At 53.8% G+C, this 44,533-nt stretch carries 47 protein-coding genes and 1 tRNA gene (1 of these 48 only partly in view); 30 read left to right on the plus strand and 18 right to left on the minus strand.

What is annotated here, in order from left to right; translation table 11 throughout:
• The 3 genes from AC52W5_RS05905 to AC52W5_RS05915 all read right to left on the minus strand — a co-directional run.
• On the minus strand, positions 1–498 hold the 5' portion of the coding sequence (locus tag AC52W5_RS05905; RefSeq protein WP_495670328.1) for a DUF445 domain-containing protein. 744 nt of this gene lie to the left of the window's left edge; only the first 498 of its 1,242 coding nucleotides appear in the window; it begins with the start codon at positions 496–498; its stop codon lies beyond the left edge, outside the window.
• Between the two features lie 219 nt (positions 499–717).
• Positions 718–2,187: an SEL1-like repeat protein gene (locus tag AC52W5_RS05910; protein ID WP_495670329.1), complete on the minus strand. Its 1,470-nt coding sequence runs from the start codon at positions 2,185–2,187 to the stop codon at positions 718–720.
• A gap of 201 nt (positions 2,188–2,388) precedes the next feature.
• The gene (locus AC52W5_RS05915) at positions 2,389–2,871 is read right to left on the minus strand and encodes a hypothetical protein (protein WP_143104357.1); all 483 of its coding nucleotides are present in this window, start codon (positions 2,869–2,871) and stop codon (positions 2,389–2,391) included.
• A 180-nt stretch (positions 2,872–3,051) separates the two neighbouring features.
• Between AC52W5_RS05915 and AC52W5_RS05920 the strand changes: the two genes are divergently transcribed.
• Entirely contained in the window at positions 3,052–3,840 is a 789-nt protein-coding gene (locus AC52W5_RS05920; RefSeq protein WP_074975296.1) for a polyamine aminopropyltransferase, read from the plus strand.
• Positions 3,841–4,003: 163 nt separating this feature from the next.
• Here the strand turns inward: AC52W5_RS05920 and AC52W5_RS05925 are convergent, their stop codons facing one another.
• Positions 4,004–4,975, minus strand: coding sequence for a PEP-CTERM sorting domain-containing protein (locus AC52W5_RS05925; RefSeq protein ID WP_495670330.1), 972 nt, complete (start codon positions 4,973–4,975; stop codon positions 4,004–4,006).
• A 434-nt stretch (positions 4,976–5,409) separates the two neighbouring features.
• On the opposite strand from AC52W5_RS05925, the gene AC52W5_RS05930 reads away from it, so the two are divergent.
• Positions 5,410–5,661 (plus strand): hypothetical protein, encoded by a 252-nt coding sequence (locus AC52W5_RS05930; protein ID WP_495670331.1) that lies wholly within the window; start codon positions 5,410–5,412, stop codon positions 5,659–5,661.
• Between the two features lie 210 nt (positions 5,662–5,871).
• Positions 5,872–6,060, plus strand: a complete 189-nt coding sequence (locus AC52W5_RS05935) for a DUF3460 family protein (RefSeq protein ID WP_495670332.1) — start codon at positions 5,872–5,874, stop codon at positions 6,058–6,060.
• Positions 6,061–6,155: 95 nt separating this feature from the next.
• Here AC52W5_RS05935 and AC52W5_RS05940 read toward each other — a convergent pair whose 3' ends face one another.
• From AC52W5_RS05940 to miaA, 7 genes are all read right to left on the minus strand, one after another.
• On the minus strand, positions 6,156–7,358 hold the full coding sequence (locus AC52W5_RS05940) for an acetyl-CoA C-acyltransferase (RefSeq protein WP_495670333.1): 1,203 nt from the start codon (positions 7,356–7,358) through the stop codon (positions 6,156–6,158).
• 162 nt (positions 7,359–7,520) lie between these two features.
• Positions 7,521–10,073: a 3-hydroxyacyl-CoA dehydrogenase/enoyl-CoA hydratase family protein gene (locus AC52W5_RS05945; RefSeq protein ID WP_495670334.1), complete on the minus strand. Its 2,553-nt coding sequence runs from the start codon at positions 10,071–10,073 to the stop codon at positions 7,521–7,523.
• Positions 10,074–10,100: 27 nt separating this feature from the next.
• Positions 10,101–10,520, minus strand: a complete 420-nt coding sequence (locus AC52W5_RS05950) for an acyl-CoA thioesterase (protein WP_074975300.1) — start codon at positions 10,518–10,520, stop codon at positions 10,101–10,103.
• 99 nt (positions 10,521–10,619) lie between these two features.
• Positions 10,620–12,623 carry an AMP-dependent synthetase/ligase gene (locus AC52W5_RS05955; protein WP_495670335.1) on the minus strand — a complete coding sequence of 668 codons (2,004 nt, stop codon included), beginning with the start codon at positions 12,621–12,623 and terminating at the stop codon, positions 10,620–10,622.
• A gap of 7 nt (positions 12,624–12,630) precedes the next feature.
• On the minus strand, positions 12,631–14,967 hold the full coding sequence (locus AC52W5_RS05960; RefSeq protein WP_495670336.1) for an acyl-CoA dehydrogenase: 2,337 nt from the start codon (positions 14,965–14,967) through the stop codon (positions 12,631–12,633).
• Between the two features lie 65 nt (positions 14,968–15,032).
• Positions 15,033–15,395, minus strand: coding sequence for a BON domain-containing protein (locus AC52W5_RS05965; protein WP_074975302.1), 363 nt, complete (start codon positions 15,393–15,395; stop codon positions 15,033–15,035).
• A 59-nt stretch (positions 15,396–15,454) separates the two neighbouring features.
• Positions 15,455–16,378: a tRNA (adenosine(37)-N6)-dimethylallyltransferase MiaA gene (gene miaA, locus AC52W5_RS05970; RefSeq protein ID WP_495670358.1), complete on the minus strand. Its 924-nt coding sequence runs from the start codon at positions 16,376–16,378 to the stop codon at positions 15,455–15,457.
• A 330-nt stretch (positions 16,379–16,708) separates the two neighbouring features.
• Between miaA and AC52W5_RS05975 the strand changes: the two genes are divergently transcribed.
• The 12 genes from AC52W5_RS05975 (at position 16,709) to AC52W5_RS06030 (ending at position 27,531) form a co-directional block, all read left to right on the plus strand.
• Positions 16,709–17,863 (plus strand): 3-deoxy-7-phosphoheptulonate synthase, encoded by a 1,155-nt coding sequence (locus AC52W5_RS05975; RefSeq protein ID WP_495670337.1) that lies wholly within the window; start codon positions 16,709–16,711, stop codon positions 17,861–17,863.
• 123 nt (positions 17,864–17,986) lie between these two features.
• Complete coding sequence (locus AC52W5_RS05980) at positions 17,987–19,009, plus strand: cobalamin-binding protein (RefSeq protein WP_256210508.1); 1,023 nt, start codon at positions 17,987–17,989, stop codon at positions 19,007–19,009.
• Between the two features lie 268 nt (positions 19,010–19,277).
• Positions 19,278–20,222 carry a 4-hydroxy-3-methylbut-2-enyl diphosphate reductase gene (ispH, locus tag AC52W5_RS05985; RefSeq protein WP_074975364.1) on the plus strand — a complete coding sequence of 315 codons (945 nt, stop codon included), beginning with the start codon at positions 19,278–19,280 and terminating at the stop codon, positions 20,220–20,222.
• Positions 20,223–20,446: 224 nt separating this feature from the next.
• Complete coding sequence (locus AC52W5_RS05990) at positions 20,447–20,971, plus strand: KdsC family phosphatase (RefSeq protein ID WP_074975304.1); 525 nt, start codon at positions 20,447–20,449, stop codon at positions 20,969–20,971.
• Positions 20,968–21,540: an LPS export ABC transporter periplasmic protein LptC gene (gene lptC, locus AC52W5_RS05995; protein WP_495670338.1), complete on the plus strand. Its 573-nt coding sequence runs from the start codon at positions 20,968–20,970 to the stop codon at positions 21,538–21,540. Before AC52W5_RS05990 ends, lptC begins: the two co-directional genes overlap by 4 nt.
• A gap of 19 nt (positions 21,541–21,559) precedes the next feature.
• On the plus strand, positions 21,560–22,096 hold the full coding sequence (gene lptA, locus AC52W5_RS06000) for a lipopolysaccharide transport periplasmic protein LptA (protein WP_074975306.1): 537 nt from the start codon (positions 21,560–21,562) through the stop codon (positions 22,094–22,096).
• A 12-nt stretch (positions 22,097–22,108) separates the two neighbouring features.
• Positions 22,109–22,915 (plus strand): LPS export ABC transporter ATP-binding protein, encoded by an 807-nt coding sequence (gene lptB, locus AC52W5_RS06005; protein WP_495670339.1) that lies wholly within the window; start codon positions 22,109–22,111, stop codon positions 22,913–22,915.
• 50 nt (positions 22,916–22,965) lie between these two features.
• On the plus strand, positions 22,966–24,432 hold the full coding sequence (locus AC52W5_RS06010; RefSeq protein ID WP_074975307.1) for an RNA polymerase factor sigma-54: 1,467 nt from the start codon (positions 22,966–22,968) through the stop codon (positions 24,430–24,432).
• 28 nt (positions 24,433–24,460) lie between these two features.
• Positions 24,461–24,796 (plus strand): ribosome hibernation-promoting factor, HPF/YfiA family, encoded by a 336-nt coding sequence (gene hpf / locus AC52W5_RS06015; RefSeq protein ID WP_495670340.1) that lies wholly within the window; start codon positions 24,461–24,463, stop codon positions 24,794–24,796.
• Positions 24,797–24,943: 147 nt separating this feature from the next.
• Positions 24,944–25,888, plus strand: a complete 945-nt coding sequence (hprK, locus tag AC52W5_RS06020) for an HPr(Ser) kinase/phosphatase (RefSeq protein WP_074975366.1) — start codon at positions 24,944–24,946, stop codon at positions 25,886–25,888.
• A gap of 86 nt (positions 25,889–25,974) precedes the next feature.
• Entirely contained in the window at positions 25,975–26,814 is an 840-nt protein-coding gene (rapZ, locus tag AC52W5_RS06025; protein WP_074975309.1) for an RNase adapter RapZ, read from the plus strand.
• A 102-nt stretch (positions 26,815–26,916) separates the two neighbouring features.
• Positions 26,917–27,531 carry a flavin prenyltransferase UbiX gene (locus tag AC52W5_RS06030; RefSeq protein ID WP_256210510.1) on the plus strand — a complete coding sequence of 205 codons (615 nt, stop codon included), beginning with the start codon at positions 26,917–26,919 and terminating at the stop codon, positions 27,529–27,531.
• Positions 27,532–27,569: 38 nt separating this feature from the next.
• Here AC52W5_RS06030 and AC52W5_RS06035 read toward each other — a convergent pair whose 3' ends face one another.
• From AC52W5_RS06035 to AC52W5_RS06050, 4 genes are all read right to left on the minus strand, one after another.
• Positions 27,570–28,223 (minus strand): 5-formyltetrahydrofolate cyclo-ligase, encoded by a 654-nt coding sequence (locus tag AC52W5_RS06035; protein WP_074975311.1) that lies wholly within the window; start codon positions 28,221–28,223, stop codon positions 27,570–27,572.
• Positions 28,224–28,248: 25 nt separating this feature from the next.
• The gene (mutY, locus tag AC52W5_RS06040) at positions 28,249–29,400 is read right to left on the minus strand and encodes an A/G-specific adenine glycosylase (RefSeq protein ID WP_495670341.1); all 1,152 of its coding nucleotides are present in this window, start codon (positions 29,398–29,400) and stop codon (positions 28,249–28,251) included.
• A complete protein-coding gene (locus AC52W5_RS06045; RefSeq protein ID WP_495670342.1) occupies positions 29,400–30,923 on the minus strand; it encodes an AsmA family protein in 1,524 nt (507 codons plus the stop codon). The genes mutY and AC52W5_RS06045 overlap by 1 nt, the downstream gene beginning before the upstream one ends.
• A gap of 13 nt (positions 30,924–30,936) precedes the next feature.
• Positions 30,937–31,010: transfer RNA gene (locus AC52W5_RS06050), tRNA-Gly, on the minus strand.
• Positions 31,011–31,359: 349 nt separating this feature from the next.
• On the opposite strand from AC52W5_RS06050, the gene thiS reads away from it, so the two are divergent.
• The 3 genes from thiS to trmB are packed head-to-tail and all read left to right on the plus strand — an operon-like array spanning position 31,360 to position 33,141.
• Complete coding sequence (thiS, locus tag AC52W5_RS06055; protein WP_074975314.1) at positions 31,360–31,602, plus strand: sulfur carrier protein ThiS; 243 nt, start codon at positions 31,360–31,362, stop codon at positions 31,600–31,602.
• A 4-nt stretch (positions 31,603–31,606) separates the two neighbouring features.
• Positions 31,607–32,401, plus strand: a complete 795-nt coding sequence (locus AC52W5_RS06060; RefSeq protein WP_495670343.1) for a thiazole synthase — start codon at positions 31,607–31,609, stop codon at positions 32,399–32,401.
• A 50-nt stretch (positions 32,402–32,451) separates the two neighbouring features.
• Positions 32,452–33,141 carry a tRNA (guanosine(46)-N7)-methyltransferase TrmB gene (trmB, locus tag AC52W5_RS06065; RefSeq protein ID WP_074975316.1) on the plus strand — a complete coding sequence of 230 codons (690 nt, stop codon included), beginning with the start codon at positions 32,452–32,454 and terminating at the stop codon, positions 33,139–33,141.
• Positions 33,142–33,147: 6 nt separating this feature from the next.
• Here trmB and hemW read toward each other — a convergent pair whose 3' ends face one another.
• From hemW to rph, 3 genes are all read right to left on the minus strand, one after another.
• Complete coding sequence (gene hemW / locus AC52W5_RS06070; protein WP_495670344.1) at positions 33,148–34,374, minus strand: radical SAM family heme chaperone HemW; 1,227 nt, start codon at positions 34,372–34,374, stop codon at positions 33,148–33,150.
• 106 nt (positions 34,375–34,480) lie between these two features.
• On the minus strand, positions 34,481–35,074 hold the full coding sequence (gene rdgB / locus AC52W5_RS06075) for an RdgB/HAM1 family non-canonical purine NTP pyrophosphatase (protein WP_074975318.1): 594 nt from the start codon (positions 35,072–35,074) through the stop codon (positions 34,481–34,483).
• Positions 35,075–35,080: 6 nt separating this feature from the next.
• Positions 35,081–35,797 carry a ribonuclease PH gene (gene rph / locus AC52W5_RS06080; RefSeq protein WP_495670345.1) on the minus strand — a complete coding sequence of 239 codons (717 nt, stop codon included), beginning with the start codon at positions 35,795–35,797 and terminating at the stop codon, positions 35,081–35,083.
• Between the two features lie 211 nt (positions 35,798–36,008).
• Between rph and AC52W5_RS06085 the strand changes: the two genes are divergently transcribed.
• The 12 genes from AC52W5_RS06085 to AC52W5_RS06140 all read left to right on the plus strand — a co-directional run.
• Complete coding sequence (locus AC52W5_RS06085) at positions 36,009–36,863, plus strand: YicC/YloC family endoribonuclease (protein ID WP_495670346.1); 855 nt, start codon at positions 36,009–36,011, stop codon at positions 36,861–36,863.
• Positions 36,864–37,115: 252 nt separating this feature from the next.
• Positions 37,116–38,378: a tyrosine-type recombinase/integrase gene (locus tag AC52W5_RS06090; RefSeq protein ID WP_495670347.1), complete on the plus strand. Its 1,263-nt coding sequence runs from the start codon at positions 37,116–37,118 to the stop codon at positions 38,376–38,378.
• Positions 38,379–38,435: 57 nt separating this feature from the next.
• On the plus strand, positions 38,436–39,089 hold the full coding sequence (locus AC52W5_RS06095; protein WP_495670348.1) for a hypothetical protein: 654 nt from the start codon (positions 38,436–38,438) through the stop codon (positions 39,087–39,089).
• A gap of 105 nt (positions 39,090–39,194) precedes the next feature.
• The gene (locus AC52W5_RS06100; protein WP_495670349.1) at positions 39,195–39,449 is read left to right on the plus strand and encodes a helix-turn-helix transcriptional regulator; all 255 of its coding nucleotides are present in this window, start codon (positions 39,195–39,197) and stop codon (positions 39,447–39,449) included.
• 320 nt (positions 39,450–39,769) lie between these two features.
• Positions 39,770–40,093, plus strand: coding sequence for a hypothetical protein (locus tag AC52W5_RS06105; RefSeq protein WP_495670350.1), 324 nt, complete (start codon positions 39,770–39,772; stop codon positions 40,091–40,093).
• Complete coding sequence (locus AC52W5_RS06110) at positions 40,090–40,554, plus strand: hypothetical protein (RefSeq protein WP_495670351.1); 465 nt, start codon at positions 40,090–40,092, stop codon at positions 40,552–40,554. The genes AC52W5_RS06105 and AC52W5_RS06110 overlap by 4 nt, the downstream gene beginning before the upstream one ends.
• On the plus strand, positions 40,551–41,600 hold the full coding sequence (locus AC52W5_RS06115) for an AAA family ATPase (RefSeq protein ID WP_495670352.1): 1,050 nt from the start codon (positions 40,551–40,553) through the stop codon (positions 41,598–41,600). The genes AC52W5_RS06110 and AC52W5_RS06115 overlap by 4 nt, the downstream gene beginning before the upstream one ends.
• Complete coding sequence (locus AC52W5_RS06120; RefSeq protein ID WP_495670353.1) at positions 41,597–42,079, plus strand: hypothetical protein; 483 nt, start codon at positions 41,597–41,599, stop codon at positions 42,077–42,079. Before AC52W5_RS06115 ends, AC52W5_RS06120 begins: the two co-directional genes overlap by 4 nt.
• 88 nt (positions 42,080–42,167) lie before the next feature.
• Positions 42,168–42,443 (plus strand): hypothetical protein, encoded by a 276-nt coding sequence (locus tag AC52W5_RS06125; protein ID WP_074709264.1) that lies wholly within the window; start codon positions 42,168–42,170, stop codon positions 42,441–42,443.
• Between the two features lie 211 nt (positions 42,444–42,654).
• Entirely contained in the window at positions 42,655–42,969 is a 315-nt protein-coding gene (locus AC52W5_RS06130) for a hypothetical protein (protein WP_495670354.1), read from the plus strand.
• 98 nt (positions 42,970–43,067) lie between these two features.
• Positions 43,068–44,198 (plus strand): phage major capsid protein, encoded by a 1,131-nt coding sequence (locus tag AC52W5_RS06135; RefSeq protein ID WP_495670355.1) that lies wholly within the window; start codon positions 43,068–43,070, stop codon positions 44,196–44,198.
• Positions 44,199–44,300: 102 nt separating this feature from the next.
• Positions 44,301–44,533: hypothetical protein (locus AC52W5_RS06140; protein ID WP_495670356.1), on the plus strand; the 233-nt coding region annotated here is incomplete at its 3' end.

Here is a 44,533-nt window from a genome sequence, read left to right on the forward strand (position 1 = left end):
GACACGGGCCGCTTTTTCCAGCATGCCGGCCGAAACGAAACGCTGCACGTAACGCTCGTCCACTGAATCCAGCAATTCCGGAATCAGGCGCGTCACATAATCCGCAAACAGGTCGGTCCGCCCCTGCTGGGACAGCCACGTAGCCAGTTTTCCGGACAAATCCACACGCGCGAGTTTGGCAGCAACCACTTCGGGAGAAGCAAAGTTGCTCTCCACGAAGCGTCCCAGCGATTCACCGATTCGATTCTTGTTACGTGGAATAATTGCGGTGTGGGGAATCGGCAGGCCGAGGGGCTGACGGAATAATGCTGTTATGGCAAACCAGTCCGCCAGCGCGCCCACTACTGCAGCTTCGGCAAAAGCGCGAACGTACCCAACCGATGGATGAGCTGAAAGAAATACGTTGGCGAGAATGAGAACCGCAAGCATCACGATCAGCAGCGCGGTCGCCAGGCGCCGCGTCCGGTTGCTGGCCACGGCTGGCTCTATAGGCCGCATTTCCTGATTCTCGGCTCGCGATTCCAAGGGATTCACCCGATCGATGGCTGGAGATTATAAAAGTCGTATTTTCAAAGCGCTTTCCGAATCAACCTGAATCCAAAGTACACTTTACCGATTGCAATGGGCAAGGCGTTGTTCAATACGAACAGAGAACAGTTCGTTCCACGGGGATCTGCCTGATGGCAGCGGAAAGGGGAGGTGGCAACGGTAACAGAATTACTTTTGGTTTGCTCTTGCCCATTCATCCGCCTCGCGTCGCGCATCCCCGATTTGCATGGGTGTCATCAGCCTTTCCATCAGTTCGCGATTCTCTTTGGCATCCTCGTAGCCGCTGGCGCTGGCGATACTGAACCACTTGTCGGCTTCCACATAGTCCTGTTTCACGCCATTGCCGTTGTAATACAGCACGCCGAGGTTGGTCTGGGCGCCCGCATGCCCTTGCTCCGCCGCCTTCAGGTACCAGGCTAGCGCCTGCGCGTAATCGTGCGGTACTCCCTGCCCGCTGTCATACTTCACGCCCAGGCTGTATTGCGCCCGCGCATATCCTTGATCGGCCGCCTTGCGATACCAGGCTACTGCCTGTTGTGTATCCTTTTCGATGCCCCGCCCCGTGTCATACCTTACCCCCAGGTTATATTGCGCATCCGGGTCTCCTTGCTCGGCCGCCTTGCGATACCATGACACCGCCTGGCGATCATCCCGGATGACGCCTTTACCCGTCGCATACATCACGCCGAGATTGAATTGTGCAGGTGCATAGCCCTGCTCTGCCGCCTTGCGATACCATGCCGCTGCCTCGTAAGCGTCCTCGGGAACGCCCCACCCTTTGGCATTTGCCACCCCCAGCTTGAACTGGGCACGCGCATATCCTTGATTGGCCGCTTGGCGATACAAGGATGCCGCCTGCCGATAATCCTGAGCGACTCCTTCTCCCGCAGCCAACATCATGCCGAGATTGAACTGTGCATCCGCATTCCCCTGCTCTGCAGCCTTGCGGTACCAGGAGGCGGCTTCCTGATTGCTCTGCGCTACTCCGCGGCCCTTGGCGTAGAGCACGCCAAGGGCATATTGTGCTTCTGCGTACCCTTGCTCGGCTGCCTTGCGATACCAGGATACGGCCTGATGGTCATCCTGCTCCACCCCCTGCCCCTTGAGATACATGAATCCCATGATTGCCTGTGCGGGTGGGTGTCCCTGCTCCGCGGCTTTCAGGTACCAGGAGAGGGCGTGCCGATAATCCTTTTCCACGCCCTGGCCTTTCGCATACATCACTCCGAGATTGTATTGCGCCACGGCATATCCGCTGTCCGCTGCCCGGAAATACCAGAACATTGCTTGTTGATAATCCTGCGGGACACCTTGGCCTTTCAGATACATGTACCCCAGCATGGATTGTGCCGGTGCGTCCCCCTGCTCCGCTGCCTTGCGGTACCACTTGGCGGCTTGTTCATGATCCTGCGGCACGCCGTGACCCCGTGAATACAACACGCCCAGATTGAACTGCGCGTCGGGGTTGCCTTCATTGGCCGCTTTCCGGAAAGATTGCACTGCTCTGGCGTAATCCTTGCTGAGAACGAACTTCATTCCATCCTCGAAGTCCCCCGCGATAGCCAGAGAGGCGAACAACATCAACACCGAGCCGACTGTTGCGAGCCTGGGTGTTGCCACTGATTTGGATAGGCGCATTATTTTCACCTTCAATTCCCAATTCCATATTGCCCGCGCATTCTACCCGGCGCGCCCCTGAAGTTACAGGTGTTGCGGCATCCGCAATTTTTTATTCGCGAGGTTGTTTTTTCTTATGCGCGTTTCGAGGAAAAAATCAAGAAAGCCGGCTTTATGTTTTTTACGTTTTATACAGCCATTCCCCAGCTTTTTCAGCAGGAGTTATTCGGGAGCCGAGCAGTCTTCCAGCGTGTCCCACGCAATCCGGCTTTCATATTTCCTTCCACTGACGGTGGCAAATGCCGTAGCATTATCCGTTCGTTTCAAGGTAAGAACGAAAGAATAATCGCGATCCACTTCCTTGTCAGCATCGCTGCCGGGATGGATGATGGGGGTAGGCAGGCCGTATCTGATCACTGCATCGGGATTGGAAGGCGAGTTGCGCATATAGGTGCCTGCGAGTGCACCTTCAGGATAGGCATAGATTTCCGTTGCCGCAATATCCGGGTAGCTGAAAACCTGATATTGCAGGCTGCGGATCATCCATCGACTATCGGATTGAAGCTTGTCGACAGTGCAGCGGGCAAGTGCAGGGAGATTTCCGCTGACCTTTCCTCCGTGAGTAAACGAGGAATCCTCCCAGCCGATGCCTGCGCATGCTGCGAGCAGGCCCCCGCACAAAGGGAAGACCAGAACCGTGATCAATTTGCTGCCTGCCTGCAAAACTCTGCCTCCCCTTCGACACGAACGCGGACCGAATTACATCGTGCCGGTATCCGCTCAATCTAAACCTAGGCCAAAAAGAACGGCTTGTAAAGCTTGTCCGCGGCAATGGCAACGACAGGAACAGGGGCAACAGCAACGGGATAAGGAAAGACTCTTTTCATGAAACGATTTCTGAAACGCCGCGAACGGCAGGCAAACGTCAGCCGAAATCCGCCTCTCGCAGGCTCCGATCTCGTTCACCTGAGCGAAGAGTACGGTATCCGCTCGCTTCACCTGGGAAGCAGCATGGTACAGAGCGCAATGCGCATCGCTGCCCCGAATGAGTTGCAGCTCGCCTATACCCAGTGCATGATGTGTTTCCTGCTGTTTCGCCCACGACCTAAAAATGTCCTCATGATCGGTCTGGGAGGAGGCTCGCTGACTAAATTTGTTTACTGGCAACTGCCAACGGTCAATACGACCGTGATCGAAATCAACCCCCAGGTGGTTGCGGTTGCGCGCAGCCAATTCTATGTACCGGCTGACGACGAGCGCCTGGCGGTGCTGATCGCGGAAGGCAGTGAGTATATTGCTGCCCATCCAGGCAGCACAGATATTCTGATGGTCGATGGTTTCGACGATGGCAGGCAAGTGGCTTCTCTATGCACCCAGGCTTTTTATGATCAGGCAAGTGAAGCATTGACGAGAAATGGCGTGCTGGTTGTCAATCTGCTCAGCCGGGACGGAAGGGTTCACGAATATCTCGCGCGTCTTGAAAACAGCTTCGCGGGACGTATTGCCACCATACTGGCGGAGCCTTATGGCAATCTGATTGTGTTTGCCTTCAAGCATGCGCCGGCAAAAGCTGTCTGGGAAGAACTGCAAGCAACGGCAAAGGTGCTGGAGAAAGAATTTGCCCTGCCATTCTCAAAGTTCGCCCAAAAACTGCCCCATCGCAGACCTTTTTAAACCTGGGTGGCATTTCACTCCTCATCTCATATACGGAAAAAATACGTCTATGGTTTCGGCTTATCCAACTCTGAGAATATGACCACCGAAGTAAAAAGCCGCGATAGACCGCGGCTTTTATATCAGGTTTTATGAACTGATCTTTAAAAGCAGTAGCAACCTTTTATGCTGCACGGCGGCGGGATCTGCCCAAAAATATCATGCAGGAGAGCCCCAGACCGATCAGTGCCAAAGAACCAGGCTCCGGTATCCTCGTGAAGGACTGATTGCCATCAGCCTGGAAAATAAAGTTCGTCCCACCGCCCGCGCTGCTTCCATTCACCGATCCAAGAGTACCTGTCGAGATGATGCCCCCCCCTGCTCCGCAATTGCCATCGAGCGTATTAAAGCACTTGGAGGGATCAACCTGCCTGAACGGTGATACTTGCGAGCTGTTGAAAAAGGAGATAGCGATCTGCCCACCAGTAGTCAACGATGGAAAATATCCCGTGTTAAACGAATCGACCACCAGCATGATGTCTGACAAGCCGCCACCCGTGACAGAATTCTGATTACCCCATTGATTCCCGTTCGGGGACTGATCAAGTCTCACTGCTGCCGGATTGGTTACCTGGAAATTGCTTGTCTCCACGGCGACGATATGCGCCTGCAGGATGGGGTCTCCCGAAATAAATCCAGCACCGGTCAAATTGTTTCCAATACTGCTTGTGGCATACATGTTGAAGAAATTGACCGGATTGGAGGGGTCAAATGCAAAGCTTGCCATGCCGGGGAATGGACTTGCGGCAATCACGGTTTCACCAAAGCCGGCGACGAAGGTAAAGAAATTGCCCCCGGTTCCATTTGCAAACGCATTGGAAGTATCTTCAAATTGCATGGCTGAGAGATTCGCCTGATAGTGCAGCGTAAAGCCAGTGCTTCCTGAGCCGGCGAGGAAGTTGTTGATCGCCGTTATACCGCCTTGCGCAAGTGCGTTGCCTGGTGATTGATCGATGAGCGAGATATGGGAGATGCCTGCGGCTCCGCCAGCGCCTGTTGGATCGAAGGTGAAAAGAAACGCTTGCGTAGGTGTGGTAAGCCCTATTAAAAGCATTCCAAGTGTTCCCATTGCCACTTGCTTGAATTTTGTGTTCATTTTTTCTCTATCTGCAAAAATATTAGAAAGGTTGTTGGACGAGCATCAATGTTAAAGCAGAATCCATGCCAGATTTTAAAATAATAGTAGAAACATGATGTTACTCTTGTGTATGGCGAAATAACTTCGGTCCTTGTCTACTATTTGTAAAGTTTTACGGCAGCACAGTTGAAAACAGGGGTATTTTTTCAATCTTCGATTGCCTGGAAGATTGAAAAAATCACTTAACCGACCATAGGTGATGAGAGTGCAAACTGGACCGAGCAACAGTACGAGGCCGCCTTGCGCGAGATCGAGCTTTTTTTGACAAGGAATTGGAACCGGACACGCCAGAAGCCTATTACTTCGAAATTCTTGCGATGCTGATCGAGGATTACGAGTGAAAACGCTGGCCGATAGATGCGCCTGATCTAATCGAGGCAATCAAGTACTGTATGGAACAGACCAACCTGAGGCTGAGGGACTTGACGCCGATGATCGGGAATCTGAACCAGGTATATGAAATCCTTTCCCACAAGCGCGCGCTGACGCTGCCGATGATCCGCCGCTTGCATCAGGAGTTGCGTATTCCGGCGCAGAGTCTAATAGGCGAAACGGTACGCCAATGGAAAGAAGCGATACGCAGTGAACAAGACTGCTTATGCGGCCTTTTTTATTGCGGCTTTGCGCCATTTCTTATTTACTGAATTACGGCTCCCCGTATTACCGGGCAGAGCAAGATAATGTCGAAAGGCAGGCGTAGCCGCAATATCACCCCTACCATTTAGCATCGTGTCTTACCCGTCTCACAAAGCTCTCCCTGATACCTCTGTGCCCCTGATGCGAAGCAGCAGGATTTGTGGTAAAGTTTCAGGCGGTTGTAACTGGAGAATGGAAGGAAAAAGTAAGGAAGGATCATGGCGAAATTTTACGAATCCGATCACACCCGGTTCATGCGTGAACTGTTCGAGAAAAATCCGAAATTGCCAGAGGACCAGAGGGAAGGGCGCGCAATCTGGTGGGACAAAAAGCTGGACCCGGAAGAGCGCCGGCGTTTCAAGGAATCCGCGGTGCAGCAAAAGGCTTACGTCTATTTCGGAAAATAGGCATACCGCCTGGGAGCTTGGAAGCTTTTCCGGGCACTACACCAAGTCCGGGAATTCTCCAGTGCGGCGGAGTGACGGAAAGCGGCTGAAACACCTTACATGGCTTCAAACACCCCTGCTGCACCCATCCCGGTGCCCACGCACATGGTCACCATGCCATACTTCTGATGGTGTCGGCGCAAGCCATGCAGCAGCGTCGCAACGCGAATAGCGCCGGTGGCCCCTAACGGATGGCCGAGCGCAATGGCTCCGCCGAGAGGGTTAACCTTCTTCCGGTCCAATCCGAGATCATTGATGACTGCAAGGCTTTGCGCGGCAAAAGCCTCGTTCAGCTCGATCCAGTCGAGGTCGTCCTGTTTCAGGCCCACCTGCTTTAGCACCCTTGGTATTGCCTTCACCGGACCGATGCCCATGATTTCCGGCGGCACGCCCGCTACCGAATAGCCGAGAAAGCGTCCCATCGGCGTCAGGTTGAACCGCTTCAAAGCGTCTTCGCTTGCCAGCACCACCGCACCTGCGCCATCAGACATCTGCGAACTGTTGCCCGCTGTCACCGTACCATGGGCTGCAAACACCGGCTTGAGCCTGGAAAGAACTTCCGGGTTCGTGCCCGGACGCGGGCCTTCATCGGTATCCCGAACTACTGCCACATCGCGTATTTCATGGGAAGCAAGATCGGGCCGCTTTTCCACTACAGTATAGGGCGCAATTTCCTGCTCGAATTCCCCCGTCTCGATTGCTTTCAGCGCCCTTGTGTGGCTCGTCGTCGCAAACTCGTCCTGAGCCTCACGGCTGACCTGCCACCGCTGAGCGACTTTTTCCCCGGTAATACCCATGCCATAGGCGATCGCCACGTTTTCATCGTGCAGGAATATGGCCGGGTCCAAGGCCGGCTTGTTGCCTGACATCGGTACCATGCTCATGCTCTCGGTGCCGGCCGCTATGATCACATCGGCATCCCCCAGCCGGATACGGTCGGCGGCAAGCGCTACGGTCTGCAATCCCGATGCGCAGAAACGGTTCACTGTCATGCCAGGCACGCTGTTCGGCAACCCGGCCAGCAGAAGCGAGATGCGTGCGACGTTCAATCCCTGCTCCGCCTCCGGCATGGCGCAACCTGCTATCACATCATCGATGGCAGCAGGATCGAGACCTTCACACTGATTGACGGCAGCCTTCAATACGTGGGCGAGCATGTCGTCGGGGCGCACAGTCTTGAACATTCCGCGCGGCGCCTTCCCTACCGGTGTGCGGACGGCAGCTACGATGTAAGCTTCCCCGGTTTGCTTCGTTGTCATGATGAATTTCCTTTACGCTGATTCACAATAAAAACGATGATGGCTTTGGTCGTCCTCGGCTTCCCTGTCGTACTACTGAAAACTGCTCTCGTTGCCTTTTTCGTTCTTATCTGCGTTTGTTCTTCCTGATCAGCGGCAAGTCGTTAAATTGCCCAGCTTTTCTCAATTCCTGAGAGGTTTTCCCGTTTTCAAGGTATGCTCGATGCGTGCCTGGGTCTTTTCGGTTGCCAGCAGTTCGATAAACGCATCCCGTTCGAGTTCCAGGAACCATTCCTCATCGACCAGGCTTCCAGGCGTGAGTTCTCCGCCACACATCACAGAAGCAATCTTGGTGCCAATCAAAAAGTCATGATCCGAGATAAAGTTGCCTTCGTGCATGTTGACCAGCATGCCTTTGATGTTCGCGATGCCGGTGGCGCCGGCAACGGGGATACGGCGCGCTCTCAGCGGAGGGCGATAGCCCGCGTCCGCCATTGCCACCGCTAGCGCCTTGGCAATATAAAGCAGTTCAAACCGGTTCATCACGATTTCGTCGGCACGTCGCAGATACCCGAGCTCTTTGGCTTCCTCCGCACTTTTCGACACTTGCGCCGTTGCCACGCTTTGAAAGTAATTTTTCAGTACGGGAAAAGGATCACCGTCTGTCGCCTCCTGCGCTGCGCGCAGCGCCAGCTCCTTGCAGCCTCCTCCCGCTGGCAGCAATCCCACGCCCGCTTCCACCAGTCCGATATAACTCTCCAAGGTAGCGACCGCACGATCACAATGCATGACGAATTCGCAACCGCCTCCCAGCGCAAGTCCATCCACTGCCGCTACCGTGGGAATCGTCGAATAGCGCAATGCCTGTGAAGTCTGCTGGAATTGCGCAATCATGGCTTCCACTTCCGCCAGCTTTCCCGCCATCAGGGCATCCGCAAGATTGAGCTTGCGGGCGGCTTTGAGTACGGCGGATTGTGCCGTTTTCTTGAATTTCTTCGCCAGTACGTTGAGGGCTGAAGGAGGTTCTTCGTTCTTAAAGCGCTCGGTTGCCTTCTTCAGGTTGGCGCCGACAGAAAAGGGAGGCTCGGTCTGCCAGATTATCAGGGCGCGCCAGTTACGCTCAGCTTCGTCTATCGCCTGCTGAATTCCATCCAGCACATCACTGCCGATAGTGTGCATCTTGCTCTTGAAGCTGAGTATGGCAATGCCGTCATCGCCCTTTTCCGTGCGGCCACCTGCTTCAGGCTTTTCCGGCATGCCCCACATCCGCACCGCCTGGGTTTCAAATACGGTCTGGCCATACTGCGGCTCTTCGCTCAGCAGCCGGTCGGGGAACAGTTGCCGCCGGTATACCGGTAGCGAGGAGCGTGGCCGAAAGCTCTTGCTGGAAGGCGCATAAGAGCCTGGCTTCCTGTGTACTCCCTGTATGTCCGCGTTGACTGCCGGCGCCGGACTTTGCCCCAATTTGTGCACCCACTCCGGCAATGAAGCATTGCTCATACTTTTTCCAGCCGCGATATCTTCGCTGATCCATCCGCTGATCTCGCCCCATCCGGCGGCCTGCCAGGTTTCAAACGGCCCCTGCGTCCAGCCGAAGCCCCAGCGCATGGCAAAATCGAGGTCACGGGCATTGTCCGCTATTTCCTCGAGATGCACCGCGCAGTAATGAAACAGATCGCGGAACACCGCCCACAGGAACTGGGCTTGTGGATGAGGGCTCGCGCGCAGTGCACCCAGTTTGCCGGCAGGATTTTTGTCTTTGAGCAGTTCCGCTATGTCATCGTCCGCCTTGCCCGCCGAGAGCACATATTCGTTTCGCGCAATATCCAGTACGTGAATGTCCTTGCCTGTTTTCTGATATACACCGCGCTTCGTCTTCTGACCGAGCGCGCCTTTATCTATCAGGGCTTGCAACCAGGGTGGCACTGCATAGTATTCGTGCCAGGGGTCGTCTGGCAGCATTTCGCGCATGGCATTGATCACATGGGCAAGAATATCCAGTCCCACCAGGTCGGCAGTACGGAAAGTCGCGCTTTTCGGGCGGCCAATGAGGGAACCGGTCAAAGCATCCACCACGTCGAATCCAAGTCCGAACTCGCTTGCGTGATGCATGGTGGCGAGCATGGAAAATACACCAATCCGGTTGGCAATAAAATTGGGCGTATCTTTCGCGCGGACGACACCCTTGCCCAGGTAAGTAACCAGGAAGGCTTCCAGGTCGTCGAGCATGGCGCTATCACTGGTTGTACAGGGTATCAATTCCACCAGGTGCATGTAGCGCGGCGGATTGAAAAAATGGATACCGCAGAAACGGTGGCGCAGGGTTTCCGGGAACACCTGCGCCAGTTGATTGATGGATAGTCCCGATGTGTTGCTGGCAAAAATTGTGCGTTCCCCCAGATACGGCGCTATTTTTGCGTACAGCCCCGTTTTCAGATCCATGCGCTCCGCAATTGCTTCGATTACGAGATCGCACTCCCCGAGCAGTTCAAGGTTCTGGTCGTAGTTTGCAGGCTGTATGAATGTTGCCTTGGCTGAGCTCGACAGTGGATGGGGATCCTGCTTTTTAAGATTTTCGATGGCCTTGGCGACATTCGCATTGGGATCCTCTCCGGCGGAAAGCTCGAACAAGAGGGTTTCGACATTCGCATTGATCAGATGCGCTGCAATCTGCGCTCCCATGACTCCTGCGCCGAGAACCGCTGCCTTGCGCACGGTGAATTCAGAATTATTCACTTTTGCCTCCAATACGATATGTTCACATCACCCGGGAGGAACCACGCGCGGCTTGCGATGCTCATCGACCGCAACATAGGTTAGCACCGCTTCCGTCACCCGATAGCATATTTCCTTGTCGCCCTGCCGTAATCCGCGCTGCGCATACACGACCACATCCACCGTAATGGAAGTCCGCCCAATCCGGACGATATTGGCATAAAAGCTTACGACATCTCCGACGAATACCGGTTGCTTGAATACGAAGGAATTCACGGCCACGGTCACAACGCGACCGCGAGCCCGGCGGATGGCGGGAAGGCTGCCGGCAATATCCACTTGCGCCATGATCCAGCCCCCGAATACGTCTCCCGCATAATTCGTATCCGTAGGCATCGGCACCAACCGCAGCACCGGGTCGGAATCCTCTGGCAGCGATACCCGAGATTCAGCGTCACTGTCTGTCATTTTTCATGATTTCACAGGATAAGGTATACGCTGGAGGGAAGCAGATTCAACTACTCACTCTACCGCGAATTTTCGACATGACAGGCAATGATCTGCTCATTACTTCGTGTAGAGCCTGTCCACCTCGCTTTTGTAGTGGTTCAGCACATAAGTGCGCCGCAGTTTCAACGTCGGTGTCAGCATCTGGTTCTCGACTGTCCACGGCTCGGTCACCACGGCAATGCGATATATTTTGGCATAACCCGGAAATCCTTTGATCTGATACGCGATCCGTTCCAGCAGGATTTCTTCGAACTTCGGATCGCCCGCCAGACGGCGCCAGTTCCGATCGAGATGGTATTCGTCTGCCATGTTTTCCCAATTACCGGAATTAAGGACTGCCAGCACCGCTAAATGAGGACGTCCCTCGCCAACCACCATGACCTGTTCAAATAACGGATCCCGCAGAATCGCTGCTTCCATGTTGGCAGGCGGGATTTTTTCTCCGGTGGACATGACAATGATTTCCTTCACCCGACCGGTAATGGTGATATGCCCGGACTCGTCGATTTCCACGATATCGCCCGAATTGAGCCAGCCGTCCGGGGTCATTACCGCTCGCGTGGCCTCCTCATCGTTCCAGTAACCGAGCATGACATTGGGTCCGCGAATAAGCAGGGCATTCTGCTCGCCGAGCTTCACCTCCACCCCTGGAATAGGCCGTCCGACACTTGCCGGAACATTATCCTCGATCGTATTGCAGCAAACGACCGGGCTGCTTTCCGTCATGCCGTAGCCCTGGAGGATGGGCAGGCCCAGGCCGATAAATACGCGGGAAACATCGCTTGACAACGCAGCACCGCCACTCATCGCTGCACGCAGCCGCCCTCCCAGTTTGCTCATCACCTTCTTTGCCACCAGTATTTCCAGCAACGGCCACAACGCATGGGAAAAATGCTTCTCGGCGCGCCCCTGCTGATACTCGAACCGGTTGTACCCGATCTCGACTGCCAGGTCGAACAGCTTGCGGCTCAGCAGGGAACCCTCCGCCAGTCTGGCGCGAATGCCAGCATATACGCGCTCATAGATTCGAGGCACCGAAACGAGGATGGTCGGCCGGATGATCAGCAGGTCCTCCTGCAACTGGGGAATCGAGCGGGCATACGCTACTGTCGAACCCCGCATCATCGGCACATAATAACCAGCAGTTCGCTCAAACGTGTGGGACAACGGCAAAAAGGAGAGTAGCACATCGCTTTCTTGGATCGGCACGACCTGCAGGCAGCTATACGCATTGGTCAGTATATTATGATGACTGAGCATCACACCCTTAGGGGGCCCGGATGTGCCCGATGTATAAATGATGGTAGCCAACTGATGCGGGTCACGAGCGAGGATACGGCTTAGCGGGACTTCTTCCGAAGCTTGATGGTCCGGCTCCGCAGGAAGCTGATAGACGGGTTCCACGCTTGGGAATGGTTGCGGCGACTCGGTCGGCCTCTCGCCGGGGAACCATTCTGGCAGCCAGTCATGCAGCGCAAGCACGAGCTCGTTCCCTGCTCTATGACCCTGCCTGACACTGCCCTGGATAATGATGACGCGCACAAGCCCTGCGATCTGATCCCGCCCTTCGGAGAAAGCGAGCCACTGCCCCAGTTCTTCCAGCAGAAGTATCTTGACGCCTGCATCCTGAAGGATATAGGCCGCATTATCCGGGCGATCAGTGGGATAGAGCGGCACTACCACCAGCCCGAGCCTCAGCGCAGCCTGTTCGAACATTACCCATTCCGGGCAGTTTCTTAACATTATCCCAACGCGGTCACCCGGTCTGAGCTTTTCCTTCGATAGCGCAATCACCCAGTGGGCAATGCGCTCATCCATTCGCGACCAGGTAAGGTCACGCCATTTGCCGCTCGAGCGATCATAATCCCGATAGGCTATCGCTTCGGGCGTGCGGCGTACCCGTTCGCGGAACAATCCATCGAGAGTTCCCGCGATTTCCACCGAAATGATGCCCGCCATGTCCTGCCTTCCAGATGTTGTGGGGATTTCCGCTTCGCTTGGCGTTGCTGCCGGAGATAACGCCGCTCGAACCTGCTGCCGGCTGGCGGAGGCATTGTTCATATATTGCTCATGCGTTGATTGGCGAAGCAGCCTCAGTTGTCTTCGAGCTGGAGCCAAAGTCAGAAGGAAAATCATCCACCATGATCACGCGGCGGCGCAAGTCGCCCATTTTTTTCAATATCTCCAGTTCCGTAGACGTAATGATTCTTTGCTTGAGGGCAACCTCGATACTCTCTTCTTCCTGCGCGGGAATCTGCCCGCTCTTTATCGCCGTACGCAACTTGGCTTCTGTTGCTTCACAGGACACTGCGCGCTCCAGTGCCTGTTCCAGAATATTCAGCGGCTCGTCTTTGGCTAGGGGTATGTAAATACCGGCAGTGAGGCGATCACGTGCGTCGCCAGGCGCCAGCATCAATTTTGCAATTTTGTGCTCCAATTCGTCCGGGGGCGGAGAGAACGGTTTGCCCAGCGGAAACACCATGAATCGCAGTAGGCGCCGTGTAAATCCGGTAGCGGGAAAATTATCCAGTACCCCATCGAATGCCTGTTGCACGCGATACAACGCATCCTGCATGCACCAATGCAGCAGCGGCAGGTCAGAGGGGGGTTGGTGATCGTCCTTGAAGCGTTTCAGGACAGCGGAGCATAAATAGAGAAGGCTTAGAATATCGCCCAGGCGCGCAGACAAACGCTCCCTGCGTTTGAGCGCCCCGCCCAGAACCAGAAGGGAGATATCGGCGAGAAAGGCGAAGGAGGCCGAGCAACGCGTCAGCTGACTGTAGTAGCCGTGTACTTCCGAATCTGTATTGAGCGGCGCCTTCGCCAGCCTGCCGCTGGTAAGCCCGTGCATGAGCGACCGTAAGCCATTGCCGACCGTAAAGACAAAATGCCTGGCCAGAGCCTTGTCGAATTCCACCAGCCCCCGCTTCGTGTCGGAATCCCCCGCGGCACGGATTTCCTTCAACAGATACGGATGGCAACGTATCGCGCCCTGACCGAAAATGATCAGGTTTCGCGTGAGGATGTTGGCGCCTTCCACAGTGATGCTGACGGGAATCTGCTGATAGCTGCGTCCCAGGTGATTGCCGGGTCCCAGACAGATGCCTTTGCCTCCATGCACATCCATTGCATCGTTGATCACCTCGCGTCCCCGCTCAGTGAGATGGTATTTGACAATGGCAGAGATCACGGAAGGCTTTTCCCCGAGATCCACTGCCCCCGCAGTCATCATTCGCGCCGCATCCATCATGTAGGTATGGCCCCCGATGCGTGCAAGCGCTTCTTCAACACCCTCAAAAAATCCGATAGGCTGCTTGAACTGCACGCGCACTCTGCTGTAAGCGCCCGTCGCGCGTGCGGCCAGCTTGGCTCCTCCGGTGCTCGTGGCAGGCAGAGAGATGGAGCGGCCCACGGCAAGGCAGTTCATCAGCATGCGCCAGCCCCGGCCTACTCCTTCGATTCCTCCTATCACATACTCCATGGGTATGAAAACGTCTTTTCCCGAATTGGGCCCGTTCTGAAAGGCAGCATCGAGTGGAAAATGGCGGCGACCGATTTCAACACCCGGCGTGTCAGTGGGAATCAGCGCCAGAGTGATGCCAAGATCCTTCTGGCCACCCAGAAGTCCATCCGGATCATAGAGCTTGAATGCAAGTCCGAGGAGGGTCGCGACCGGACCGAGCGTGATGTAGCGCTTCTCCCAGGTCACGCGCATGCCCAGCACCTTCTCATTACCCTTGAATGTGCCATAACATATGATGGCCGAGTCGGGAATGGCGCTTGCATCCGAACCTGCTTCAGGCCCGGTGAGCGCGAAACATGGCACCTCCAATCCTTTCGCGAGCCGTGGAAGATAGTAATTCTTCTGCTCTTCCGTGCCATATTGCAGCAGCAGTTCAGCGGGGCCCAGCGAATTTGGCACCATTACGGTCACTGCCGCAGTGCCGCTGCGTGAACTGATTTTCATGACCACCTCGGAGTGCGCCAACGCGGAAAAGCCGAGCCCCCCGTACTCCCTGGGAATAATCATGCCAAAAAAACCCTGGTCCTTGATGAACTGCCATACATGGGGCGGCAGATCATGCAGTTCCCATGTGATCTGCCATTCGTCCAGCATCGCGCACAGTTCTTCCACAGGGCCATCCAGAAAGGCTTTTTCTTCCGCCTCCAGCTTGGGCTTGGGGAATGCCAGCAGCTTGTTCCAGTCCGGCCTGCCGCCGAACAGCTCTGCCTCCCACCATACCGTGCCAGCATCCAGCGCTTCCTGCTCGGTTTGCGAGATAGGGGGCAGAATCTTACGGAAGATTTTCAGCAGGCGGCTGGAAATGAGGATGCGGCGCACCTGCGGTACGAAAATGATAACGCTGGCAACTAAAATCAGCGTCAGAAGCAGAGATGAGATCAAGGTAATTTTCCTTGGTAGGTTTGTGACACCTGTAAAAAGCCGACTCTATATACTGGTGCGGCTTCTCAGCCGTCAGCCGGAGGGGGAGTGCCGCGGACATTCATCTTGTTATCCACTTTCTTCACTCCTTCAACCATCCACGCGAGCATGTTGACACGATCCAGTTGAGCCTGATTATCCACAAAACCGCTCAGCATTATCGTTCCGTTGTGCGCTTCCACCCGGACGTCGAGATGCCGGACCTCCGGATCCGCCTTCAAGGCGCCCTGTATCGAACTGTTGAGCGTGCTATCATCCACAACCGCCTGGGGGTCCGGGATCTTCCATGATTCATGCACCTTCTCTTCTTTTCCGCAACTCGTCAGGGAGAGGGCGCCTGCGAGGGCAACGGCCAAAACTACGACTACGGGTTTATATCTATCGATCATTTTATTTTTCCTGGTCAGAATAAAAAATGCCAATCTCGCGCTGATCAAATAATTACCGATTATGAAACCTCTGTAAACTTCAATCCAGTGTTGAGGAGGTATGTTTTCACCTGTTCAGGCAGATTTTCTTCCAGGCAGTCGAATTCTCTGCTTTCTTTCATGGAACGAAGCCAGGTGAGTTGGCGTTTCGCCAATTGCCGGGTTGCGGCTAACGCCATTTCCCGCATTCGCGCTGCGTCGATTGCCTTTTCCAGATGCATCCATACCTGTCGGTAACCCACGCACCGCATCGAAGGGTTTTCGTCGCTCAGATAGAATTTATCACGGATCGCGCGCACCTCATCAATTAATCCATGCTTCAGCATCTGCTCGAAGCGGCGTGCGATGCGCTGGTGCAGCACCTGACGGTTGCCGGGAACGAGCGCTATCTTGACCACCTCGTAGGGTAGTGAAACATTTTTCGGCTTGCCCAGTGTTTCCGACATGGGTTTGCCGGTCAGATAAAACACTTCCAGGGCACGCTGTATGCGCTGACTGTCGGTTGGTTTGATGCGTTCCGCGCTGACGGGGTCAAGTCGGAACAATTCCTGGTGCATCGCAGGCCAGCTGCTTTTCCGGGCTTTAGCTTCAATCGCAGTACGCATGCCGCTGTCCGCGGAAGGAAGTTCCGAAAGCCCCTCAAGGAGCGTCTTGAAATAGAGCATCGTGCCGCCTGCCAGAAGCGGAATATTGCCCCGGTCCGCGATCTGCCGCATCGTGCGCAGTGCATCAGTGCAGAACCGGGCAGCAGAATAATGCTCATGCGGATCAATCAGATCGATGAGATGATGAGGCGTGGCCGCCAGCGCTTCTGCGCCTGGTTTCGCGGTGCCGATATTCATGTGGCGATAGACCTGGGCCGAATCCACGCTGACAATCTCTACCGGAAGATAACGTGCGATATGTAGCGCGAGTCCGCTTTTCCCGCTTGCCGTCGGTCCCATCAGAAAAATCGCAGGCGGATAGGGGGAATAGGTTGCTTTCTTTTCATTCCGGATTCTTCTGCCCTGTTCTGTCACGGTAGCCGGAAAGAGTCTATGCCTATGGTAGTTGCGTGCGTCGCGGATCAACTTCTGTATTTTCGCCCAAGCGCTTCGAACGGTTCCCAGTTTGCGTCGCGAGTGGGCCGGGAGTGGGCGGGCATTGAAATCTGTTTTATTCAAGGGATTAAACGCGATATTCGATTGAATGACAAGCATTGGTTTTTTCGGTTAGAATCCGTTCCTTGACCAGTGCGTCCAAGCCCGCGCGTTTGCCCAAACCAATTCTATTTTATGATTCTTGTACTTAGCCCGGATACCGGACCTGAAAGTCCCGACTACAAACAGTTATTGGCGTATCTTGCCAATATGCCGGGAATATCCACTCGAGTACGCACCGAGGTCGGCAGTGAGCAGACGCTCACCGAAGTGTATCTGATCGGGAACACGAAGGCGCTGCTGGTCGAAGATATGCAAAACCTGCCCTGTGTGGAGCAGGTCGTCCGGATTTCGGAGGAGTATCGTGTTCTTGGCCGGCATAAGGATGATCACAGGCCTACCTATTTCGATTATAACGGAGTGCGCTTCGGTCAGGATACGCTGAACGTTTTTGCCGGCCTGTGCGCAGTGGATACGCTCGAACACGTCGAACTGATGATGCAGGCGCTGCGGGACAATGGACAAGTGTGCACCCGCATGGGAGCCTACAAACCCCGCACCAGCCCCTACTCGTTTCAGGGCCACGGCAAGGCCTGTCTGCCCTACGTATTCGAACTGGCCGGAAAATACGGTATCAGGGTGATAGCTATGGAAATCACCCATGAATCCCATCTCGAGGAAATCTGTGATGCGCTTTATCGCACGGGCAATGCCACCGGTGTCATACTCCAGATCGGCACGCGCAACACACAGAATTTCGAGCTGCTGAAAATAGTGGGACGCCAGCAGGATTTTCCGGTGCTGCTCAAGCGTGGTTTTGGTATTACCCTGGATGAATCCCTCAATGCTGCGGAATATCTGGCATCCGAGGGTAACCGCAAAGTCGTTTTCGGTCTGCGCGGCATGAAAACCAACATGGGAGATCCGCATCGCAATTTCGTCGATTTTTCCCATGTGCCGGTGGTCAAACGACTGACACGCATGCCGGTCTGCATTGATCCGTCGCATTCTGTCGGAATGAGAGCTGCGTCCCCGGATGGCGTACTCGATATCATGCATGCAACTGCGCAAGGCGTCATTGCCGGCGCCAATATGATACTGGTGGATTTTCACCCCGCGCCGGGCAAAGCGCTGGTGGATGGACCCCAGGCGCTGTTGATGAGGGAATTGCCGCTTTTCCTGGAAGATGTAGCCATTGCGCGGAAAGCCTACGAGCAGCGTGTTGCCCTTGCCCAGCGTTATCAGGAGGATGCCGAGCCGGCGCAGCCCTCCTCGGCGCAAAGCGCCTGAATTCCCTGTCTGAATTTCTTTTCGGATAGACACTCCAGGCACGCCGCGCTGCCGGATGCCCTCAGCTTCCCCTTTCTCATTCTTTCCAGTCCTTCTCCATAGACATGCCGGGAGGAGAGCAGCGTGACCGTGATACGCCAGGTCCTGATGCTGCTGTTCGCGTTGTTTATATCGGCTCTCATGGATTCCGGCGATGCTGGCGGCGAAAATCGACCGGCGTCCCCCTCTGATTTTGCTACTCCGGCAACCGGAACTTCTTTGCCGGTTTTTCCGGAGACGATGACGGACGATGACGGTCGCAGTGTTCGTATGACTCACGCTGCAATGCGCATCATTTCACTTTCACCCAACATCACTGAACTGATTTTTGCTGCTGGAGCTGGGAAAAAACTGGTTGGAGTCAGCAGGCACAGCAATTATCCGGATGCTGCAAAATCCATTCCCGACATAGGGGACTCGTTCAGTCTGGATCTTGAAAGAATTGTCGCGCTACAGCCCGATCTGCTGCTGGCCTGGCACAGTGGCAAGGCCAGAGCCGATATCGAGAAGCTGGAAAGACTTGGCCTGACCGTTTTTACGACAGAGGCGGTCACGCTGGCTGATGTGCCGCGCCTGCTGCGAACAATCGGCAGACTGGCCGGAACCTCAGGATCGGCGGAACGGACGGCGAAGACCTATGAAGAGGCGTTGCAGCAGATCGAGAACAGCTACAGCAACCGCCCGAAGGTCAGCGTATTCCAGTTGATCTGGCATCAGCCGCTGATGACGGTAAACAACCAGCACCTCATCAGCGATGTCATCCGCGTATGCGGCGGCACGAACGTGTTTGCGCTGTCATCTTCCCTGACGCCCGTGGTATCCGGGGAAAACCTGCTTGCGGCGGATCCTGATGCCATCATCAGCAGCGTCTTATTGGAGCAGGAAGAAAGCGCGCCAGCTGAAGTCAAAGCTTTCCTCCGGCAGTTTTCGCAGCTCAGCGCGGTGAGGAATAACAATATATTTTTCGTGCACCCCGATCTGATACAGCGCCAGACGACGCGCGTGTTACAGGGGACTCGCCTAGTTTGCGAACAGCTGGAACGTGTTCGTTCCCGTCGGAAAATCGACCGCTTGACTGATCCTGATTTTCGTACTCCCCCGCCATGAACATGCGCGCCGGCAGGCGCTCGGAAACGGATTTGTCAATCAGGAAGATAAGAATTTCTCTTGAGAAAACATATGAATGGTAAAATAGGTGTTTGTGCTTTTGCCTTCCCCGGACTGCATTGATGAGCCACGATTTGTAGAATGGTTTCACACTCGCAGGCATACAGAGGTTATCCAGGGGATTAATTTGAGGGTATATGTCGAATGCTAACCGTACCGCCAGCGGTATTTGTGCTTGAATGAGGTGTGCTTAATGGAAAACGGCGAAATGATCAAGGTATTGCTTGCAAACCCTCGCGGTTTCTGTGCAGGCGTGGACCGGGCAATCGAAATTGTCGAGCGCGCACTCAGCGTGCATGGCGCGCCGATCTACGTGCGCCACGAAGTCGTGCACAACCGTTTCGTGGTGGAGGATCTGGAAAAAAAGGGGGCAGTATTTGTCGAGAACCTCGATGAAGTTCCGCCCGGCAGCATTCTGATCTTCAGTGCTCACGGGGTTTCCCATGCCGTGCGACGCGAAGCCGAGGCGGGACAATTCAAGGTATTCGATGCCACATGTCCGCTCGTGACCAAAGTCCATATTGAAGTGGCAAGGATGCGGGACCAGGGAAGAGAAATCATCATGATCGGCCATGCGGGTCACCCGGAGGTGGAAGGCACCATGGGCCAGGCCGAAGGAGAGGGTCCTTCCATGTATCTGGTGGAAACAGAAGAGGATGTCGAGAAACTGCAGGTACGGGATCCGGCTCACCTGGCTTACGTGACCCAGACCACCTTATCCGTGGATGATGCCAACCGTGTGATCCAGGCCCTGAAAGGGCGTTTTCCCAAAATCCTCGGTCCAAAAAAGGATGATATCTGCTACGCCACCCAGAACCGGCAGGATGCGGTAAAAACGATGGTCAAGCAATGCGATCTCGTGATCGTGGTGGGCTCGCCCAATAGCTCCAACTCAAACCGCTTGTGCGAAGTTGCGAGAAATGCCGGCGTGGATGCATACATGCTGGACCGGGCGGAACAATTGCAGGAAGCCTGGCTGAAAGGCAAAATGCGGATCGGTATTACCGCGGGGGCATCGGCGCCGGAAGTGCTTGTACAGGAAGTCATCTCGCGACTCAGACAAATCGTGTCAGAGCAAGCGGAACGGGAAGTGGTGGTGGAAGAGTTGAGCGGAGTGGTTGAGTCAGTGGTGTTTCCATTGCCAAGAAACTGATCCCGCCTTTTCATCCGGCAGTTTTACTCCCTTAGCTCGAAAACTCCTTGCTTCCGTCCATCAGTGCCCGCTCGGGCTGACGCGCAACCTCAGCGACATAGCGGGTAGCTGCGGCATTCATTCATATCCTACGTTTTCACCGAGCTTCGGCATTCATACGCAATGCAGGTTGTTCCAGAGTTTTTACAAGTTCATTTGTTCTGACTGTTTCAGCCAATAGCAAAATGCAACACATATACGAAAAGGCAAGAAAGATCACGATGGTTATCTTCGATGTGGATGGAGTGCTCACGGACGGAAGCCTCTATCTCACGGATGGAGGGGAGGAGATCAAGGCGTTCAACAGCCAGGATGGCCATGGCCTGAAAATGCTCAAGGCAACGGGAATCAAGGTGGCGCTTATCACTGGCCGTCAGTCTCGTTGCGTGGATTTGAAGGCAAAGGACTGGGGCGTTACCCTCGTTTATCAAGGCGCAAAAAACAAGCTTCCTGCGTTCGAGGCCTTGCTCGAGGACCAGCACCTGGATGCATCATCGTGTGCATATGTGGGAGATGATCTGATCGATCTGCCGATCCTGCTGCGCTGCGGTCTTGCCATCTCCGTGCCTGCCGCGCCTGCCCTGGTGAAAAAGCACGCGCACTATATAACCCGTCTGGAAGGAGGGCGGGGTGCGGCACGCGAGATCTGCGAAATGATCATGCAGGCACAGGACACGCTGGATGCGCATCTTGCGACTTATCTCACATGATTGGCCACCTTCGCCTCGGGTTCCTTTTCGTTATAATAGCCCTGTTTGCATCATTGCTATTCCTGCTGAATCAGGACGGGCACGTGCCTTTGCTTGCGCCGGAGAGTGCATCGGTACGGGCTCCCGATTATGTTTTGGAAGATTTTTCTGCCATTCGCACGGATGAGAATGACGCGGGATACAGAATGCTTCTCGGAAAAAAGATGATGCATTATCCCGACGATGATTCGGCTGAGCTGGAACAACCACATTTAATTACTATCGAACCCGGTAAACCTCCGGTACAACTCAAGGCGGATCATGCCAGGATGTCTGCCGAGGGCGAAGACATTTATTTGAGCGGCAATGTGGTGATTATCCGAAATGCGGGTAAAGGCCGGGGTGAGACAATCCTGACGACCAGCCTGTTGCATCTTATTCCGGACCAGGATATTGCGCGAACGGACAAGCCCGTGGAGATAATTGAAACGAATGCCACTATCAGAGCGATTGGAATGGAAATGAACAATCGTACCGGCACCACGCAGTTGCTGTCGCAAGTAAAGGTCGTGCATGACAAGCAACGCTAGGTTCTCTTTCACGATTTCCATGAAACCCCTGTCTGCTGCTTTTCTCGCCGTGATGCTCTTCAGCGCACCGGCTCTGGCCGAGCGGGCCGACAGCGACAAGCCCGTGCACCTGGAGGCGGACCGCGCTACCGTGCAGGATGCCAACAAGCTGGCGACCTTTATCGGCAATGTCGTACTGACACAGGGAACACTGATTATTCGCGCAGATAAGATGACAGTGAAAGAAGACGCTAACGGTTTTCAATACGCCACTGCTTTCGGCAATCTCGCCAGTTTTCGCCAGAAGCGCGATGGCAAGGATGAATATGTGGAGGGCTGGAGCGAGCGTATGGAATACGATGGCAAGGCCGACAAGGTTCAGCTTTTCAAGAAAGCAAGGCTGAGACGCGGGAAGGATGAAGTTCATGGAGACTATATTTCCTACGATGCGATCAACGAATTCTTTCAGGTAAATGGCGAGGGTGGAACAAGCACCCAAACCCATTCCGAGGGCAGGGTGAGAGCTGTGATACAGCCCAAGAAGAAGGAACCCAAGCCCGAGGCAGACAATTCATAAACGAACATCGTTATGGAACTTCCTCTCTCTCCAGCCCGCGATCACGCCGACCATGCTTCCCAGGCTCCTGAAGCTCCCCTGGTTTCCTCAGGGAAGAGGAGTGAATTCAGGGCGGAGAATCTGAAAAAAAGCTACAAGTCACGCACAGTGGTGCATGATGTTTCCCTTTCGGTTAAAAGCGGAGAAGTTGTCGGCTTGCTGGGCCCCAATGGCGCAGGCAAGACCACCTGTTTTTACATGATGGTGGGCCTTGTGCCGCTGGATGGGGGCAACATCGTCCTTGATGAGCTTGACCTCAGCGAGATGCCCATGCACGAGCGAGCGCGCCTCGGCTTGAGCTATCTGCCACAGGAGGCTTCGATTTTCAGGCGACTCTCGGTAGCCGACAATATTCGCGCTGTACTGGAATTGAAAAACTATGGGGCTGACGAGATGCAGCAGCATCTCGACAATTTGCTGCATGATCTGCATATCAGTCATATACGCAACAGTCCCGCCATCAGTTTGTCCGGCGGGGAACGGCGACGCGTTGAAATTGCTCGTGCGCTGGCGACAAGTCCGCATTTCATCTTGCTGGACGAGCCGTTTGCCGGGGTGGATCCCATTGCCGTGCTGGACATCCAGAAAATTATCCACTTTCTGAAGGAGCGGGGCATCGGTGTGCTGATCACAGACCATAATGTCCGGGAAACACTAGGAATCTGTAATCATGCCTACATCATAAGCGATGGCAGGGTGCTTGCGAGCGGCAGTCCAGACGAAATCATTTATAATGAAAACGTAAGAAAAGTCTATCTGGGAGAACATTTCCGCCTTTGAAAATAAAGCTTAGCTTTACCTGAGACCGGCTTTATCGCTGTTTTTCCAATATGAAACCAACCCTTCAAGTCAAGCTGTCTCCGCATCTGGCGCTTACGCCGCAATTGCAGCAGTCCATCCGGTTATTACAACTCTCCACGATAGAGTTGAACCAGGAGATAGAGCGCATCGTGCAGGAGAATCCCCTGCTGGAACTTGATGACAGCATCGGCAACGGCAGCATGAATTATCATAATGTCATGCCCGAGGAGTTGGCCGCACCATTGCCAAATGAGCTGGAGGTTGCCGAGGAAGGCCTTCCTATTCTCTCCGTCGAAGCAGAAACCGATGTGAAACAGCCGCTCGACGAGCGGGAGTGGCTTCCGGATGACAATGTTTTTCGCCACAACCGGGACGATGAGGACGAACACGATATTCCGCAACAAGCGGCAGAACCCCCAAGCCTGCGCGACCATCTCAACTCACAGCTCAGCCTGAGCCAGATCTCCCAGCGCGATAGAAAGATCATCGGATTACTGATCGACAGTCTGGATGATGATGGCTATCTCGTCCAGGACCTGGAAGAATTGGTTGATCTGTTGCCCGCCGAGTTGGCAATAGATATCGACGACCTGCACATTGCCCTCGAACATTTGCAGCATCTGGATCCTCCCGGCATCGGTGCGCGCAACTTAAGGGAATGCCTCGTCATGCAACTGCATGCGCTGCCACCGGATACCCCCTACCTGGAGCAGGCGCTGGCGCTGGTGAACAATCATCTTGAAAGTCTGGCTTGCCGGGACTTTAGCGCCATCAAGCGGGTTCTGCACTGCAACGACGACTGTCTTCGTTCCATCCAGCAGATGATAATGCGATTGAATCCGAAACCGGCCACGGCCTTCAGCTCGGCAGTTGCCGGCTACATCGTACCCGACGTCATCGTGACCAGAATCGGTGGTTCGTGGGTAGCCAGCCTTAACCCGGAAGCAATGCCGCGTCTCAGGGTCAACCGGTTCTATGCGGAGATTCTGAAAGGATGCCATGATGACTCTACCCGTCGGCTGACCAGTCAATTGCACGAAGCAAAATGGCTGATAAAGAACGTACAACAGCGTTTCAACACCATCCTCAAGGCATCGGCAGCCATTGTGGAACGCCAGCAGCAGTTTTTCGAGCATGGAGCAGTTGCGATGCGTCCGATGATACTGCGTGAAATCGCCGACGTGCTGAATCTGCACGAATCCACCATTTCGCGGGTTACCACGCAGAAATTCATGCGTACGCCGCGCGGTATTTTCGAATTGAAGTATTTTTTTGGCAGCCACGTATCAACGGATAATGGCGGCGCCTGTTCCGCCACCGCCATTCGCGCGCTGATCAAGCAAATGATCAATGCAGAAAATTCGAGGAAGCCGCTCAGCGACAGTCAGATCTCGGGGGTTCTGGGGCAGCAGGGTATCATGGTTGCTCGCCGCACCGTCGCAAAATATCGGGAGTCCTTGCAAATTCCCTCCGTCAATCTTCGGAAATCGTTTTAACCCCAGTTCATTTTCATAGGAGCCACAAATGAATATCCATGTCACAGGCCGGCAGGTCGAAATCACACCTGCACTGCGCGATTATGTCGTTTCCAAATTGAACCGGATTACTCAACGTTTCGACCAGATTGTGGATATCACTGTGACCCTTTTCGTGGAAAAACTGGAACACAAGGCGGAGGCGCTGGCACGGGTGCCTGGCAATGATATTTTTGTCGAGGCAGACAGCACCGACATGTATGTTTCCATAGATAACCTCGTTGATAAACTCGATCGTCAGTTGGTCCGCCGCAAGGAGAAAAATGAAAACCAGCGCACGAATACCGTTCAAGGAACTCCGGATCAAGGCAATCTGAATCAATGATCAGGGGTAGCAACGGTCAAGAACCCGTTTTTATCAAATATGGGCTCGACACCGCTTTTCGCTCCGAAACCGTGAACTTGTTCCGGAACTCCCGGGAAGAAGCTCGTGATTTTTCCCAATCCTGATAATCAGGAGGTATTCAATCAGATGGCCGAAATCGATGCCAGACAGCTTTTCGAGGAAAAACGCGAGAAACTGGATCTCACCTGGGAAGCGGGACGGGATGGAGGGGACAGGCGTCTCGATAATGAAGCGATCGCGCATTCGACGCAGGGAATGATCGGGCATCTCAATTTCATCCATCCCAACTGGATTCAGGTACTGAGCGAAACCGAGGCCGAATATCTCAACGCGCTCGATCCCGCTTCCCTCGAACAGCATATGCAGAGGCTTGCTGAAAGCGACATGCTATGCATCATTGTTACGGCGGGCGCATGTGTTCCCGATTCCATCAGGTCCCTGGCGGATTCGACGCGTATCCCTCTCTTCTGTACCCCCTACTCCAGTCTTGAGATCCTCTGGGTATTACGTCCCTATCTCGGACGGGTCCTTGCTCCTTCCTGCAGCAGGCATGGGGTATTGCTCGACGTTCTTGGTCTCGGCGTAATGATTACCGGGGAGAGCAGTGTCGGCAAGAGCGAATTGGCGCTGGAACTGGTGAGCCGCGGACATGGATTGGTGGCGGATGATGTGGTGGAGCTCTATCGCATTGCGCCGGAAACGCTCGAAGGGCGCTGCCCGGCCATGCTGCGCGATTTTCTCGAAGTTCGGGGACTTGGAATGCTGAACATTCGAACGATTTTTGGCGAAACGGCGGTGCGACGCAAAAAAAACATGAAACTCATCGTTCACTTGCAGAAACCCAGCAGCACTGATCTCAATGCAATGGAACGGTTGCCGATCAATGATGTCACTGAGAATATCCTGGATGTCAACGTCCGGAAAGTCATCATTCCAGTTGCCGCCGGCCGAAACCTCGCTGTGCTGGTAGAGGCGGCGGTGCGGAACTACGTTTTGCAGTTGCGCGGCATAGACAGCGGTCAGGAGTTTTTCGCGCGCCATCAACAGGAACTCGAGAACGGGCAAACATAAACACGTGGGCGAAAACAGAGTTAAAACCTTCTCGTCCCTCCCTCCTTTCTGCTCACGGATGTTCTCATCCGGTACGATTTGAACCTATGCAGTTGATCGTCATCAGCGGCCTGTCAGGCTCCGGCAAGAGCATCGCGCTTACCGTTCTGGAAGATAACGGCTATTATTGCGTTGACAATCTTCCGGCCAACCTGCTGCCGGAGGTGACGGTTTATCTGAAGCAATCCGGTCACGAGCGCGTCGCCGTCAGCATTGACGCCAGAAGCTTCGAAACCTTGCATCTCCTGCCACAGCGGTTGGCTGACTTGAGGCAGCAGAAAATGGATATCCATCTGTTGTTTCTCGACACCAAGACGGATACGCTGTTGAAGCGTTTTTCCGAAACTCGCCGCCGCCATCCACTCAGTGACAATCAATCGACCCTGCCGGAATGCATAGAGATGGAACGCGAGATGTTGCGTGAAATTCATGATCTGGCGAACCGCATTGATACCAGTGACCTGAGCGCGAGTTCGCTGCGAGCCTGGATAAGGGATTTCATCGGGCTGGAACCCGGGCGCCTGACGCTGCTGTTCCAATCTTTTGGCTTCAAGCACGGCATCCCGCTGGATTCCGACATGGTGTTCGATGTTCGCTGCCTTCCCAATCCTCACTACGAGGCCCTTCTGCGACCTTTGACGGGAAAGGACCGCGCCGTGATCGAGTACATGGATGCAAACAGCAGCGTGAATCGCATGTTCGAGGATATCCGGCGATTCGTCGATGACTGGCTGCCCTGTTTCATCCGCGATAACCGCAATTACCTGACGGTAGCGATTGGCTGCACAGGAGGACGGCACCGTTCCGTCTATTTCGTGGAGCGGTTGGCGCGTTATTTTACGGAGAACAACCAGGTTCTGGTACGCCATCGGGAATTGAATGCATAAAACGGCTATTCGCCACCAGCAACATTGCAACCATGTTGGCGAACACTGCATTCTCCGGCAACTGTTACCTGTTTCTAGACATTGAACTCTCACGCCAGTACATTGAAAACTGTCACGCTTGCTTTTACCGGCGCATCCGGCATGCCCTATGGCATGCGCTTGCTGGAGCTGTTGCTCGCGGCCGGCGCCCGCGTGTACCTGATGTATTCGCAGGCAGCGCAGATCGTGGCACATCAGGAAATGCAGTTGGTATTGCCATCACGTGCCAGGGAAGCCGAGGAGCTGTTCAGTCGGCGTTTCAAGGTAGAACAGGGCCAGTTACGCGTGTTCGGCCGGGAGGATTGGCTGGCTCCGGTTGCCTCCGGCTCCAATCCGGCTGATGCAATGGTGGTTTGCCCCTGCACCATGGGTACGCTTGCTGCAATTGCTGCGGGAATGAGCCAAAAGCTGATCGAGCGTTCAGCGGACGTAATGCTGAAGGAAAACCGCAAGCTCATCCTCGTACCCCGGGAGACGCCGTTTTCCGCCATTCACCTCGAAAATATGCTGAAGCTTGCGCGCAGCGGCGCCATAATCCTTCCGCCCAATCCCGCCTTCTATCACCACCCCCGGGACATCCATGACATGGTGGACTTTGTAGTGGCGCGTATCCTTGATCATGTGGGAGTCACCCATACGCTCATGCCGCGCTGGGGCGAAGAAAATACAGCGGAGTGATCCCGGTTCGCGAGTTCCCATGCCGATGAACTATCCAACTATCCGTAAGTCTCCCGAATTTTCCCTGCCCTGGTGGTGAGAATATCGGCGCACTGGCCAACAGAAACGGGTTTCAATCCCGTGTGTGTTGCATGATAAATTCCCGCCTCGGTGACAACGAAATCCATTGGAATATCGTGTGTATGGGGATGCAAATTTTCCAGGCGGAGAATTTCGAACGCAACACCGATAGCGAGTGGACGCGGGTTCATGGCGGCTAGCGTACGATCGAAATAACCGCTGCCGTACCCCAGGCGAAAACCAAGTTTGTCGAAGCCGATCATGGGGATGATCAAGGCATCCACTGTTACCAGATCGGTATTGTCAGGTACCGGAATATCATAAGCGCCAATTTTCATGGGCGCTCCCCCCCACCACTTGCGGAAACGGAGTGGTTCATGTTTATTCACTACCTCGGGGAGCGCCAGCGTGGCGCCATGTGTCTGTAAAAAATCCATCAACGGGCGTGGATCGTATTCGCCTCGGTGAGGCCAGCAAAACCCGACAGTACCTGTCCGTAGCGTGAGAAAGCCTTGTTTCAGCAGCTCGGTGATGGCGGCGCTCCAGCGAAGATGATCGGCTTCGCCTATGCATTCCCTGGTCGCCATCAGTTCCGCGCGCTGGTGCCTTCTCCAGTCCTTCCAGTTATTCATCACTCTTTCGAATATATGCTCGCTGTCAGTTATCTGCCATAGCCAGAATTTCAAGGGGCTCGGTCTGAGATGTATATTGTAGAAGCACTTTCCTCACCGGGGAGGGAATGGCGGCTTTCAGCGCGTCCTCAGGCATCATCCATACCCACTGATTCCCGGGCTGCGATAAGGCCTCGGGTGACAAATGGCCCGGCGAGCGGGAAATGACCTGCAGGATGAGCGGGTAAATCCACAATTTGAAGTGGGTAAAGGTGTGAGCGAACACTTCCATCCGTGATATTAGCCGCACATTTATCTCCAGCTGCATGCAGTATTCAATCACATTCTCATTCACCTGCATCTCCGGCAAGCTCCACAGCGCACCCCAGATCCCCGCGCTCGGCCGTTTTTCCAACAGGATTTTGCCCTGTGCCACCACCAGCAGCAGCGCCGCTTCCCTTTCCGGCAATATCTTCCTCGGCCGAGGGGTGGGCAGGCTGCCGACGCAGTTATCCCTGAACGCAATACACTCCGGGCGAAGCGGGCATGAGCCGCATCTGGGGTGAGCGCGGGTGCAGATGGTCGCACCCAGATCCATCAGCGCCTGAGTATAGTCTTCGATATCGCGTTCGATCGGGCTCTCATCTCTCTTTGGCAGCAATGCTTCCGCTATTTGCCACAACTGCGTTTCCACGTGCTTTTCGCCCGGATAACCCTCGATTCCGAAGCAGCGTGAAAAAATGCGTTTCACGTTACCGTCGAGGATGGCCGCCCGCTTTCCGAACGCGAATACCCCAATTGCCGCAGCGGTGGAGCGTCCAACCCCCGGAAGCTGACGAATGACCTCAACCTGCTCGGGAAAAGTGCCGCCGTGCTCACTCATAATCCGCTGCGCCGCTTTATGCAGATTCCTCGCACGCGAGTAGTAGCCCAACCCGCTCCACTGTGCCATTACCTCATCCAGCGATGCCGAGGCAAGACTTTGCATGTCGGGGAAGCATTGCAGAAATCGCCGGTAATAGGGAATAACTGTTCCCACTTGCGTTTGCTGCAGCATGATTTCCGAGAGCCAGACGCGATAGGCGTCACGTGTGTTCTGCCAGGGCAGATGATGACGGCCATGCTGGCGCTGCCAGTGGATGAGCCTGATGGCGAAAAAATTCGAAATAGAATCCGAAATATCTCCTCCCGCGCTCATCAGGGCCGTATGTCCACTCTGACCCTCGATGCCGTGAAGTCGCCTGCCTTCAATACGCCTACCCGGATCGACCCTTCCATGTTCAAGCCCTCCAGATTATCCAGCACGTTTAATTCGAATGAGCGCTCTGGGCGACCGGCTTTTTGCTGCTGCCCATCTTGTTGTCGCGGCGAAAAGCGATCCAGATTCAGTTCATCGATATCCACTTCAAAGGCGAGGTGCGGTGGAATGAAGCTGCTTGCCGAAAATATCGCCGCGATATTGCTGTCTGCCATGGTTCCATTCAGCTTTGCCCACGCATTGCCAGTCAAGCCGTCGAGGGAGACGCTGCCGGAAAGGTTCCCTTGAATGCCATGCGCGGGGAGATTTGCACCCTCCGCCTCAATTTCTGCTTTCAACTCCGCCAGACTCAGCCAAAGCGCCGCGATATTGCCGCCAAGTGGCGAGGAAAAATGGGCCTTTACAACCCGACCTTCGTTTTCTGATTCCAGGTCAGCCGTGAACACTTCACTCCGAAAATCCGTCAAGGTGCCCTGTATCGACGAAAGAGAAAACTTTCCGCTGATCAGGCTATGGGACCCGTTAATTTTTGCCACTCCTAAAATTTTGTCTGTGGTCAGTTTCTGTCCCTTCAAGCCCAGATGGGCGGCATTCACCCCAATATTAAAACTGCTGTCAACGCTCCTTATCCCGGTATCGAAGGTGAATTCATCGGCGCTAAATTCCCCTCCTTCCTCCAAAAGGCTGGCAGAAAAATTTCCGCTGGATTGGATGAGCAACCGGCCTGTGTCCGGAAGCTGAGCCTCGGCAACAAGCTTCATCCCACTGAGCGCGAAATACTGCCTTTCTGCGTTCAAAGTCAGGTGAAAACGCATGCGGGTTGCCATAGCGACTTCGGGGCGCTCAAGATGAGCTATGTTAAATGCCAATTCCACCTCGCTGCGAATTGCATCATCCGCATCTGCTCGTTCATCCACCCGGCCGGCTTCCAGTTCAATGTTCCTGAATACGAAATGCGTGTCGCTGGCTTCATCACGAAGCGCAAGCATGGTTTTTTCCATATGTACCCGCCCGATATCGAATCGGAAGCGTTCCTGTTGCTCCTCGCTCCTGATCAGATCATCGATGTTCGTGCTGCCATCGGAAAAACGGATCAGATTGGCTTCCAGCCCTGTGATGTTGATTTCATCCAGCACCAGTTCCTTTCGAAGCAATGGCAGGATTTCGAAAGAAACGTGAACCTTCTGTATGTTCGCGAATTCGTCGTCATTGTTATGTTCACTGAGGGAAAGCCTGGCGAATTCCACGCCAGGACTGGGAAAGAACGCAAGCGTGATGGGACCATCCAGCCTGAGCCGCCGCTCCTTTTTCTCTTTCACCAGCCGGATGATCTCCAGCTTATATGCATTGGGATCAAAAATGACGACAATATAAATGATGCTGCCACCCAGCAGCAGAATCGTTAAGCCGGCAAACAGGAAAAGGAAAAAAGCAGCTTTGGTACAGCGGAGGTAGCGGTTCATAGGCGGGGAAAGATGGAGCGGGTGAAGGGAATCGAACCCTCGTCGTAAGCTTGGGAAGCTTCTGCTCTGCCATTGAGCTACACCCGCCGCATAGTTGCGGATTATACGGAAACTAAGCCATAAATGGCAGTGGCGGTTCCCTTATTCGCAACCAGGTTCTTCATCCAGGTGCGCCAAGCTCTTCCTTGCCGTTCGCCCTGAGCGACTCGAAGGTCGAACGGTATTCAGGTATGCTCCTCAAGGGGGCGGAGGACTAACGGGATAACAGGGCATCGAGACCCGTTTTCTGAATCCCTGTCTGCAATCCTGATGAATATCGGGTTTCAGCCGGAGTCGACTAGGAGGTAGCTGCGCCGTATAATTCAAATTATAAAATACGCATATTGTGGAAAGCCAATTTTTGGGCCAGCATTTTTGCTGAACGACTCCTTGGAAAATGATACAACTTATAGTCAATGGCGAACCCCAGTTTGTTCCTTCCCCGGATTCGGGCACTGATTCAGGGACAACGAATGACGCAAGACTGAACATCAGGCAATTACTGGAGCACATGGGGTTGCAGGGCAAGCGGATCGCGGTCGAGCGCAACGGTGAAATCGTACCGCGCAGCCAATTCGATCAGCCGATGCTTGCAAACGGCGACAAGCTTGAAATTGTCGTTGCCGTAGGTGGAGGATAAGCCCATGGACAAGCTTGTCATTGCAGGTAAAGCTTATTCTTCACGCCTCCTGGTGGGCACCGGAAAATATAAGGATTTTGACGAGACTCGCACCGCTGTGGACGCCAGTGGCGCAGAAATCATTACCGTGGCGATCCGCAGAACCAACCTCGGCCAGAACCCGGAAGAGCCCCGCCTGCTCGATGTGCTGCCGCCATCGCAATATACGCTGCTACCCAATACAGCCGGATGCTATACGGTGGAGGATGCAGTAAGAACCTTGCGCCTTGCGCGCGAATTGCTGGACGGTCATACCCTCGTGAAGCTGGAGGTCCTGGGTGATCCAAAAACGCTCTATCCCAACATCGTTGAAACCCTCAAGGCAGCCGAGATTCTGATCAAGGAGGGTTTCCAGGTCATGGTCTATACGTCGGATGACCCTATTGCCGCCAGGCAACTGGAAGAGATCGGCTGCATCGCGATCATGCCCCTGGCATCCCTGATCGGTTCCGGGATGGGTATCCTCAATCCGTGGAACCTGCAGATCATCATCGAAAACGCCAAAGTCCCGGTCATTGTGGATGCCGGTGTGGGTACGGCGTCGGACGCGGCGATTGCAATGGAACTGGGCTGCGACGGCGTGCTCATGAATACGGCCATTGCTGCCGCGCAAAATCCGGTGCTGATGGCGTCAGCGATGAAAAAAGCGGTTGAAGCAGGGCGCGAAGCATATCTCGCCGGCCGGATGCCGAAAAAGCTGTACAGTGCAAGTCCCAGTTCTCCGGTGGAGGGGGTTATCGGAAACATGTCAGGGAAATAAGGACCGGAAAGGATTTTTCACCCCCCACCTGTCCTTTCCAGACATATCAAATGGTTGAACATTCCCCCCATCGTTCCATCCGCAGCTTCGTTCTTCGCCAAGGACGCCTTTCAAACGCGCAGCGACGCGCTCATGAAACATTGATGCCGAAATACGGCATTCCTTATTCCGGGAAACTGCTTGAACTGGACCCTGTCTTCGGCAGAAGTGTGCCTAAATTCCTGGAGATCGGCTTCGGCATGGGCGAAACCACAGCGCTGATCGCACAGACGCATCCGCAGAACGATTATTTAGCTGTTGAAGTCCACACGCCCGGCGTGGGCAGCCTGCTCAAGCAAGTGGAAGAACTGGGACTTACGAATATACGCATTATCCAGAACGATGTGGTTGAGGTCCTGCAACACGCTTTGCGTCCTGAGTGCCTGGATGGGGTGCACATTTTCTTTCCCGACCCGTGGCCCAAGGCGCGCCATCACAAGCGCCGGCTGATACAAGCGGAATTCGTTGCCCTGCTTTGCAACCACCTGAAACCCGGTGGCTATATCCATGTGGCGACCGACTGGGAGGATTATGCAGAGCAGATACTGAAGGTATTGAGCGGTGAACCGCATTTGACCAATACCGCGGTTGGTTATGCGCCGCGCCCGGAATATCGTCCAATGACCAAATTCGAGCAGCGGGGCTTGCGACTCGGACACGGGGTCTGGGATGTGATATTTCGGAAAAAGCAGACCGGCTGAAGATGCTTATACCCGGCTTTGCCTGGGGAGGAAAATCTGCAGCAAATCGTTCAAAAACCGCCTGCCAGTCAGAGTAGGTGCGATGCGCTGAAAATCCCGTGTTATCAGTTGTCTCCGTTCCGCCTCATCGAGCTGACGCTGGATGTGAGTGAGAGCCAGTCCTGTACGTTCAATGAACATTTGCGGGGTAAACCCATCGGTCAGGCGTAGTGCGTTCATCATGAATTCAAACGCGCGATCATTCCGTCCTACTTCGTGCTGCTCCATGATAGGGGGGTCAGATGATATTTCGGGTGCAGATTTGGCCAGATACTCCTTCGGCTGCCGGTAGCGCATCTGGCGCACTATCCTGTCCCGGAAGCTTATTTTGCTGTGCGCGCCGGCACCAATCCCCAGATAATCTCCGAATAGCCAGTAGTTCATGTTATGACGAGATTCACGTCCAGGCCGGGCAAAGGCCGACGTTTCATAATGTGCATAACCTTCCCGCGCAAGCGTCTGTTCGATCATTGCCTGCATGTCCGCCGTCAGCTCATCGTCGGGCAAGGAGGGCGGGTAACGATGAAACAATGTATTGGGTTCCAGGGTCAGATGATAAGCAGAAATATGCTGTAGGCCATAAGCAACGGCTGTCTCGATATCGTCCCGTGCTTCTTCCAGCGTCTGGCTTGGCAAGCCATACATCAGGTCGAGATTCACGTTGTCGAAGTTCTTTTGTGCGATTTCGACAGCGCGGCGGGCATCCTTGTCGTCGTGTATGCGGCCGAGTGATGTAAGGTGCCTGGCGTTGAAACTCTGAATGCCGATGGAGAGGCGATTGATCCCTGCGACTCGGAAATCCGCAAATTTTTGCGCCTCGAACGTTCCGGGATTGGCCTCCAGCGTTATTTCAGCCAAGTGCTCAAGCGGCAGCAAAGCCCTGACGGCGCCAAGAATCGCATCTATGGAGCGGGGACTGAACAAACTCGGCGTTCCACCCCCGAAAAAAATACTGATGACCTTTCGCCCCCATATCTGTGGCAGCGAAGCTTCCAGGTCGCGAATGAGGGCTGCTACATACTCAGCCTCCGGCATGCCGTCACTCCGGTCGCGAACTTCATAGGAGTTGAAGTCGCAATAGGGGCATTTTTTCATGCACCACGGAAGGTGGATGTAAAGACTCAGCGGGGGCAAAGACTTCAGCTGGAGGGCCTGAGAACCAAGAATTGCTGCGGGAGAAATAATTGCTGTCATGATGAATCGAAGAGACAAGCAAAAGGAGCCATTGTTTCAGCAATGGTTGAAATTGTCTTTCTCTTCTGTGTCTATAACGGTTGAATCCAAGTAGCAAGCAGGCAAATCAGGGTTGTTCCTGCCTGATCCTCTCGACAAGTTGGGCAAGGACTTTTCCCCGATGGCTGATCCGGTTTTTTTGCTCCATCGGCAGTTCCGCCGCCGTTTTGCCGAGGTCTGCCAGAAAAAAATAGGGATCGTAGCCGAAGCCCCTGCTACCCCGGGGATTCAACAGGATTTCTCCATGCCAGCTTCCATCGGCAATAATGGGTTGCGGATCTTCAGGATGCCGCAGCAGCACCATAACGCAGTAATAGTAGGCCCGACGGTCACTCTGGTTTCGCAGCGCCTCGACCAGCTTTTGATTGTTGCGTTCATCCGATTTCGGTTCCCCTGCATAACGCGCAGATAAGATACCCGGCTTACCGCCAAGGATATTGACACAAATGCCGGAATCATCGGCGAGTGCTGGCAACCCGGTATTTTTACTGGCGTGCCGTGCCTTAGCGAGCGCGTTTTCAACGAAAGTGCAATAAGGTTCCTCAGCTTCGGGAAAATCGAATGCCGACTGAGGCAGCACCTCGATTCCCAGAGGTTCCAGCAAGTGGCGAATTTCTCGCAGTTTGCCAGAATTATTGCTGGCAATGACCAGTCTTTGCATATCTGTCTATCTGTTCAATGCGTTTTTCTGAGCCACGATCAATTCCCGTATTCCCTGCTGCGCCAGATCCAGCATCATATCCAGATCATCCCGGCTGAAAGGCATGCCCTCGGCTGTCCCCTGCATTTCCACCAGGCCAAAGTCATCCGTCATGACGATGTTCATGTCCGTATCGCAGCGCGAATCTTCCAGATAATCGAGGTCCAGCACCGGCACGCCCTCGTAGACGCCCACTGAAACTGCTGCAACATGACCGGTGATTGGCGTGACTTCTATCGCCTGCTTGCGCAGCAGCGTTTCTACCGCATCATGCACTGCTACAAATGCGCCTGTGATGCTCGCCGTGCGGGTACCGCCATCAGCCTGGATCACATCGCAATCCACCTGAATCGTGCGCTCCCCCAGTTTTGTCAAATCCATTACCGAACGCAAGGCGCGCCCGATCAGCCGCTGAATTTCCATCGTCCTGCCGGACTGCTTGCCTTTGGCGGCTTCCCGCTGCATGCGCTCATTAGTAGAACGCGGCAACATCCCGTATTCTGCTGTGAGCCAACCCTGTCCCTTGCCCCGTAGAAAAGGAGGCACTTTCTCATCCACGCTCGCCGTACAGATTATCCGGGTATCTCCACATTCGATCAGCACCGAACCTTCCGCATGTCGAGTGTAATGCCGGGTAATCCCAACGGGGCGAAGTTGATCCGTGCGACGTTTACTGGGACGCATAAGTTGTAATATATCCTTCACTGTTAGTTGAGCGGTGATACATCACCGGATAAGTCGAACGCGCATGCCGCCTTTCGATTGCACGGAAACACCTGATTCGTTTCCTTTGGATGCAGCGACGATATGCGATAATGCCGTAAGCCCGCAATTTTAACGCATCAAGGACCTTCGAGTGGATGATCGAGTGGAAGAGTTAGCCAGGATCTGCAGCATGACGGGCTATGCCGTGGTCGCAAAGGAACTTCCACAAGGATCGCTGAATCTGGAGATTCGTTCGGTCAACAGCCGTTATCTCGATATCCAGTTTCGCCTTCCCGATGAATTCCGGCAGCTGGAAGCCGCAATGCGCGAATTTCTGACTGCCCGCCTCAAGCGTGGAAAAATCGAGTGCCGCGTCAGTTTTTCCCGGATTACACCCGCGGAAAATTTGCAGCATATTAATGCGGATTTGTTGCAAAAATTGCTGGAACTGGACCGTACCGTCAGAGCGGTACTGCCCGAGGCTCGGGGCCTGGCGGTGGCAGATGTCCTTCGTTGGCCCGGAATATTGGGTACGGAATCCTCCTCCGCGGAGAACCTTTTCGGACCGTGCATGGAGTTGCTGGGTGCGGCACTGGACGAACTGACCGCTGCCCGTGGTCGTGAAGGTGCAAAACTCAAAGCGATATTGCTGGAACGCCTGGGCAATATGCGTCGACTCGCCTCCGAAGTCAGTCCACGCATTCCTGCTTTACTGGCGACATTTCAGGAAAAGCTCAAAGCCCGGCTGTGTGAAGCCATGATAAATTGTGATGACGAGCGCATCCGTCAGGAACTGACATTGTTCGCCAGCAAGATCGATGTGGATGAGGAACTGTCGCGCCTTCAGGCGCACTTCGACGAAGTAGAGCGCGTTCTGGAGAAAGGCGGAGCGATCGGCAAGCGGCTGGATTTCCTGATGCAGGAACTCAACCGGGAGGCCAATACCATTGGCGCGAAGTCTGTGGATGCGGAAGTATCGAAAATTTCAGTGGAACTCAAGGTATTGATCGAGCAAATGCGGGAACAGGCGCAGAATATCGAGTGACGTTTCACAGAGACTCAGGTAGTCTCAAATTATTCTTCTCACTTCCTTAAAGCCGCTATTCACGCGGCGTTTTTCATTTCAGTTCATTGCAATTCATTTCAGGAAAGCTCAGAATCCGCTTGTACCCGTGCGTGTACCCCTAAGTGTTTCACGCCGAAAATCTGGGTACACACGGAAACCCGCTGTCCATGCAGTTTTTCGTCTTTTTGTGTGTACCCACAAAAAAAATAAAATTCTGAACATTGAGTAAACATGGCGAAAATCACCGATATTGAAATCCGCAATTGGATAAAGAAGGGCGAGCGATTTGAAGGCCGAAGCGTTGGAGGTGGCCTTTACCTACGTTTTCGTCAAAACGAAAGCGTGCCCACCTGGCGGTTCCGCTATCGGTTCGAAGGAAAAGCCAGGGTAATGAGCCTGGGAAGCTATAGGGATTTGTCCTTGGCTAATGCCAGAGAAGAGGCAAAGAAGCTATCCGCTCGCGTTGCGCTTGGCTATGACGTGGCCGGAGAAAAACAGCAGCGCAAGGGTGAAGCTGTTGCCAGGATGGAAGCGGAGAAGAATGCTTACACGATGGCGCAGCTGGCCGACGAATACTTTGAAAGGATGATAGCTGGACGTTGGAAACACCCAAATATCGTGCGCGCCCGGATCGAGAAAGACATTAAGCCGGCGATTGGCAGACTGAAGGTCGAGGATATAAAGCCTCGGCACATTGATGATGTGCTCAAGGCTGTAATGAAGCGAGGTGCGCCTTCCATAGCGAACGACACACTGCGCTGGCTTAAGCGCATTTTCAACTATGCTATCAAGCGACACATCATCGAATACAACCCTGCGGCTGCATTTGATCCAAGCGATGCTGGCGGCAAGGAAAAAAGCCGCACCCGTTGGCTGACGAGCGAGGAACTGGTTGCGCTCTTTGAAGCAATGCGGCAAGCAAACGGCTTTAGCGTAGAGAACGACCTTAGTATCAAACTGCTGTTACTGCTTGCTGTGAGGAAGGGCGAGCTGATCGGCGCCAAGTGGTCTGAGTTCGACTTGGATAAAGCTGTCTGGTATCTGCCTGCAGAACGCACGAAAACAGAATCTGCCATTGACATACCATTGCCACCAGTTGCAGTAGAGTGGCTGCGCGAGTTGCAGCGCTTGGCAGGTGTTAGCAAGTGGGTATTGCCAGCGCGCAAGATGCAGGATCGGATGATTCCCCATATTGCGGAAAGCACGTTGAGCGTAGCCCTGGCGAAGATCAAGCACGGCCTGGAGCCCTTCACTATCCACGATTTGCGGCGTACTGCCCGTACCCACCTTGAAGCCCTGGGTGTGGCGCCTCACATCGCCGAGCGCTGCCTGAATCACAAGATCAAGGGGATCGAGGGCATTTATAACCGGCATGACTACTTCGAAGAACGCAAGGCGGCGCTGGAGGCCTGGGCGGCGATGTTGGTGCAGCTCGATAGAGGCGAGGCTGATAAAGTGGTGCCAATCAGGCGTGCGGCAGCAATAAAACAATAAACTGTTAAGCCACCCCTATCCCGCCCAGGAGAAAAGCGGAAACCTTCACCGCCTGGGGTGGCAACTATTGAAGGCCACTTTGAAGGAAGTGATGAAATGAACGGCTGGGAGCTTCTAGAAGTACGAGAAATGGCGTTGCGGGATCTGGTAGATTTTATACCGCCAAATTTATACGGCACCCTTCAAGTCAGGGATGCCGCCATTGATATTCAGCTTGGCAAGGAATTGAAGTTGTCTTCGAAGCCCGAGCATGCCCGGATGACGATAAGGCAACGTAGGGCTGCTAATTTGCTATGGCGGATAGGAATGTATACGGGTGTTGCTGAGGAACTTCAACATATCGAAGAGGAATGGAAGCGGGAATCGATTGAAAAAAGTCTTGCGGTTCTCAGAGATAATCTGTCTCCCGTATTAAAAGAATATGCGGAATGTATTTCTGAGGAAGAACGTAAGTTTTTGCCAATACTTAAAGAAGAAAATATCAATCATCAGGACACTCTCAAAGACAGTGAACGCAATAGCTTGTTAAAAATGATAATCGGCATGGCCATCGAAGGCTATTGCTACGATCCTACTGCTTCAAAAAACGATGCAGTTTCGGACATAACAAAAGACTTGGAAAAACTGGGCATTTCTCTCAGCGATGATACCGTTCGTAAATACCTGAAAATGGCAGTTGCCCAGCTGCCACGAAAGCCCCGTCAAGTCTAATCCAAATCCTAATCGGTTTTGCCAAAACCGAATCGGACACAGCTCCGGTGCCCTGAAATACATTTCTCCTCGTACATTTCAGTACGACTCAAGGAGAAACTTACCATGTCTCAACAAGGCAAAAGGGTAAAGCAGGAAGAAGTTATTCCTGATGCCCTCAAGCACTTCGATTCACTCCCCGATTCTGCCAACGTCAAAGAACCGGTCGTCTGCGGCCTGTTAGATTGCTCACCTGCAACTGTGTGGCGGCGGGTAAAGGATGGCGGCCTCCCGCAGCCCAGCAGGCTCGGTAGGATGACATTTTGGAACGTTGGCCAGCTCAGGAAGGCGCTGGCTTCGTTGCAGGGGATAGCACAATGAGCCGCAATCCTGAACTCGCCACCTACACGACTGTAGGTATATCAAACCAACCCTTGACACCTTCACTCTCCCGGCATTATGCTTTCCCTGCCCCTGAGAAACAGGGGTCTGGTTTGACAGCCAGTGAAACTAGGCGGACAACCGCCTCTGAGCGGTTTTTTTACGTCCGTCATACAGGATACCCAGTTTATGGGTGGTTCGTGTGGGGAGCCGAAAGGCTCGCCGGTCCTAGTTCCGGTCTGTCAACCTGCACGAATCCGCCCACCCGTTTGACAGCGGGGAAAGCGGAAAACATTAACCGCATAACTAGGAGTCATACCATGAGTAAGTCCAAACGCGCGTCCGCGCAAAAAGTCACACCCCATCTGAAGTTAGCCCCCGTAACACCAATTCGTAGACATAGTCCATACGCGGCCAATGTTCGCCCGGATTGCGTTGAGAAGCTGCGCGACCTATTGAGAATGGCCGAAAGCGGTGAGCTGGTAGGAATTGTTTTTATCGCAATGCTAGAGCACGGGGCACTAGGGCATACGGTTGAGATGGGCTGCCGTGGATTGGCCGAGGAGAATGTGCTTTACACCCTTGGAACGATGGCGGCTCTAACCCACGACTTAATGGAAAAAGAAAAGGAGGGCTGCCAATGAACGAACTCATTAAAGTCGAAGGCCGCCCGGGAGGTGTAATCAAGAGCACAAAAGAAAACGCCCTGGGGGGCACCAGGGCGACTTTCCAAACTAAACCGCAACCATATTATAAACGACTGCCGCCCTACGGCAAGCAGTTAATGACTATCCGGCAAGCAGGAAAAGCCCCTGCCAGGATGGTGATAGTTGCCTTCGATTGGGATCTGGGCAAAGCCTATCCCCGCATCATCATTCCAGACGATCTCACACCTGCTGAGATTGAATTCAGATTCCTTGCTGGCCTGACTGTACAAATAACCTACCGCAGCAAAGACGCGCATCGAGTGGATGCCGTTGCACAGGAGATAACCCGGGTTAACCCCTGCTTCCTTGCCACGTTTGCATTTGATCTTGCCGGTACAGGCGATGCTTGGGCAATCCTCAAGCCGTATGAAAGTGCCAAGATCGCGGAGGCCGCATGATGCTAAACGCGCTCGAAACAGTAGAGGCAACACCTGAAGCCAATGCTGCTTTTACTGCATTGGCCAAGGTAATCAAAGCTCCCCAGCAATTGCAGGTGGTGGGGCTTCACGACTTCATAGCAATGGAACTGCCCCCTCGAGACACGATGATGGCGCCTTGGCTGATGACCCAAAGCCTCAACATGATCTACGGCTGGCGTGGTGTCGGCAAAACATACGTAAGCCTCAACGTGTGCTACGCGGTGGCCTGTGGGGGAAACTTTCTTAACTGGGAAGCGGAGAAACCAAGGCGCGTTCTTCTGGTAGATGGAGAAATGCCAGCACCGGCACTACAGGAGCGGCTTGCGGGAATCATTGCATCAAGCGGCGTAGAGCCGGAGCCGGGTTTCCTCTCTATCGTCACTCCTGACCTTCAGAATGGGGCAATGCCCGATCTCTCTACCCGCGAAGGCCAGCAGACAATTAGCGCTGTTGCAGAGCATGTAAAGGCAGAACTCATAGTGCTGGATAACATCTCTTGCCTGGTGCGTGGCGGGGGCCGTGAGAATGATGCGGAAAGCTGGCTTAGCGTCTCAGAGTGGGCCCTGCTCCAGCGGCAAGCTGGCCGAAGCATCCTCTTTATCCATCACGCCGGCAAAGGCGGACAGCAGCGCGGCACGTCGAAGCGCGAGGATTTGCTGGACGCAGTTATTGCACTTCGCAGACCTCCTGATTATGACCCTGCCGAGGGGGCACGCTTTGAAATTCACTACGAGAAAGCACGCCATCTTTCTGGTATCGATGTTGATCCCATAGAAGCGAAATTGACCGTTGATGAGGGTAGCCAGAGTACGTGGGCATGGAGATCGGTCTCAGAGTCAACGTACGATCGCGTAATAAGCCTGGCCAATGATGGACTCACACAAACTGAGATAGCTGAGGAACTGGGAATCAACAAGTCCAACGTATCCAGGGCATGGCGTAAAGCAGAGGCTGCAGGTTTACTGCAAAACGCAGCTACGGCCAAGGGGAAGAATCAGTACCAAACAAGAGGGAGAGGCCAATGATTTCTTCCGATGAAATGAGCTTGTTGCGTGTTGCGTTTCCTAGCAACGCAACCGCGCAACAACCACCCCTATATTGCGCAACAAGCTACGCAACAAGCACGCAACAACCACCCTTGAAACCCGCTTCATTGCTCGATCTAGCGCGCAACAAGCTACGCAACAAGCACGCAACAAGCTCCCAAAAAGACGCGCAACAAGCTCACCAAAAACAGGGGGTGGATGTTGCGCGGTTGGAGCTCATTAATTTGGTTCGTTTCATCGCTGACTTCCACGGCTTTACGGAGGAAGAGCATGACGAAGCATTGACCATTGCGCTGGCTGATTTTGATAACGCGTTGGTTTGTTTCAGGGCATTGAAACAGGATGCTCTGTCTATGGGCTCTTACAAGCGATTTAAATCGGCAGGCAATACTCATCCCTCGACTGAGCCAAAAGAACTCAACCTGAGCCTTCATGACGCGAGGGAAGAAACAGTATGAGCTGGGGGGAGGTGCATTCTTTGAGCCATAGCAATGGAAACCGCTCACCCCGCTTTCCTTTCATAAACCGTAACAAAAAAGGTAAAAAATGACTCAAGAAATAGACAAAGAAATCCTGGACACGCTGGAAAATGGCGTCAAAACATCATTGCAAATTATGGAATTGATGGTTATCGCAATCGGTCGGCAGAACAAGGAGGCCGGTGAGATTGTTGATGACCTGGTGAACAACGGTAAGGCTCGTCTTGTCTTGCAGGCCGATGTAAACGGGCTGGAGCTCTTCGCGGTGGGCCCGGACAATAAAGTGATTGGTGGCCCCTTGCTGGCCTATCGCAGAGCAGAGAGGTCGACATGGGTAAATTAACAGGACTGGGATGGGCCTTCGCCTCGTCTATATTGAAAGGCAGCAGACGTGCCGGGGCACTGCATAAGCGAAAGATCGAGAAGGAGTTAAGGGCACAGGGCTACAGCCTCAAAAAAGCAAAAATGACTGTGTCCCAATTGCAAGAAAGAAAGTGAATATTCCTTCTTACATCGAGAAAACCTTACCCCCCAGCCCTGAGCGGGACCGCGTCATGAATCTGGTACGTTTAGGGCTGTCCTTCGAACAACAGCAGCGACTTGGGAAGAGGCCAGGATTCTTGAAGGGCTATCTTCTCAAGTTGCTTGGCAAAATAGAAAACCCAGTTACCTTTGACCAGCTTTTAGAGGAATTGGAACTTGAGGCCGTGAGACGAGATATGCACGGCACGGAAGCAAGCCCAATAGAGAAAGTGGATCGAGTCTGGCAAATAGTCACCTACCACCACCCCCGCACCGGCAGGCAACAACTCACCTTTAAGACCATCAGGAATAAATTTACCTGGTGTAAATTAAATCTGAATAAGTAATTCACCGCTACCCCTAAACGGGGAATAAGTCATTGTATCATAACGCCATACTTCAAAAATTGGAGTATGGCGAAAACATTTTATAAGGACTTTATCATATGTATGAAATTAAGGAAATCCTCGAAAAGCAAGGCGAGGCATTCAGTGAATTCAAGAATGCGCAAAACGAGCGCATCAAGAATCTGGAGACCGCTCTAAACGAGTTTGCAAAAAAGGCGAATAGACCGGGCGCCGGGTTCCATGGTGCCGAAGATCCGGAAGAGAGAGAGCACAAGCAGGCTTTCTTAGGCTACCTGAGGTCCGGCCGGGAGCGTGGGCTTGAAGCAAAGGCCATGGCTACCAATAACGATCCGAACGGCGGGTTTCTTGTTCCTATACAGATCGACGGTACCATCTCTAAAGCCCTGCGCGAGCTTTCGCCCATGCGGCAGATTGCGCGAGTGGTAAAGATCGAAAGCGGTGAATATTCGATGCTCCATAGCGTAGGTGGCACCACTTACTCATGGGTGGGTGAAACTCAATCCAGACCCAAGACAGATGGCCCTAATTTTATAGAACTGAAACCAGCCATGGGAGAAGTCTACGCAAGCCCTGCGGTGACTCAACGCTTGCTTGATGACAATAACTTCGACCTGGAAAACTGGCTGATCAACGAGCTTGCTGAAGCATTCGGCGAGGGTGAAGGCCAGGCGTTCATTGTCGGCGATGGGATCAATAAACCGCGAGGGATTCTCACCTATGACACTGCCAGCACTGCTGACGGAGTACGGGCAGAAAGCGCTCTGCAGTATGTCGCCTCTGGCGCTGCTGGAGCATTCGCTGCAAGCAATCCCTCCGACAAGCTGATAAAGCTGGTTCATTCTCTCAAGCCCCGGTACCGCATCAATGCAGCCTGGACGATGAATACCAATACCCTTGAGCTGATCCGGACATTCAAGAACGCAAACGATGATTACATTTGGAAGGAGGGATTAGAAGCTGGACAACCGTCAACGCTGCTTGGTTATCCAGTGCACGAAGACGAGAATATGCCGGACGTTTCGGCTAATAGCCTCTCAATCGCCTTCGGGGACTTCCAGCGAGCCTATACCATCGTTGACCGCAACACATCGATGCTTCGGGATCCGTTCACCGCGAAACCCCATGTTCTTTTCTACAGCACGAAGCGCGTGGGAGGTGGCATGCGAGACTTCCGTGCAATCAAGCTGATGAAGTTTGCGGCGAGCTGATGCAAGAAACCCTCGGCCTGAAACCGGGGGTTTTTAATGGGCAAGGGGTGGGTAAATAGAGTTGATACAATGACTCTCCCAATAAACAAAGAGGGATGCATCATGAAGTATCGCATCACCGTTATTTTGTGCGCGTTCCTGTATGCATGCGCACAGCAGCCAATGATTTTAAGTAAGCCTCGAGACGATCCGATTCAGCGTCACAAAGACCTGGCGGAGTGTGAATTCGAGGCAGCAAAGGCAACAGCAAGCGCGAGCAGTGCGGTGATGTATGACGTGAACGAAGCGGCAGTACATGACGCAATGATACGTCAGAGAAAAGAGCAACTCATATC

The organism is Nitrosospira sp. CT, from assembly GCF_059489795.1.

Coding starts and splice junctions, on each gene's coding strand:
- AC52W5_RS06110 (WP_495670351.1), top strand. CDS start 40,090: ATGAACGAACTCATTAAAGTCGAAGGCCGCCCGGGAGGTGTAATCAAG.
- mutY (WP_495670341.1), bottom strand. CDS start 29,400: ATGAGCGCGGGAGGAGATATTTCGGATTCTATTTCGAATTTTTTCGCC.
- AC52W5_RS06085 (WP_495670346.1), top strand. CDS start 36,009: ATGACGGGCTATGCCGTGGTCGCAAAGGAACTTCCACAAGGATCGCTG.
- AC52W5_RS06115 (WP_495670352.1), top strand. CDS start 40,551: ATGATGCTAAACGCGCTCGAAACAGTAGAGGCAACACCTGAAGCCAAT.
- AC52W5_RS06045 (WP_495670342.1), bottom strand. CDS start 30,923: ATGAACCGCTACCTCCGCTGTACCAAAGCTGCTTTTTTCCTTTTCCTG.
- ispH (WP_074975364.1), top strand. CDS start 19,278: ATGATCAAGGTATTGCTTGCAAACCCTCGCGGTTTCTGTGCAGGCGTG.
- lptB (WP_495670339.1), top strand. CDS start 22,109: ATGGAACTTCCTCTCTCTCCAGCCCGCGATCACGCCGACCATGCTTCC.
- AC52W5_RS06010 (WP_074975307.1), top strand. CDS start 22,966: ATGAAACCAACCCTTCAAGTCAAGCTGTCTCCGCATCTGGCGCTTACG.
- AC52W5_RS05910 (WP_495670329.1), bottom strand. CDS start 2,187: ATGCGCCTATCCAAATCAGTGGCAACACCCAGGCTCGCAACAGTCGGC.
- AC52W5_RS06105 (WP_495670350.1), top strand. CDS start 39,770: ATGAGTAAGTCCAAACGCGCGTCCGCGCAAAAAGTCACACCCCATCTG.
- AC52W5_RS06100 (WP_495670349.1), top strand. CDS start 39,195: ATGTCTCAACAAGGCAAAAGGGTAAAGCAGGAAGAAGTTATTCCTGAT.
- AC52W5_RS06130 (WP_495670354.1), top strand. CDS start 42,655: ATGAATCTGGTACGTTTAGGGCTGTCCTTCGAACAACAGCAGCGACTT.
- AC52W5_RS05950 (WP_074975300.1), bottom strand. CDS start 10,520: ATGACAGACAGTGACGCTGAATCTCGGGTATCGCTGCCAGAGGATTCC.
- lptC (WP_495670338.1), top strand. CDS start 20,968: ATGATTGGCCACCTTCGCCTCGGGTTCCTTTTCGTTATAATAGCCCTG.
- AC52W5_RS05920 (WP_074975296.1), top strand. CDS start 3,052: ATGAAACGATTTCTGAAACGCCGCGAACGGCAGGCAAACGTCAGCCGA.
- rph (WP_495670345.1), bottom strand. CDS start 35,797: ATGCGTCCCAGTAAACGTCGCACGGATCAACTTCGCCCCGTTGGGATT.
- rapZ (WP_074975309.1), top strand. CDS start 25,975: ATGCAGTTGATCGTCATCAGCGGCCTGTCAGGCTCCGGCAAGAGCATC.
- hemW (WP_495670344.1), bottom strand. CDS start 34,374: ATGACAGCAATTATTTCTCCCGCAGCAATTCTTGGTTCTCAGGCCCTC.
- hpf (WP_495670340.1), top strand. CDS start 24,461: ATGAATATCCATGTCACAGGCCGGCAGGTCGAAATCACACCTGCACTG.
- AC52W5_RS05975 (WP_495670337.1), top strand. CDS start 16,709: ATGATTCTTGTACTTAGCCCGGATACCGGACCTGAAAGTCCCGACTAC.
- AC52W5_RS06035 (WP_074975311.1), bottom strand. CDS start 28,223: ATGAATAACTGGAAGGACTGGAGAAGGCACCAGCGCGCGGAACTGATG.
- AC52W5_RS06125 (WP_074709264.1), top strand. CDS start 42,168: ATGACTCAAGAAATAGACAAAGAAATCCTGGACACGCTGGAAAATGGC.
- thiS (WP_074975314.1), top strand. CDS start 31,360: ATGATACAACTTATAGTCAATGGCGAACCCCAGTTTGTTCCTTCCCCG.
- AC52W5_RS05965 (WP_074975302.1), bottom strand. CDS start 15,395: ATGATCGATAGATATAAACCCGTAGTCGTAGTTTTGGCCGTTGCCCTC.
- AC52W5_RS05990 (WP_074975304.1), top strand. CDS start 20,447: ATGCAACACATATACGAAAAGGCAAGAAAGATCACGATGGTTATCTTC.
- AC52W5_RS06135 (WP_495670355.1), top strand. CDS start 43,068: ATGTATGAAATTAAGGAAATCCTCGAAAAGCAAGGCGAGGCATTCAGT.
- AC52W5_RS05940 (WP_495670333.1), bottom strand. CDS start 7,358: ATGACAACGAAGCAAACCGGGGAAGCTTACATCGTAGCTGCCGTCCGC.
- AC52W5_RS05930 (WP_495670331.1), top strand. CDS start 5,410: ATGGAACAGACCAACCTGAGGCTGAGGGACTTGACGCCGATGATCGGG.
- rdgB (WP_074975318.1), bottom strand. CDS start 35,074: ATGCAAAGACTGGTCATTGCCAGCAATAATTCTGGCAAACTGCGAGAA.
- miaA (WP_495670358.1), bottom strand. CDS start 16,378: ATGGGACCGACGGCAAGCGGGAAAAGCGGACTCGCGCTACATATCGCA.
- AC52W5_RS05955 (WP_495670335.1), bottom strand. CDS start 12,623: ATGAACAATGCCTCCGCCAGCCGGCAGCAGGTTCGAGCGGCGTTATCT.
- AC52W5_RS06090 (WP_495670347.1), top strand. CDS start 37,116: ATGGCGAAAATCACCGATATTGAAATCCGCAATTGGATAAAGAAGGGC.
- AC52W5_RS06120 (WP_495670353.1), top strand. CDS start 41,597: ATGATTTCTTCCGATGAAATGAGCTTGTTGCGTGTTGCGTTTCCTAGC.
- AC52W5_RS05935 (WP_495670332.1), top strand. CDS start 5,872: ATGGCGAAATTTTACGAATCCGATCACACCCGGTTCATGCGTGAACTG.
- AC52W5_RS06060 (WP_495670343.1), top strand. CDS start 31,607: ATGGACAAGCTTGTCATTGCAGGTAAAGCTTATTCTTCACGCCTCCTG.
- AC52W5_RS05925 (WP_495670330.1), bottom strand. CDS start 4,975: ATGAACACAAAATTCAAGCAAGTGGCAATGGGAACACTTGGAATGCTT.
- hprK (WP_074975366.1), top strand. CDS start 24,944: ATGGCCGAAATCGATGCCAGACAGCTTTTCGAGGAAAAACGCGAGAAA.
- lptA (WP_074975306.1), top strand. CDS start 21,560: ATGAAACCCCTGTCTGCTGCTTTTCTCGCCGTGATGCTCTTCAGCGCA.
- trmB (WP_074975316.1), top strand. CDS start 32,452: ATGGTTGAACATTCCCCCCATCGTTCCATCCGCAGCTTCGTTCTTCGC.